Raw genomic sequence first — 57,671 nt, 5'->3', positions numbered from 1 at the left:
CGGCTGGTCAAGGAGGCCGGGGTGGGCGCGGTCAAGCTGGAGGGCGGCGAGCGTTCCGCCCACCAGATCGAACTGCTCGTCCAGTCCGGCATCCCGGTCATGGCGCACGTCGGCCTCACCCCGCAGTCCGTCAACGCGTACGGCGGCTACCCGGTGCAGGGGCGCGGCGAGGAGGCCGCGCAGCAGCTGCTGCGCGACGCGAAGGCCGTGCAGGACGCGGGCGCCTTCGGCGTCGTCCTGGAGCTGGTCCCGGCCGAGCTGGCCGCCGAGGTCACCCGCTCGCTGCACATCCCGACCATCGGCATCGGCGCGGGCGCGGAGTGCGACGCCCAGGTGCTGGTGTGGACGGACATGGCGGGCATGACCGGCGGCCGGGTGCCGCGCTTCGTCAAGCAGTACGCCACCATGCGGGAGGTACTGGGCGACGCGGCGCGCGCCTTCGCCGAGGACGTCGTCGGCGGGACGTACCCGGCCGAGGAGCACTCCTTCCACTAGCGGCCACGCTGGTGGTACAGAGCCATCGCGGTACATCGACAGCCCGCCGGCCGTCCCCCGTCGGCGGGCTGTCTGCCGCTTGTCGGTGATCTGTCGGCGCGGGGTGTCACTCTTACGACATGACGCGACAGGAACACAAGATCAGGGACGGCAACGCCGTCGAAGTACGGGGGCTGGTCAAGCACTTCGGCGACACCAAGGCGGTCGACGGGGTGGATCTGGACGTGCCGGAAGGCACCGTCCTCGGTGTCCTCGGCCCCAACGGAGCCGGGAAGACCACCCTCGTCCGCTGTCTGTCCACCCTGCTGGTGCCGGACGCCGGCACCGCCGTCGTGGCGGGGTACGACGTGGTGCGGCAGCCCCGGCAGCTGCGCCGCACGATCGGTCTGACCGGGCAGTACGCCTCGGTCGACGAGAAGCTTTCCGGCTGGGAGAACCTGTACATGATCGGGCGGCTGCTCGATCTGTCCCGCAAGGAGGCCCGGGCGCGCGCGGACGCCATGCTGGAGCGGTTCTCGCTGACGGACGCCGCGAAGCGGGCCGCGTCCACCTACTCCGGCGGCATGCGCCGCCGGCTGGACCTGGCCGCCTCCATGATCGGCCGGCCCGCGGTGCTCTATCTGGACGAGCCGACGACCGGTCTCGACCCGCGCACCCGCAACGAGGTGTGGGACGAGGTCAAGCGCATGGTCGCCGAGGGCTCCACGGTGCTGCTGACCACCCAGTACATGGAGGAGGCCGAGCAGCTGGCGCACGACCTCACGGTCATCGACCGAGGCAAGATCATCGCAGAGGGCCGGGTCAACGAGCTGAAGGCGAAGGTCGGCGGGCGCACCCTGCAGATACGCCCCTCCGACCCCGGTGAGCTGAACCGCATGGTCGGCGCCATCGCACAGGCCGGGCTCGACGGCGTCGGCGGCGCGACCGCGGACGTGGAGGAGGGCCTGGTCAACGTGCCGATCGTCAGCGACGAGCAACTGACCGCGGTGATCGGCCTGCTCGGCGAGCGCGGCTTCGCGATCGCCGGGATCGACACCCATCTGCCCAGCCTGGACGAGGTGTTCCTGGCCATCACCGGCCAGAAGACCTCGACGCCCGAGCCCAGCAAGAACGACACGTCCCTTGAGGAGGTTGCCGCGTGAGTACGGCAACGGTGACCGCTTCGGCGAAGGACCTGCCCGGCGAGGGACGGATCGGGCTGCGCGCCAATCTCCGGCACATCGGCGCGCTGGTGCGGCGTAACGCCCTGCAGATCAAGCAGGACCCGGAGTCGATGTTCGACGCGCTGCTGATGCCCATCGTCTTCTCGCTGCTGTTCACCTATGTCTTCGGTGGCGCGGTGTCGGGCGGTGACCGCAGCGAGTACGTCAACTACTTCATCCCCGGGATGATGGCGATGGGCGGGCTCAACATCGCCATGTCGGTCGGCACGGGCGTCAACGACGACTTCCGCAAGGGAGTGATGGACCGCTTCCGCACGATGCCGATCGCCCGCTCCTCGGTGCTGATCGCCAAGCTGATCGTGGAGACCGGACGGATGCTGGTGTCCACCCTCATCCTGCTGGCCATGGGCTTCATCATGGGCTTCGAGCTGAAGACCGGCCCGGCCGAACTGGCGGCCGCGGTCGCCCTGGCCCTGATCTTCGGGTCGTCGCTGACCTGGGTCTTCATGCTGCTGGGGCTGTCGCTGAAGACACCGCAGGCGGTGCAGGGCCTCGGCTTCCTGGTGATCATGCCGCTGCAGTTCGGCTCGTCGATCTTCGCACCGACCAACACCATGCCGGGCTGGCTGCAGTCCTTCACCAAGTACAACCCGCTCTCCCAGCTCGCCGACGCGGCGCGGTCGCTGACCAGCGGCCACGGCCCGCTCGCCCACCCGGTGACCGTCGCCCTGCTGTGGGCGCTGGCCATCACGGTGGTCATGGCGCCGCTGGCGGTGCGCAAGTTCCGTACGAAGACCTGAGCGGTGGTTCAGACGAGGGCGGCGGCCTCCTGCACGGTGAGGCCCCCGCCCTCCGCGTACGCCCGCTCGTAACTCCCGTCGTCCAGCCAGGCCCGTACCGCCGCCTCGCCCGCCGCCCGGTCCGCGCCCTCCTTGGCGGGGATCCGCTGGAGGCCGGGCCGCAGCGCGTCGTACGCGCCGAGCAGCCGTGCCGCGACCTCGGCCCGCTCCGTGCCGCCGAGAGCGGCCAGCGCCCGCGCGGCGGTCACCAGCTGGATCACCGGCACCTGCGGGGCGACCACACCGGTCATGAAGTCGCCGGTCTTCGCCAGCGCCCCGCGAATCCGGGTCAGCGCCTCCCCCGGCTGCCCCTCCATCAGGTCCAGCCAGGCCATCATCCCCTCGACCAGGCCCTGGAACACATCCAGCGCCCGGTTGCCGAACTCCTCGTGCAGCACCGCCAGATGCTCGCGGGCCTCGGCCAATCGGCCCGTGACGCCGCACCGGTGGGCCAGGTGCATCCGGACGTACGACGCGGCCTCGGCATCCGCCTGCGCCCGCTCCGCCAGCAGCTCGCGCAGGACCCGCTCGCCCTCCGCCGCCTCCGTCTCGTCCCCGTGCTCGACGTGCAGCCCCGCCAGCCGGGCCCTGAGCAGCGAGACGTGGGCATGCGCGTCCAGCTCCTCGACGTAAGCGATCGCCGCCCGGTAGTCGTCGGCCGCGGCCCGGCCGTCGCCGATCAGCTCCAGGGTCTCGCCGCGCCCGGACAGCGCCTCGGCCGTGCCCCAGGCGTCACCGAGGCTCTTGAAGATTTCCAGACTCTCGTCGGCGTCCCGGCGCGCCTGCTCCCCGAGATCGCCGCCGCCGCGCTGGGTCATCACCTTGGCCCGCGTCTGGAGGGTGAAGGCCAGCTCCCAGGTGTAGCCCAGCTTCCGGCTGGTGCGCACCGACGCGTCCACGACGTCCCGCATCAGGGCGATGTCGCCCGTCAGCAGCACCGCGAAGAACCACATGACGCCCGGGATCCGGCAGTTCTGCGGCAGTCCCGGACGGTAGGCCTCGACGATGCCCCGCATCTCGCGCTGGGACTCCTCGTCGTCCATGGCGCGCAGATTGCCTTCGAGGTTGGCCAGCGCCAGCAACCGCACCCCGCGCCGCGCCTCCTGAAGCAGCTCGGGCCCCATCGGCGGCGGTTCGGCCGTGCAGCTCGTGTAGAGCGGGGGCGCCGGGGTGACCGGCGGCTCGAACGGGTTGGGGCCCAGCCGCGCCACGGCCGTCGCCCAGTGGCGTGCGTCGCCGCGGTGGCCGCGCAGATTCCAGAACCAGCCGAGCGACAGCACCAGGCACAGCGCCTCCTGCTCGTCGCCCGCCGCGACGGCCCGGCGCAGCGCGGTGCGCAGGTTCTCGTGCTCGGCCTCCAGCCGGGGCAGCCAGACGCGCTGTTCGCGGCCGCGCAGCAACGGGTCGGCGGTACGGGCCAGCTCCCGGTACGCGACCAGATGCCGCCGTTCGACCACGGCCCGCTCCCCCGCCTCGTCCAGCCGCTCCGCCGCGTACTCGGCGACGGTCTCCAGCAGCCGGTACCGCATCTCGCCGTCCACCCCGGGCGCGGCGACCACCAGCGACTTGTCGACCAGGGACCCGAGCAGCGCGGCGATGTCCCGGGGGTCGACCGGGTCGCGGTCGCGCGGATCACCGCAGACCGCCTCGGCCGCCGGGAGGTCGCAGCCGCCCGCGAAGACGGAGAGGCGGGCGAGGACGGTGCGCTCGCGGTCGTCCAGCAGGTCCCAGGACCAGTCGACGACGGCGCGCAGCGTCTGCTGGCGGGGCAGCACGGTGCGGCTGCCGCTGGTCAGCAGGCGGAAGCGGTCGTCGAGGCGGTCGGCGATCTGCCGGGGGGTGAGCAGCCGCAGCCGGGCGGCGGCCAGTTCGACGGCCAGCGGCAGGCCGTCGAGGCGCCGGCAGATCTCGGCGCACGCCGCCGGATCGTCGTCGGTGCGGAAACCGGGGCGGGCCGCCGCGCCCCGCTCCTGGAACAGCCGGAGCGCCACCGGGTCCGGCAGCGGCTCCACCGGGCGCACCAACTCACCGGGGACGGCGAGCGGTTCGCGGCTGGTGGCCAGGACGGTGACGCCGGGGCAGCGGGCCAGCAGGGAGTCGGCGAGCCGCGCCGCGGCATCGACCAGGTGCTCGCAGTTGTCGAGCACGATCAGCATCCGGCGCGGTTCGCAGTGCTCCACGAGCCGCGCGAGCGGATCGTGGGCGGTCGGGTCGGCCGCGGCGCGCAGCCCCTCGGCGGCGCTGCCTCGGATGACGGTTTCGCGCGCGCCGAGCGCGGTGAGCACGGTCTCGGGCACGGTCTCCGGGTCGTCCACGGGGGCGAGTTCGGCCAGCCACACCCCGTCCGGCCAGGCGTCGGCGACCGACTCGGCGGCCTCCTGGGACAGCCGGGTCTTCCCCGCACCGCCGGGTCCGAGGAGGGTGACCAGCCGGTGCGCGTCCAGGTCGGTGCGCAGCGCGGCCAGATCGGCCTCCCGGCCGACGAAGCTGGTGAGCCGGGCCCGCAGATTGCCGCCGCGTGCGGGGCGCTCAGGCCGTCCCGCCCCGCGCGGCGGCTGCGGCGCGTGCGGGTGCCCCGGCCCGTACGGCTGCTGCTGCCCGTACGGCTGCTGCTGCCCGTACGGCGGCTGTGGCGGCCGAGCCGGCGCCGGGGCGGGCGGCGGGGCGGGGTCCAGCAGCTCGGCGTGCAGGGCGCGCAGCTCGGGGCCCGGGTCGGCGCCCAGCCGGTCGGCGATCTCCACCCGGATCGCCTCGTACGCGGCCAGCGCCTCCGCGGGGCGGCCGGTGTCCCGCAGGGCGCGGATGCGCAGCGCGTGCAGCGGCTCGTCCAGGGGGTGCGCGTCGCACAGCTCAACGAGCGTGGGGAGGGCCTGGGCGGCGTCGCCGAGGGCGAGCCCGGCGGCGATCCGGCCGCGCCGGGCGTCCAGCCGCTGGGCCTCGGCGCGGGCGGCCGCGGCCATCGCGTCGGGAAGGTCGGTGAGCGCCGGGCCGCGCCACAGGGCGAGCGCCTCGTCGTAAGCCGCGGCGGCCTTGGCCGGGTCGCCGTCGGCGAGGGCGCGGGCGCCCTCCTCCGCGAGCCGTTCGAAGCGGTGCAGATCGACGTCGTCGGGCTCGGCGCACAGCCGGTAGCCGCCGGGGCCGGAGGCGATCGCCGCCTTGCCGACGGCCCGCCGCAGCCGCGCGACGAGGGCCTGCAGCGCGCCGTTCTCATTGGCGGGCGGGTCGGTGTCCCAGACCTCGGCGATGAGCGCGCCGTTCGTCCGCAGCCGCCCCGGGGTCAGGGCGAGCGCGGTCAGCAGGGCGCGCAGCCGTGCGCCGCCGAGGTCGACGGGGGTGCCGTCGTCGTGGTGGGCCTGGGTGGTGCCGAGTATGGCGTAGCGCACGGCCCCATTGTTGTCGACGGTCACGGCTCCCGGTTCACCCGCTCCCGGACCTCGCCCGTCCGCTTACCCGCCGGGTGTCCGGTGGCCGAGGGTGACGATGTGGATGGCGGCATGGGTCCACTCTGCCCGGAACTCCCGGCACCCCGTCCAACGTTTTCCGGGCGTCGAGCGGGGCACCGTACGACGCACCATGACCGGTACCGGACGGAGAAACCTCGCGCATGACCACCGCCATCAGCCGCCGTGAGCGGCGGATCAGTCCCGTCTTCCTCGGTCTGGTCGCCATCATGGCCGTGTCCGGGTGGGCGGTGTGGACGGACTACTCCTCCAGCCCCGGCTTCGCGGTCTTCCTCTTCGTGGTCTCCGGCTGGGTCGTCTCGCTGTGTCTGCACGAGTACGCGCACGCCCGTACCGCGCTGCACGGCGGTGATCTGTCGATCGAGTCGAAGGGCTATCTGACCCTCAACCCGCTGAAGTACACGCATGTGGCCCTGAGCATCGTGCTGCCCGTCATCTTCGTGATCATGGGCGGGATCGGGCTGCCGGGCGGGGCGGTCTTCATCGAGCGGCACCGGATCCGGGGCCGCTGGCGGCACAGCCTGATCTCGGCCGCGGGACCGCTGACGAACGTGCTGTTCGCCGCCGCGCTCACCGCCCCGTTCTGGCTCGGCGGCGCCGGCCAGGTGCCGCTGGTCTTCCGCTTCGCGCTCGCGTTCCTGGCGCTGCTCCAGGTCACCGCCGCGATCCTGAACTTCCTGCCGGTGCCGGGTCTGGACGGCTACGGGGTGATCGAGCCGTGGCTGTCCCACCGCGTCCGGCGGCAGGTCGAGCCGTACGCTCCGTTCGGGCTGCTCGCGGTCTTCGGCATCCTGTGGATACCCGAGGTCAACCAGGTCTTCTTCGACGCGGTCGACGCGATCATGCGCGGGCTCGGGGTGACGCCGTTCGAGACCTACTTCGGCCAGGAGTTCTTCCGCTTCTGGCAGGGCGCGCCGCAGTTCCCCGGGATCAGCTCGTAGCGCCCGCGGCCTCGCGCTCGGCGGGTCAAGGCTCGGTTCGCCTCCGGGGCGCAAAAGCCCCTGTCGACGGTCGACCGTGCTCGACCCCTCGTTCCTCGGGGTCTCCGCGCGCTCTCCCTTTCGACAGCGGCGCGCCCCTTCAGCTCACTCGCCGGCGCGCTCGGCCTTGGCCCTGCGTACGTAGAACCAGGCCATGTTGGACGAGATCCCGGCGAGCAGGACCCAGACGACGCCGAGCAAGCTGCCCCGCGCGAACGAGACGACGGCCGCGGCGACGGTCAGGGCGCAGACGAGGAGGGCGTAGACGGCGAGGCGGGGCATGGGGGTGGCTCCTGTGGGGTCCTGTCGGGGGTGCGCTTCCGACATTGTCGCCCATGCCCCGCCGGGGCGTACGGGTCGCCCTGGAGTTCCGGCGCGGGCTCCGCTCAGACGTCCGTGACGCGCAGGCCCGCGTGGGCCTTGTAGCGGCGGTTGACCGAGATCAGGTTGGCCACCAGGGACTCGACCTGGTGGGCGTTGCGCAGCCGGCCCGCGAAGACGCCCCGCATGCCGGGGATGCGGGCGGCCAGCGCCTGCACCAGGTCGGTGTCCGCGCGGGACTCGCCCAGCACCATGACGTCCGTGTCGATCTCCGCGATCTCCGGGTCCTGGAGCAGGACGGCCGACAGATGGTGGAAGGCGGCGGTGACCCTGGAGTCCGGGAGCAGGGCCGCGGCCTGTTCGGCGGCGCTGCCCTCCTCCGGCTTCAGGGCGTACGCGCCCTTCTTGTCGAAGCCCAGCGGGTTGACGCAGTCGATGACGAGCTTGCCGCTCAGCTCCTCCCGCAGCGCCTCCAGCGTCTTGCCGTGGCCCTCCCACGGGACCGCGACGATCACGATGTCGCTGCGGCGCGAGCACTCGGCGTTGTCCGCGCCCTCGATGCCCAGCTCGGCGCCGCCCAGCTCCTCGGCCGCGGTCCGGGCGCGCTCTGCCGCGCGGGAGCCGATGATCACCTTCTGCCCGGCCCGGGCCAGCCGGTAGGCGAGGCCGCGGCCCTGGTCACCGGTGCCGCCGAGCACGCCGACGACCAGGCCGGAGACGTCCGGGAGGTCCCAGGGGTCCTTGGCGGGGGCCTTCTTGGCGGGGGCTTCGTTCGGGGCGGTCGTGCCGTCAGGAGTAGTCATGACAGCGATACTGTCACGCCCACGTCAGGCCTTCACGCTCCCCTCCGTCAGCCCCGTGCGCCAGTACCGCTGGAGGACGCCCATCAGCACCATCAGCGGCAGCACGGACAGGAAGGCTCCGCCGACCGTGTACTGGTACAGCTCCGGCTGCCGGTCCGCGTACCCCGTCCAGGAGGTCAGGCCGAGCTGGATCGGATAGAGGTCGGAGTCGGAGAGCATGACCAGCGGCAGGAAGAAGTTGTTCCAGATGTGCACGAACTGGAACAGGAAGACCGTGACCAGGGCCGGGGTCATCAGCCGCAGCCCCACCGCGGAGAAGATCCGCGCCTCGCCCGCCCCGTCGATCCGGGCCGCCTCCATCAGCGAGTCGGGGACGGCGGCCGCCGCGTAGATCCGGCAGAGGTAGACGCCGAAGGGGCTGACCACGCTGGGGATGAGGACGGCCCAGTAGGTGTTGGCCAGGCCGATGCGGCTGAAGAGGAGGTAGAGGGGGAGGGCGAGCGCGGTGCCGGGGATGAGGACCCCGGCCAGGATGACGTTGAAGATCCCCTCCCGCCCGGGGAAGCGGAACTTGGCGAGGGCGTACCCGGCGGCGGCCGACAGCAGGGTCGCGGCGAGGGCGCCGACGCCCGCGTACATCAGGCTGTTGGCGAACCACCGTGCGTAGATGCCGTCGTCGTACGTCAGTACCTGGCGCAGACGGCCGAGGGGATCCGGGTCGTGGAACCAGAAGCCGAAGGTGCCGAAGAGGTCGCTGCTGGACTTGGTCGAGGAGACGACGAGCCAGTAGACGGGCGTGAGGAAGTAGACGGCGGCGACGGCGAGCAGCGAGACGGTGATGACGCGATACCGCAACGCGGGCCGCCGCCCGCGCTCCGCGCGTCGGCGGTCCGGGCGGGCCGTGCCCGGCGCGGGGCCCTCGCCGGGCGCGGACACCGGGGGCCCGTCGCCCGCGCTCGCCGCCGACTCCGCGTTCGCCACCGCGCCGGCCCCGGGACGGGGCCGTGGCGCGGGCACGGACTCGGGGCGTCGCGGTGGGGGCGGCTCCGGGGGCCGGGACCCCCGTGGCTCGGGGCCGCCGGGCCCCGGCGCGTCACGCCCGCCCGGGCCGTTCCTGTGGCTCACCGGTCCTCCCCGTCCTTCCCGCGCTGCCCCACCAGCCGCAGGAAGCCGAAGGACAGCACGCAGGCCACGACCGCGAGCAGCACCGCCTCGGCCGCCGCGATGTGCTGGTTGTTGCTGGTGAACGCCTCGTTGTAGGCGGCCAGGTTGGGGGTGTAGCCGGAGTCGATCGAGTTGCTGAGCGGTTTGAGCACCTTGGGCTCGGCGAACAGCTGGAGGGTGCCGATGAGGCTGAAGACCGTGGTGAGGACGAGGGCGGGCCTGATCAGGGGGAGCTTGATGTGCAGGGCGATCTGCCCGGCACTCGCGCCGTCGATCTTCGCCGCCTCGTACAGCTCCCCCGGCACCGCCTTGAGCTGGGCGATCAGCACCAGCATGTTGTAGCCGGTGAACTGCCAGGTGACGATGTTGGCGATGGACCACAGCACCGTGGAGCGGCCCAGGAAGTCGACGTCCCAGCCCGCCGAGTGCGCCATTTCCACCAGCGGGCTGATCCCCGGTACGTAGAGGAAGCCCCACAGGATCGAGGCGATCACCCCGGGCACCCCGTACGGCAGGAAGAAGGCGGTGCGGAAGAAGCCGACCCAGCGCGCCGACGCCGCCTCCAGCAGCAGCGCCAGCGCGGTGGCGAAGGCGATCATCACCGGGATCTGGACCGCGCCGAAGAGCAGCACCCGCCCGAATCCGGCGGTGAAGTGGCCGTCCTGGAGGGCGTGGGCGTAGTTGGCGAGGCCCGCCCAGACATCCTTCGTCTCGCCGCCGAGGCCGAGCGGGCCGGTGCGCTCGACCTTCAGCAGGCTCTCGTAGAGCGCGAAGCCGATGGGGGCGATGAAGCAGAGGAGGAACAGCGCGAGGAACGGCAGCAGGAAACCGGCCGCCGCCCGCGCGCCGCGCGCCTCGGCCCGCGTCAGGTGCCACCCACGGCGCCGCGCCGGGCTCGTCATCCGGCCTCCGCCTTGAGGCCCTTTTCCTTGAGGTCGCTGATCGTGTCGCGCTGCACCTTCGTCAGCACGGACCGGAACGAGGACCCGTCGCCGATGGCCGCCGTGAAGGCGTCGCCGAGCCGCTGGTAGAGGGTGTCGGTGGCCGGGCCCCACTTCCAGCTGGTGTCCACGCCCTTGCTCGCGTCGTCGAACACCTTGCTGTACGCCTGCCCGCCGAAGAAGTCCTTGTGGACGTCGAGGTCGGAGGTGGCGTAGCCCTGCTTGGCGCCGGGGGTGCCGTAGCCGTTCTCGATCAGCAGCTTGATCGACTCGGGGTCGGTGTTGAGCCAGACCGCGAACGCCAGGGCGTCCTTGGGGTACTTGGACTTGGCGAAGACGGCGGTCGTGGAGCCGCCCCAGTTGGCGTACGCACCGTCCCCCCGCTTCCACTGCGGCATGGGCACGACCCGCCACTTCCCGGCGGTCTTGGGCGCGTTGCCGACCAGCAGCGCGTCGCCCCAGCTGGCGCCGAGCCAGGAGGCCATCGCGCCGGTCTGGACGTCCTTGTACCAGGCGTTCTGCCGGTCCGGGATGGTCTTGATCAGCTTCTGCTTGACCAGCGCGTCCCAGTAGTCGGCGACCTTACGGGTCGGTTCGTCGTCGATCGAGACGGTCCAGGTGTCGCCCTGGGCGCCGAACCAGCGCGCCCCCGCCTGCCAGGCGAGGCCCGCGAAGCGGTTGCCGTTGGTCGCCGAGAACGTCTCGATCCAGGCGCCCTTCTTCCGTATCGCCCTGGCCGCCGCCTCGTACTCGTCCCAGGTGGCGGGCGGCTCGACGCCCCACTTCTCGAACAGGTCCTGACGGATGAACAGCCCCATCGGCCCGGACGCCTGCGGTACGGCGTACACGCCCTTGCCGAACACCGACTGCTGCCACTGCCAGCCGACGAACTTGCCCTTGTACCGGTCGATCCCGTATCTGGTGAGGTCGAGCAGTCCGTTGTCGATCAGGAAGCTGGGCACCACCGGGTACTCGATCTGGCCGAGGTCCGGCGGGTTGCCCGCCTTGATCGCGGCGTGCATCTTCGCGTACTGGGCGCCCTCGACCGCCGACACCTTCTCGACCTTGACCTGGACCTCGGGGTTCTTGCTGTTCCACAGGTCCACGGGCTTGTCGATGCCCGGCACCCAGGACCAGAAGGACAGGGTGATCTTCTCGCCCTTCTTACGGCCCTTGGGCTCGTCGCCCCCGTCGTCGTCCCCGCCGCATCCGGCGAGGGCGAACCCGGCCGCCGCGGCGGCCGCGCCGCCGAGGACGGCACGCCGCCCGAATCCCGCGTTTTCTGACATGCTCATACCAGCTCCTCCACCGGAATGCGCCGGAATGTGATGGTCGAGTAGGCGCTGAAGTCGCCGGTCTCGTAGAGCAGTCCGACCGTGTCCCGATCGATCCTGACCAGGTCGGAGTAGGCGGCGGGCAGCCCGTCCACGGTGTGCGCCGGCTGCCAGGTGACCCCGCCGTCGCGGCTCGCCCGCACCGTCATCAGGGCCCGGAAGCCGGGCGCGGCGGGCCCGGAGTACAGCAGGACATCCGGGTCACCGAGGTGCAGTACACAGCCCTCGACCACCGGCGTCACCAGCCCGGCCTGCGGCCGGAAGGGGGTGGCCAGGGTCTCGCCGCCGTCGTACGAGTAGGCATCGGCGCGGGTGCCGGGCGCGGTCGCGTCGTTCCGGGTGTTGAAGTAGACCCGGCCGTCGGGGAGTTCGGCGGCGGTCGTCTCGTTGACGTTGATGTAGCCGTCCGGGTCGTCGTCCACGTACCCGATCCGCCAGGTCTCGCCGTCGTCGTCGCTCAGCAGGTCGTGCCCGCCGTTGTAGCGGCCCTCGGTGCCGATGTCGCCGGGGACCGTCGGGGGAAGGGAGTGGTTGGCCGGTACGACGATCCGGCCCGCGTGATCGCCGTGGCGTAACCGCAGCGCATGGCCCGGGGTCGTGGCGTACCAGCGCCACTCCGGGCGCTTCGTCCACTCGGTGATCTCGCGGGCCGCGCTCCAGCTCACGCCGTCGTCGTCGCTGTACGTCAGCCACACCCGCCGCCCGTCCTCCGCGGACACCTCACCGCGGCGGATCCGGTCCTCGGTCGCGGAGGCGGCGCTGCGGACGTGCACCAGGACGATCCGGCCCGCGTGCGGCCCGTCCTCCAGCACAACCGGCGCGGGGTTCCCCGCCGTTCCGTCCCCGTTGCGCGCGACGACCGCGGGCGCGCCCCAGGTCCGGCCCCCGTCGGCGGACCGCTTCAGCACCAGGTCGATGTCCCCGTGATCGGCGGACGACCCCACCCGCCCCTCGGCGAAGGCCAGCAGCGTCCCGGCGCGCGTCACCACCACCGCCGGAATCCGGTAGCTCGCGTACCCCCCGGCCCCGGCCCGGAACGGGACGGAGACCTCGTACGGGCATGCCATGCGAACCCTCCCGATGCGCCGTTGCAATCGATCGAGTGCTCAGCCAGAAAAATGGGACGTAGGACGTCCCTTGTGTCCGGCGACCATAGGGTTTGCCTCACAGAGCGTCAAGAGTCGGCACAATGAACAGTTGTCGCCGCGTGGTGCCCGTGCCCTCAAAGGGGTGACCGTCCCCCATTCCTCCGGCCCCCTCGCCCCACCCACGGCAGGATCCGGGCCATGGACGCCGTACGGGTCGCGCTGCTGCGCGAAGTGCTCGCCGGGACCGAGTGGCTGCAGTCCACCCGCCGCTTCGCGGGCTCCCTGCGGGCCTCGGTCGGCTCGCGCGAGGGCGGATTACTGCTCGTGGGCAGCGCGGAGTACGAACCCTGGCACCTGGCCGCGCACCTCGACGACGAGGCCGCCTGGTCCGGCCTCCCGGAGCTGTCCCCCACCCTCGTCCGCCACCACGTGCCGGTCGGCCGCGCGGTCCCGGCCCATCTGTCGGTCGGCCTGGGCCGGTTGGAGGCCGCCGGGCGCGGCGAGACCCTTCTCGTCGTCACCCCCGGCGACCCGGGCGCCGGCCTGCTGGAACGCGTCAACGACGCCCGCCGGGGCGGCGCGACCGTCCTCGCCCTCGACGGCGGCGACGCCGAACTGCACGCCCTGGCGCATGACGGGCTGTCCACCCCCGAGGGCGCCGACCTCGACCTCGATACGGTCCAGCACCTGGTCAGCGCGGCCGCCGGGGAGAACACCCTCCCGCCCCGCCCCGGCCGCCGCCGCATCCGCGACCGCCTGGCCCGCCTGGCCGACCAACTGACGTCCCCGCCCCCGCCGGGCTGGTGAGTCCGCTCCGCCGGCCCAGAGAGAGCCGGGCGGCCTTGCCGTCGAGGAGCGCCTCGCCCAGCGGGGACGCGGGCCAGTAGGGACCGCGAACGTCGAAGGCATCCACGTCGAGCTCCGGTACAGCACCTCGAGCCGCCGCGCCTGGGGCCGGATCACCGGGGCCGACCCGGGCGACCTGGTGTGGGTGGACCGGTCCAGCAACGGCGCTTCGAGCCGGTCCCGGGGGCCGGGCCGCGCCACGCCGCGGGGTCCCGGCCCCATCGGGCCGGGGCCTGGGGCCCGGGGTCAGGCGCGGTCGGCCGGGGGGTCGTCCTGCCAGCGGGGGTCGTTCTGCCACTGGGCGTTCCGCTCCTGCGCCGTCTCCAGCGCGCGCGCCGCCTCCGCCGGGGTGGCGTACGGGCCCAGGCGGTCCGCCGCGCGGCATTCGGGGCCCTCTTCGACCTTGTGATGCTTGACGCAGTAGTACCACTCGCCCGGCTTTCCGACGGGACCCTTCCTGAACAGCGCCATTCCGGCCTCCTCTTCCTCGCGGCCATGGTGCCCGATCCGGCGCCGATACACTCGCTGATATGTCTGGCCAGTCACTCCTTGTTCCGGGGAAGCTCTCCCCCGCCCGCCCCGTCCCCGCCTCGATTCCGCGGCCCGAGTACGTCGGGAAGGAGGGTCCCGCGCCGTATGAGGGGCCCGAGGTGCAGGATGCCGAAACGATCGAGCGGATGCGGATTGCGGGGCGGATCGCCGCGCGGGCGATGGAGGAGGCCGCGAAGCTGATCGAGCCGGGGGTGACGACGGACGAGCTGGACCGGGTCGCGCACGAGTACATGTGCGACCACGGCGCGTACCCGTCCACCCTCGGCTACCGCGGCTTCCCGAAGTCGCTGTGCTCCTCGGTCAACGAGGTCATCTGCCACGGCATCCCGGACACCACCGTCCTGCGCGACGGCGACATCGTGAACCTCGACGTCACCGCCTTCATCCACGGCGTGCACGGCGACAACAACGCCACCTACCTGTGCGGCGACGTGGACGAGGAGTCGCGGCTGCTGGTGGAGCGGACGCGGGAGTCGCTCAACCGCGCGATCAAGGCGGTCAAGCCGGGCCGGCGGATCAACATCATCGGCCGGGTCATCGAGTCGTACGCCAAGCGCTTCGGCTACGGCGTGGTCCGCGACTTCACCGGCCACGGCGTCAACACGTCGTTCCACTCCGGCCTGATCGTGCCGCACTACGACAGCCCGCACCACACGACCGAGATCAAGCCGGGCATGACGTTCACGATCGAGCCGATGCTGACGCTCGGGACGTACGAGTACGACATGTGGGAGGACGGCTGGACGGTCGTCACCAAGGACCGCAAGCGGACGGCTCAGTTCGAGCACACACTGGTGGTGACGGACACCGGGGCGGAGATCCTGACGCTCCCCTGAGCCGGGAGGTTTTGCCGACAGGGCGTCGGGAAAGGGTGGGGTTAGGTCGCCCTAACCTATCCCGGAGGCCGTCTTGGACGCCATGCCCACGCCCTTCTCCGCGCTCCTGCGCGCCGCCTCGCACGAGCAGCACACCGAGGTCGCCGGGTCGGACTTCATGGGCGATCTGCTCGGCGGGCGGCTGGGCATGGACGCGTACCGGCAGTACACGGAGCAGCTGTGGTTCGTGTACCGGGCCCTGGAGTCGGTCCCCGGCCGCCTCGCCGAGGACCCGGTCGCGGGTCCGTTCGTACGGCTCGACCTGGCCCGCACCCGGGAGCTGGAGCGCGACCTGACGTACCTCGGCGGCCCTCGCTGGCGCTCCGGCCTGGAGCCGCTGCCCGCCACGGAGCGGTACGCGGCCCGCGTGGAGACATGTGTGCGCGACTGGCCCGCCGGGCTGGTCGCCCACCACTACACCCGCTATCTCGGCGATCTGTCCGGCGGGCAGATCGTCCGCGGGATGGCCGAGAAGACGTGGGGCTTCGACCGCAAGGGCGACGGGGTGCGGTTCTACGTCTTCGAGTCGATCGGCAATCCGGCCGCCTTCAAGCGCGACTACCGCGCTCTGCTGGACGCGCTGCCGGTGGACGACCTGGAGAAGCAGCGCGTGGTCGACGAGTGCAAGCGCGCCTACGGGCTCAACAGCGCGATCCTCGGCGACCTGGGCCGCCGCTTCCCGCTCAGCGCCTGAAGGCCGTATAACGTCTCCATAACGCGATCCGGCCACTTGGCCGAAACTTTGCCATGTGCAAGCAGATCTTTGGAATTACTCAGGCGACACACAGGTAAGGCTCAGTTAAGTTAGGTCGGCCTTATTCGTCGGCCTCATCTTGTCCCCGAGCCCCGTCTGGAGCCCGCATGCGAGCCGCTCGCACCCCCGTCGTCGCCGCCATATCGGCGTTGACGACACTCACCGCCGTCGCCGGCTGCGCCGAGAAGTCCGACGCCAAGGGGTCGGACGCCGTCCAGGTCACGGCGTCGGACAGCGCGTGCGAGGTCTCCAAGACATCGTTCCCGGCCGGGCATGTGAAGCTCGCGGTGGAGAACAAGGGCTCCAAGGTCACCGAGGTCTACGTCTACGCCCCCGGCGACCGGATCGTCACCGAGCGGGAGAACATCGGGCCCGGCACCAAGGCCGTGGTCAACGCCGAGGTGAAGACCGGCTCGTACGAGATCGCCTGCAAGCCCGGGATGAAGGGCCACGGCATCCGGCAGAAGGTGTCCGCCACGGGCAAGGGCGCGGCGGCGAAGCGGGATCCGCGGCTGGACAAGGCGGTGGCCGCGTACCGGGCGTACACGCGGCGGCAGGCCGACGAGACGCTGCCGAAGGCCCAGGCGTTCGCCGACGCGGTCAAGAAGGACGATCTGGAGGCCGCCAAGAAGGCGTACGCGCCCTCCCGCGTCGGCTGGGAGCGCACCGAGCCGGTCGCGGAGTCGTTCGGCGACATCGACCCGAAGGTCGACGTGCGCGAGGACGGGCTGGAGAAGGGGCAGAAGTGGACCGGCTGGCACCGGCTGGAGAAGTCGCTGTGGCAGACGAAGAAGATCACCAAGGCCGACCATGACCTCGCCGACCAGCTGATCAAGGACCTCAAGGACTGGCAGAAGCGGGTCGGCACCGCCGAGATCACCCCCACCGGCATGGCCAACGGCGCCAAGGAACTGCTGGACGAGGTGCAGACCGGCAAGGTCACCGGCGAGGAGGAGCGCTACAGCCACACCGACCTGGTGGACTTCGAGGGCAACGTCGAGGGCGCCGAGACCTCGTACAAGCTGCTCAAGCCGGTGGCCGCGAAGAACGACCCGGCGCTGACCAGGGAGCTGGACAAGCAGTTCGCCGCGGTGCGGAAGCTGCTGGACGAGTACCGCGAGGGCGACGGCTTCGTCTCGTACGACACCGTCTCGGAGAGCAAGCGCAAGGAGCTGTCGGACGGGGTCAACGCCCTGGCCGAGCCGCTGTCCAAGCTCGCCGCCGCCGTCGTCTCGAAGTAGGAGAAGGGTCATGACCGACGAGGCCACGACCTCCCATTCCCGCCGCGCCCTCCTGGGCTGGGGCGGTGCCGGGCTCGCGCTCGGCGCCGCGGCGGCCGGGGGCACCGCCGCCGCGCTGAGCGCCGACGACGGCCCCCGGCAGGCGGCCGACAGCGGCGGCGGCGCCGTCCCCTTCCACGGGGCCCACCAGGCGGGCATCGCCACCGCCGTCCAGGACCGGCTGCACTTCGCGGCCTTCGACGTCACCACCGACGACCGCGCCGAGCTGATCGACCTGCTCAAGGAGTGGACGAAGGCGGCGGCCCGGATGACCCAGGGGCACGCGGTCGGCGGCGGCGCGGTCAGCGACCTGGTCGAGGCGCCGCCGGACGACACCGGCGAGGCGCTGGGCCTCAAGCCGTCCCGGCTCACCCTCACCTTCGGCGTCGGCCCCACCCTCTTCAAGGACAAGAAGGGGAAGGACCGGTTCGGGATCGCGGGGCGCCGCCCCGAGGCGCTGATCGACCTGCCCGCCTTCCCCGGCGACGACCTCGAGGCGGCCCGCAGCGACGGCGATCTGTGCGTCCAGGCGTGCGCCGACGACCCGCAGGTGGCCGTGCACGCGATCCGCAACCTGGCCCGCATCGGCATGGGCAAGGTCGCCGTCCGCTGGTCGCAGCTGGGCTTCGGCAAGACCTCTTCGACCACCCCGGACGCCCAGACGCCGCGCAACATGATGGGCTTCAAGGACGGCACCCGGAACATCCCCGGCACCGACGCCGCCGCCCTGGACAAGCACGTGTGGGTGAGCGAGAAGGCGGGCCCGGCCTGGATGGCGGGCGGCTCGTACCTGGTGGCGCGGCGCATCCGCATGCACATCGAGACCTGGGACCGCACCTCGCTCAAGGAGCAGGAGGACGTGTTCGGGCGGGACAAGGGCGAGGGCGCGCCGTACGGCAAGCAGCACGAGCGCGATACGCCCAACCTGAAGGCGATGCTGCCCGACGCGCACGTCCGCCTCGCCCACCCGGACTCCAACGGCGGCATCCGCATCCTGCGCCGCGGCTACTCCTTCACCGACGGTACGGACGGTCTGGGGCGGCTGGACGCGGGGCTGTTCTTCCTCGCGTACCAGCACGACGTACGCGAGGGCTTCGTACCGCTGCAGCGGCGCCTGGCGCGCTCCGACGCGCTCAACGAGTACATCCAGCACGTGGGTTCGGCGCTGTTCGCCATCCCGCCGGGCGTCCGGGACGCGGACGACTGGTGGGGCAGGGCGCTTTTCACCTGACCGGACAGAGAACGAGAGGAAGGCGAACCCCGTGTTCGGCAACTATCTGATCGGGCTGCGCGAAGGGCTCGAAGCGAGCCTGATCGTGTGCATCCTGGTCGCCTACCTGGTCAAGACCGGTCGCCGGGACGCGCTGCGGCCGGTGTGGCTGGGCATCGGCGCAGCGATCGCGCTGGCCCTGTCCTTCGGCGCGGCGCTGGAGTTCGGCTCGCAGGAGCTGACGTTCGAGGCCCAGGAGGCGCTGGGCGGCTCGCTGTCCATCATCGCGGTCGGCCTGGTGACCTGGATGGTGTTCTGGATGCGGCGCACCGCCCGCCATCTGAAGCGCGAACTGCACGGCAGGCTGGACGCGGCGCTCGCCATGGGCACCGGCGCGCTGGTGGCCACCGCGTTCCTGGCGGTGGGCCGCGAGGGCCTGGAGACCGCGCTGTTCATATGGGCCGCGGTGCGGGTGGGCAACGACGGCTCGGCGGACCCCCTGATCGGGGCGGCCCTGGGCCTGCTCACCGCGGTGGTGCTGGGCTGGCTCTTCTACCGTGGCGCGCTGCGGATCAACCTGGCGAAGTTCTTCACCTGGACGGGCGGCATGCTGGTCGTGGTGGCGGCGGGCGTCCTCGCGTACGGCTTCCACGACCTCCAGGAGGCGAACTGGCTTCCGGGGCTGCACTCCCAGGCGTTCGACATCAGCTCCACGATCGCGCCGGACACCTGGTACGGCACCCTGCTCAAGGGCGTCTTCAACTTCCAGCCGGACCCCACGTGGCTCCAGGTCACAGTGTGGCTGCTGTATCTGGTCCCCACGCTGACCTTCTTCTTCGCCCCGGGTAGGGTGGCGCCGTCCAACGCAGCCCCGAAGGAGCCGCAGCCCCATGACACGCAGGTCACCCCGCCGGCCGTCCGTCCTTCCGACCGCAGCGGCGGTACTGGCGCTGGGCATGACGCTGACGGGGTGCATGACGGTGCACGGCGAGCGGGAGAACATACCGTCCGTGGACAAGGCTGAGGCCGCCGAGGCGCTCAAGGACTTCACCGCCACGTACAACAAGGCGTACCAGGAGCTGGATCCGTCGGTGGTGAGCGAGGTGGAGACCGGCCCGCTGAAGGAGATCAGCACGGCCGACCTGAAGGCACAGCACGCCAACTCCCCGCAGGGCAACCCGAATTACCCGCCGCTGAAGCTGTCCGACGCGAGCTTCCACATCCCCCGGCAGATCGGGTGGCCGAAGTTCTTCGTGGCGGACACCGACAGCAACCGGGACGCCAACCGGTGGCTGGTGGTCTTCACCAGGGACGGCGCCGATCAGCCGTGGAAGGCCGCGTATCTGTCGATCCTCAGCCAGGACGAGGTACCGGCGTTCGCGACCGACAAGGACGGCTGGGCCAAGCCGGTCAAGGCCACGGGCGCCACGCCCCGGCTGGCCGTCCGGCCGGACGAGCTGAGCGGCGCGTACACCGACTACCTGATGACGGGCAAGGGCGACACGTTCGCGGACGGTTCGGCGACGTCGGGGATGCGGGAGTCGCGGGCGAAGTTCAAGAAGACGCCGAAGTTCTGGACGCAGTACATCGACACTCCGGCGGCCGGCGGCGGCTCCGACGCCCCGGTGGGCCTGCGGACGAAGGACGGCGGCGCGGTGGTCTTCTTCACCTCGCACCACCGCCAGAAGCAGACCATGGCAAAGGGTTTCAGGCCCAACCCGGATCCGCAGGTCAAGGCGCTGATGACGGGCGAGGCGAAGAGGGCGGTGACGCTGACCCGGGTCGCCGAGTCGGCCGTCCGCGTGCCCGCGAAGGACGCGGCGGACCCGAAGGTGGTCTTCCTCAACCGCCTGGAAGGCGTCACGGGGGCCAAGGGCGAGTAGCGCGACCCGCTACCGCCCTATCGGCCACGCCGCACCCTCGTACTCCTCCTCCACGGCCAGGCGGCACGCGTCGGTCAGCGCCTCCAGCAGCGTCAGCGGATCCGGCAGCGGCCGCTCCGGCCCGAGGAGCCACGCCACGCGCCCGTCCCCCGGCAGCCGGGCCGGGGGTACGAGCACGTAGCTGCCGCGGCAGTGCCACCGCAGCCCCGGGTGCTCGTCCATCGTCTCGGGGTGGCAGTCCAGCTCGCAGGGCCACCACTCGTCCTCGTCCTCCGGCGTGCCGCGCGTGGCGGTGAAGAACAGCATCCGTCCCTGCCGCAGATCCGCGCCGCTCGTCGCGACGGGCCCGACCTCCACCTCCGAGGCCCCCAGCCGCTCCAGGGCCTGCCGCCCCGCCTCGAGGGGGACGTCGAGCACGTCGTGGACGAGGCCGGTGGCGGTGATGAAGTTGGCCTGCGGGTCGGCGCGCAGCCACCGGGTGACCTTCTCCGGGTCGGTCGACGCCTGCGTCGCCCAGGCGAAGGAGACGGGGTGCCGGGCGGGGGTCGGACAGCCGATGCGGTCGCAGGAACAGCCGTAGCCGGAGGGGTACGCGGCGGGCGCGAGCGGGAATCCGGCGGCGGCCGCGGCCAGGAGCAGGTCCTCGCGGGCGCCCGCGGCGCCCGCCCCCGAGCCGGTATCGCCGCCCGTCGCGCTTCTCGGCCGGCGCAGCCACTGGGTGAACCTGCTCTTGCGTTCCATCTATCGCCTCGCTTCACCACCGCGACCGGCGGTACCGCCGGTACCCGATCAATGCTGCCACCATCCTGCTCCCGAGGTGGCCGGTGTCCGCATCCGGGGTGATGACGGGACCCACGTCCGGGTGCCGATATCAGGACATAACCGAACGAGCACCCCTAGCGTTCGCTTTATGATCACCAGGTATTTTCTGACCGGTGTGGCGGTCCTCACCCTTTCCATACCGGCGGCCGTCCTGGCGTACCCCACCGCCCGTCCGGCCGTCTCCCCCGCCGCCCGCCCGCCGGAACCGCGCCTCGACGACCGGTCCGCCGCCCTCCCCGCGGCCCCGCGGATCATCTACACGGCCCACCGCGGCGGCGCCCTCGAAGTGCCCGAGAACAGCATGGCCGGGCTGACCACCGCCCTGGCCCGCAAGGACGCCCAGGTCCTCGACTTCGACATCCGCAGCCTGCGCGACGGCACGCTCGTCGTCATGCACGACGCGACGCTGGACCGTACGACGTCCCGGACCGGGCCCGTGAACGCCCTGACCGCCGCCCAGTGGCGCACCGTACGCCTCCGCCCCGCCCCCACCCTGCGCGGCGCCTGGAAGCCCGAGCGGCCACCGACGGTGGCCGAGGCGCTGGACCGGCTCGGCGGCCGCACCACGCTCATGGTCGAGGCGAAGGACCCGGCCGGACTGCCCCGGCTGGCCCGCATGATCCGCGACCGGGGCCTGACCCGCTCGGTCTACGTGAACTCCAACCACCCGGACGTGGCCCGCGAGGCCCACCGGATGGGGCTGCTGGCCCAGCTGTGGCGGTCCGCCCGGCAGATGCGCCACGACCGCCCCAGCGACTGGCGCGGGTTCGTGGACCTGCTGGACGTCGACTACCGGGCCCGGGACGCGGACATCCGGCGGGCCGTCGCCTCCGGCGTGCCCCATGTGTGGGCGCACACCGTCAACACCCCCCGGCAGCGCGACCGGATGGTGCGGCTGGGATGCGACGGGATCATCACGGACACCCCGAGCCTGATGATCACCACCCCGGTGCGGCTACGGGCCGGCGGGGGACCCGGCGGGGACCTCAGCGGGGGCTGAGCCCGCGCAGCGCCATCTCGACCACGGCGTCCGCGTACGCGTGGCTGAGCGGCAGCGTCCGCAGCAGCCACCGGGCGGTGACCGGGGCGGTCACCAGCTCCAGGGCGATCCGCGGATCGAGGTCGGCCGCGACCTGCCCGGCCCGCTGGGCGGCGCGCAGCCGCTCGACGTAGAGCTGGAGCGACGGCTCCAGGACCCGGCTCGCGAACTCCGCCGCGATCTCCGGGTTCACGATGCCCTCGGCGGCCAGCGCCCGGTACGGCACGTCGTACGTGGGCGACCGCAGCTCGTCGACCGTCGCGCGCAGCACCAACTTGAGGTCGGCCTCCAGGTCGCCGGTGTCGGGGAACGCGTGCGCTTCCCCACTCTCCGGCCCCTCCGCCTCCCGCGCGGCCCGCTCGCCGAGGGCGACGAAGGCGTCCAGGAGGACGGCCGCCTTGGACGGCCACCAGCGGTAGATCGTCTGCTTGCCGACCCCGGCGCGGGTGGCGATGGCCTCGATGGTGAGTTTGGGATAGCCCACCTCGGCGACGAGTTCGAGTGCGGCATCGAGGATCGCGCGGTGCGAACGTTCACTGCGGCGGGTCGCGTTGGGAGCCATGCCGGTCAATGTAGCGGGCGGGCTTTGTGAGGCTCGGTTCGCCTCCGGGGCGCCACAGCCGATGTCGACGGTCGACCGTGCTCGGCCCCTCGTTCCTCGGGGCCTGCGCGCGCTCTCCCTTTCGACACCGGCGCGCCCCTTCGGCTCGCCCCCAGCTACCGCTGGGAGGTGCCCCCAGCCGGTCAGACGGGGTTGCTCTGGCGCCGGACGTGCCCCGGGGCGCCGGCACCACCCGTAGAATCGACGGAATGCACGCCCCGCACGCCGCCCCCACCGCCGAGACGCTGCGCACCGCGCTCGCCGGGCTCCTCGACGGGCTGCCGCCCCGCCAGGCGGCCCAGGCGGTCGACCGGCTGATCGCCAACTACCGGGGCCGCACCCCGACCGACGCGCCCGTTCTGCGCGACCGCTCCGATGTCGCCGCGTACGCCGCGTACCGGATGCCCGCGACCTTCGAGGCCGTACGCGCCGCCCTCGACGCCCTGCGCGAGCGCGCCCCCGAGTGGGTGCCCGCCTCGCACCTGGACATCGGCGGCGGTACGGGCGCGGCGAGCTGGGCCGTGGCCGCCGCGTGGCCGGAAGGCGGTCACACCACCACCGTCCTGGACTGGGCCGAGCCCGCCCTCGCCCTCGGCCGCGAGCTGACCCGGCAGTCCCCCGCCGCCCCGCTGCGCGAGGCCCGCTGGCAGCGGCGGGCCCTCACCGCGGACCTCACCCTCCCCGACGCGACGGACCTCGTCACCGTCTCCTACGTGCTGGGCGAACTCACCGCCGCCGACCGCGGCACCGTCGTCGGCGAGGCGGCCCGGACCGGCCAGGCGGTGGTGCTGGTCGAACCCGGCACCCCCGACGGCTATCTGCGCATCCGCGAGGCCCGCGACCAGCTCGTATCGGCGGGCCTGAACGTCCTGGCCCCGTGCCCGCACAGCGCCGCCTGCCCCATCGAACCGGGCGCCGACTGGTGCCACTTCGCGGCGCGGGTGAGCCGTTCGTCGCTGCACCGCCAGGTGAAGGGGGGCTCGCTGGGGCACGAGGACGAGAAGTTCGCGTACGTCGTGGCGACCCGCTTCCCCGCCCCGGCCCCGGCCGCCCGTGTCACCCGCCACCCCCAGACCCGCAAGGGCCAGGTCCTGCTGGACCTGTGCACCCCCGACGAGGGCCTGACCCGCCACACCGTGACCAAGCGCCACGGCCCCCTCTACCGCGCCGCCCGCGACACCACCTGGGGCGACACCTGGCCGCCCCCGGAGAACGACTAGCTAGACGGGTGCGGGGGTGAAGACGACGGGGAGGGACGACAGGCAGCGGTACCAGAGCGACTCCGTCCACTCCAGTTCCCCGGGCTCGACCGCGAGCCGCAGGTCCGGGATGCGGTCGAGCAGCACCTCGATCGACGTCTCCGCGATGATCTTGCCCAGCTCGGGCGCGCCCGCCGGACATCCGTAGTCGCCGCTGGAGAAGGACACGTACGAGTTGTTCCCGGCGTAGTCCGGCGTGGCGTCCGGCCACAGCAGCGGGTCCGCGTTCGCGGCGGCGAAGCCGAGGACGAGCAGGTCACCGGCGCGGATGTACTGGCCGCCGAGCCGGGTGTCCCGGGTGGCGAAGCGCCCGATGACGTTCTGGAGCGGGGAGTCCGCCCACAGCACCTCGTTCATGGCCTCGCCGATGCTCCGGCGGCCGCCCGCGAGGGTCACGGCGAACCGGTCGTCGGTGAGCATCAGCCGGACGGTGTTGCCGATCCAGTAGGACGCGGCGGGCATACCCGCGGCCATCATCACCATCAGGTCCCCGACCAGCTGCTCGTCGGTGAGGTCGGGGCAGTTGTGGAGGTACCGCGAGGTGACGTCCGGGCCCGGGGTCTCACGCTTCTCCTCCACCAGCCGCCGCACCTCCCCGGCCGCCCGCTGCTGGGCCGCCATGGCCTGGTCGGTGGACAGCAGCGAGACGGTCACCGCCTCCGCCAGGTACTCCAGCCGCTCCTCGGGCAGGCCGAACATGGTGCCCATGGCGAGGGCGGGCACCGAGTAGACGTAGTCGAACACCAGGTCCGCCGTGCCGCTGCCGATGAACTTGTCGATCAGATCGTCGGCGAAGCGTTCGCACCGCGCGCGCAGGTCGAAGGGGTCCATGACGGCGAGCGCGTCGCTGACGGCCGCCGAACGCCGCCGGTGCTCGTCCCCCTCCGTGAAGTGGATCATGGGGCTGTGGGCCACCCAGGGCATGAGGGGCCAGTCCGCCGGGACCTCGTCCCAGCGGTTCCAGCGGCGCGAGTCGCGGCCGAAGGTCTCGACGTCGGTGACCACCTGGCGTATCTCGCGGTAGCCGAGGACGAGCCACGCGGGGACGCCGCCCTCCAGCAGGACCGGGGCGACCTGGCCGTGGGCGCCGCGCATCCGCCGGTGGCTCCGGGCCGGGTTCCGCAGGTACCGCGGCCCGTACAACGGCTCCGCCTCGGCATGGGACCGGGGACGGACGGGACACCCTGAAGGCGTGTCCGGTGCGTCCGGTGTGCCGGGGGTGTCCTGCGGAGCCTGGGGGTGTGTCACAGCGGCGTTCCTCGAAATGGCGATCAGCGTGGTGCGGGGAGATTAGCGAAGTGATCACACGGGGCCAACAACCGTACGGTTACGAAACCTTACGGTCCCTCACGACCGGCTCGGCCGGCTGGATCGAGCGCGCGGGCCAGGGCGGTGGCCGCCGCCGCCCTGGGAGTGCTGTCGCCGGGGCGGCGGCGGGGGTGGACGGTGTTGGCCAGGAGGATCAGATAGCAGTCCCGGGAGCGGTCCAGCACCAGGCTGGTGCCCGTGAAGCCGGTGTGCCCGGCCGCGCCGCGGCCCGCCAACCCGCCCATGAACCACGGCTGGTCGACCTCGAAGCCCAGCCCCGGCGCGGTCAGCATCAGGTCCACCGAGGCGGGCGAGAGCACCGGACCGCCGCCCGCCAGCAGGGTGCGGCACAGCACGGCCAGGTCGGCCGCCGTGGAGAAGAGCCCGGCGTGGCCCGCGACACCGCCGAGCGCGTACGCGTTCTCGTCGTGCACCACGCCCCGCAGCATGCCCCGGTCGAGCTTGCCCCAGGGGCGCCGCTGGTCCTCGGTCGCGGCGATGCGCGGCAGCCAGCCCGGGGGCGGGCGGAAGCGGGTGGACGCCATGGCCAGCGGGCCGGTGACGCGGTCGTGGACGAGGTCGGCGAGCGAGCCGCCGGTCACCCGCTCCAGCACCCGCTGCATCAGCAGCAGGTTGAGGTCGGAGTAGCGGCGGGCGGCCCCGGGCGCGGTGCCGGGCGGCTCGGCGTACAGCCGCGCCCAGCGTTCCTCATCGCTGTGGTACTCGTACAGCGGCAACTCCGGGACCAGGCCGGAGCGGTGGGTGAGCAGATGGCGCACCGTGATGCCGTGGCGGGCGGCGGCCGTGCACTCGGGGGCGTAACGGGCGACCGGGGCGTCCAGCTCGATCTCGCCGCGCTCCAGCGAGCCCACCGCCACGATCGCGGTGAACAGCTTGGTCAGCGAGGCGAGGTCGAAGACCGTGTCGGCGCGCGTCGGGACCCACTGCCCGCGCGGCAGCTCGCGGTCGTGACGGGCGTACCGCACCGCCCAGCCGAAGGCGCCCTCCGTCAGGGGCCCGGCGCCGGTCCCGGCGGCCACGACCGCGCCCGCGCACCAGGGGCGCTCCCCCTCGGGGAGCGCCTCCACGGTGCGCAGAAGATGGCTCAGGCCACCGTCACGCTCGCTCGAGGGCGTCGCTGCCACGGACGGCAGAGTCCCATGAAGCAGGCCATGGCGGCCAGCGCGCACACCAGCTGGACGACGGCCATCGGCACCGCCGTGGTCTCGCCCGCGATCCCCACCAGCGGCGAGGCGGCGGCCCCGAGCAGGAAGGTGGAGGTGCCGAGCAGCGCGGACGCGGAACCGGCGGCGTGCGGGGTGCGCATCAGCGCCGAGGCGTTGGTGTTCGGCATGGCCAGGCCCATCGAGGACATCAGCACGAACAGGCAGGCCGCGACCGGCGCCAGGCCGACCTCGCCGAAGACTCCGGCGGACAGGACCAGCAGCGCGGTCGCCGCGAGGGCGATCAGCGTCAGCGCCACGGCCAGCACCTTGTCCATGCTGACGCGGCCGACGAGGACCCGGCCGTTGAGCTGGCCCATGCCGATGAGGCCGATCGAGTTGAGCCCGAAGAGGAGGCTGAAGGTCTGCGGCGAGGCGCCGTAGATCTCCTGGACGACGAAGGACGAACCGGAGACATACGCGAAGAGGGCGGCGAAGGCGAAGCTGCCCGCGAGCATGTAGCCGGTGAAGGCGCGGTCGGCGAGCAGCCCGCGCATCGTACGGAGCGTCTCGCCGAGCCCGCCGTCGTGGCGGCGCTCCGCGGGCAGGGTCTCGCGCAGGAAGCGCCAGACGACGAGGGTGAGCAGGGCGCCGATCACGGTGAGGACGACGAAGACGCCGCGCCAGTCGGTGAAGCGCAGGATCTGGCCGCCGATGACGGGCGCGGCGATGGGCGCGACGCCGGAGATCAGCATAAGCGTGGAGAAGAAGCGGGCCATCGCGATGCCGTCGTACAGGTCGCGGACGACGGCGCGGGCGATCACGATCCCGGCCGATCCGGCGAGCCCCTGGAGCAGCCGGAAGCCGATAAGCAGCCCGGCGGACGGCGCGAAGGCGCAGATGGCGGTGGCGATGACGTAGATCACCATGCCGATGAGGAGGGGGCGGCGGCGGCCCCACTTGTCGCTCATCGGGCCGACGACGAGCTGGCCGAGCGCCATGCCCATCAGACAGGCGGTCAGGGTGAGCTGGGCGGTGGCGGCGGAGCTGTGGAGCGCGTCGGTCACCTCCGGCAGGGCCGGGAGGTACATGTCCATCGAGAGGGCGGGGAGAGCGGTGAGCCCGCCGAGGACGAACGTGACGAGGAGGCTCGTACGGCGCTGCGCGGTCAGCGGAGCGCTGACCTGGGGCGCGGCGGCGGAGGAGGGAGAAGAGGGTTCGGGTCTGTGGACCCGGTCGGGAGCGGCGGCCGTTTGGCCGGGCTGCTGCATTGTGGCCTTCCATGAGTCGTTGAATCGTTGTCTATGCTCTCAGCTGAATCGGTGTGCTCACGACCGATTAAGCCGAGGGATCGAGGGTGCAGCGGATGTCCGGAACCGAGGCCGAGCCCGTGCGGTGGGGGATCCTGGCGACCGGCGGGATCGCCGCGTCGTTCACGGCGGATCTGCTGGACATGGAAGACGCGCAGGTCACGGCGGTGGGCTCACGCAGCCCGGAGTCTGCGAAACGGTTCGCCGAGCGGTTCGGGATACCCCGCTCGTACGGCAGCTGGGCGGAGCTGGCGGCCGATGACGAGCTGGACGTGATATACGTCGCTACCCCGCACGCGGCCCACCGCGCCGCGGCCGGTCTGTGCCTGGAGGCGGGCCGGGCGGTGCTGTGCGAGAAGGCGTTCACCCTGAACGCGCGCGAGGCGGACGAGCTGGTCGGCCTCGCCCGCTCCTGTGACCGCTTCCTGATGGAGGCGATGTGGACGTACTGCGATCCGGTCGTCCGCCGCATGACCGCCCTCGTCCACGACGGCGCGATCGGCGAGATCCGCGCGGTGCACGCGGACTTCGGCCTCCCCGGCCCGTTCGAGCCCGGCCACCGGCTGCGCGACCCGGCCCAGGGCGGCGGCGCCCTGCTCGACCTCGGGGTCTACCCGGTGTCCTTCGCCCAGCTCCTGCTGGGCGAACCCGCCGACGTCCGGGCCCGCGCCGAGCTGTCCCCGGAGGGCGTCGACGTGAACACCGGCCTGCTGCTGGGCTGGGACACCGGGGCGGTGGCGCTGCTGAGCTGTTCCCTCACCGCCGACACGCCCATGACGGCGGCGGTGACGGGCTCGGCGGGCCGCATCGAGTTCCCCCGCGGCTTCTTCCACCCCGACCACTTCGTCCTCCACCGCCCGGGCCACGACCCGGAGGAGTTCACGGCCCCTGAGGCATTGCGCTCCTACCAGCACGAGGCGGCCGAGGTGATGCGCTGCCTGCGGGCGGGCGAACGCGAATCCCCCCTCGTCCCCCTGTCCGGCAGCCTGGCGGTGATGCGCACCCTGGACGCGGCGCGGGCGGAGATCGGCGTCCGCTACCCGGGCGAGGGCTGAGCCGGTCAGCGATGCCGCAAACCGCTCTGGATGCGCCCCGACTCGCCCAGTATCGTGCCCGTATCGTGCCAGTGACATTCCGTCACGGCATGAAAACTGGAGGTGGCAGGTCGTGGCCCGTGCCTGGGAAGCCGACCCGTCGGCATTATTCGTCAAACGGTTGGGCAAGTCGGCGAAGGAGTCCGGAAACTCCCAGGGCCGGGAGCAGTGCCCGGACATCTGGCAGCTCAGCAACGGCGACATCGCCGTCATCGGCCGTGATCTGACGGGTAACTACACCGCGCGGTTGCCGGAAGGCGTGACTCTTGCGGCTGACGAACGGCTGGTCGTCATTCCCGGAAACATGCTCAGCCTGGCGAAGCCGGACATTCCCGATGCTTGATGTTCAGCCTCCCGCACTTCTCCCGGCACACGGCCGGCGGCTGGAGAACGAGGAGTATCTGAAGGATTTCCGTAAGCGGGACGCGGAGATCCGCAATGGCCAGTCATGGAAGCTCGAACGGCGTCAGCACTTCGAAGAGGTGGGCAGCCCGTCCCGTGACGCCCTGCGGCGCGGGGACTGGGAAGCGGCGTTGCGCCTGTTCGAGGAAGCCCGCGACAGTCTGCGCGGAATCCAGGCGGACGAGGAGGCCCGGGGCTCGGTGTTCCACCGCGTGCGCGTGGTGGAGAAGCCGTTGACGCCGTACGTGCAATGGGAACTGCATTCGTTGCGGATCAGCGCCGAGTACGGGGAGCGCGTACGGGTCCTGCCCGCCGATGCGGTCGCCGCGGCCGAGACCCACGGACCGCTTCCGGAATTGACCATTCAGGACGGCAAGGTGCTCTTTCACGTCCTGTACACGGATACCGGGGTGCCGGACGGCGCGATCCGTTTCACCGACCCGGCCATCGTCGAGCCGTGGACGGCATACGTGCGGGAGGCCCACGCGGCCGCAGAGGACATCACGACCTACTTCGAGCGGGCCATCGCGCCGCTCCCTCCACCCCCGGCCGCCTGAACGGGAAGGGAAGCACCGATCGGCACGCCAGCAGACGACGCCCAGGGGCGCCCCGGAGACTCGGCCAACGACCTCTCCGGGTCGTCCCGCGATGTGGTCCAGGCCGGGAACGTCACCGGTGACATCCACTTCCATCAGGCGCCGGGAACGCCCCGACCTCCACGCACCACTCCACGGCAGCTTCCCGCCGACATGCATGCGTTCGTCAACAGGACGGATGAGCTGGGCCAGTTGAACGCGGTACTGACCAGCCGGGACGGCGGCCAGGTCGTCGTGTCCGTCCATGTGGTGGCCGGTACGGCGGGGGTGGGCAAGACCTCCCTGGTTCTGCACTGGGCCCACCAGGTCAAGGACCGCTTTCCGGACGGCCAGCTCTTCGTGAACCTCCGGGGCTACGATCCGCAGGAGCCCGTCACCGCCGAGCAGACGTTACGCAGCTTCCTGCGCGCGCTCGGCGTGGCCCCGGGCGACGTACCCCAGGACGTGGACGACGCGGCCGCGCTCTACCGTTCCCTCCTCGCCGACCGCCGGATGCTCATCCTGCTCGACAATGCCGCCACGGTCGGCCAGGTGCGCCCGCTCCTCCCCGGGGGCGGCGACAGCCTGGTGGTGGTGACCAGCCGCAACCGTCTGGCATCCCTCGCCGTACGTGACAGCGCCCGCCGGATCACTCTCGGCACGCTCCCCGAACCGGAGGCCGTCGCACTCCTGCGGGCCGTCACACGGGACTACCGGGCGGAAGACGACCAGGAAAAGCTGACCGAGCTGGCCAGGCTGTGCGGGCGCCTCCCGCTCGCCCTGCGCATAGCCGCCGAGCGCGCCGCCAGTCACCCGCATCTGCGCCTCGACGACCTGCTTGCCGACCTGCGCGACGAGTCCGCGCTGTGGGACGCGCTGAGCACGGGGATCGACGAGGAGGCGGAGGCCGTCCGTACGGTCTTCGCCTGGTCCTATCGCGCGTTGCCGCCGCACTCCGGGCGACTCTTCCGGCTCCTCGGGCTGCATCCTGGACCGGAGTTCGGGCTCCACGCCGCCGCCGCGCTCGCCGACCTCACCCTCAGCCGGGCCCGGCAGCTTCTCGACGATCTCGTCGGCACGCATCTGCTGGAACAGAGCGGCCCCGACCGTTACCAGTTCCATGACCTTCTGCGCGCCTACGCGTCGGACCAGGCTCACGACGAGGAGCCCGCCGAGGAGCGGGAGGCAGCTCTACGCCGCGTGCTGGACTGGTACCTGCACACCGCGGACGCGGCACAGACATGGCTCCAGCCCGGCGAGGACCACGTGCCCCTGCCCGGGACGACCACTGCCCTGCCGCCGCCGGCCTTTCCGGACTACGACGGCGCCGCCGACTGGGCGGAACGCGAACGCGGTCTCTTCCCGCACCTCGTACGGGCCGCTGCCGCCGCCGGGCTGCATCAGCATGCCTGGCAGCTGACCGCCACGCTGTGGAACGCGCTGTCCGCTTCCGCCTCCTTCGCGGACTGGCTCGACTTCGGCCCCGTCGGCCTGGCGTCAGCGGAGCACGTGGACGACACACAGGGACGGCTCCTGCTGCTCACCCAGCTCGGCATGTCCCATCGATCCGTCCACCAGCTCGACCAGGCAGTGGACTACGTGAGCCGCGCCCTCGCTCTGGCCCGCACCGCGGGCAACCGTATGGAGGAGGCGCATGCCCTCAATCTCCTGGGACTCATCCATCTGCGTGCCCGTCGGCTCGACACCGCCACATCACACTTCACCGAGGCCATCAGGATCTTCCGTGAAGTGAACGACGCCCGCTGGGCAGCTTCCGCCCAGTCGAATCTGGCGGGCGCTCATCTGGAAGCGGGCCGTCTTCGGGAAGCAGCCGTGTCCGCCCGAGCGGCCCTCTCCGCTCACCGCGCCCTGGACAACCAGCAGAGCGTGGGCAACGCCCTGTGGCTCACCGCGGAACTCCACCGCGAGCAAGACGAGATCGAGGCTGCCCGCGCGGCCATCGACGAAGCCCTCGGGATCGCGCTGAGCCTGCGCAACCGTGGACTGGAGGGCTTCTGGCTGCTCACCCTCGGTGCCGTTCAGCGTGCTGCCGAGCAGTGCGGCGACGCTCTGGCCTCCTACCAGCGGTCGGCCATGCTCCACCGGCGCATCGGCGACCGGAGTCGGGAGGCCCTGGCCTGGCGCGGCACAGGGCTGACGTACGCGGCGATGAACCGCCACGGCGAGGCTGTCGCCTTCCACCGTCAGGCCACGGCCGTCCACCGTGACCTCGGGGACACTTGGGAGCTGGCCGTGGAGCTGGGCCACCTGGCCGCCTCCGTCCATCCGGAGGCCCCGGAGGCGGCTCGCGCCCACTGGGCCGAGGCCCTGACGCACCTGGCCCCGTACACCGACCCCCGAGCCGAGGCTGCCCGCTCACGGGTGGAGAGGCGGCTGACCGGTCCCGGCGGCTGAACTCATTGTCAAGCGAACGCGACAGCCCTCACTGGAATGGGGCCGAACGACCGTACCTTTGGAGCCGACCGCGGGTACCGTTCTGGTGTCAAGTCAGAACGGGAGCCCGTATGCCCGCTAAGGACCGTGCACACATCGGCGCGCGGATCGCCGAAGAGCGCATCCGCGCCCATCTCACACAACGCGGTCTCGCCGACCGCGCCCACATCTCCCTCAGCCTCTTGTCGAAGGTGGAGAGCGGAAACCGGCCCGCTTCTCCAGCCCTCATCGCCGCATGCGCCCGAGCCCTCGGGATAGAGAGCAGCACACTCATCGGCCAGCCCTACACCGAGGAGCTGCGCGTCGAGCGCTTCGAGGCCCCCCTGGCCGCCATCCGCGCGAGCCTGGAGAACTGGGACATCGCCCTCGACGAAGCCGTGCCGCCGCGCTCACTGGCGAGGATCAGAGCGGACGTCAATCAGTTGGGTCGTCTGCGGCGCAGCGCGGCATACCTCGATGTCGCCACCAAGGCACCGGTGCTCATCGACGAGCTCGTGGAGGCGTCGCATCGCTACGACGGGGCGGACCAGGAACGAGCACACCGGTACCTGGCCTACGTCTACCGGTGCGTTCACGACGTCGCGCACAAGCTGGGCCACATCGACCTGGGTAACACCATCCTCGCCCGCATGTCGTACAGCGCCGAGCGCAGCGACTACCCGTACATGGTCATGCTCACCTCCTACCTGCGGGCTCAGAGCTGCTTCAACACCGGCCGCCACGAGGTCGGCCTCCGGCTCATGAGCCGGTCCTTGGACGACGTCGAGGAGGCCGCATCCGCTGGGGAGGTCGCCGCACTCTGTGTGCAGGGAAACCTGCGACTGCGAGCCACCATGCTCGCGGCCCGCAGTCAGGACAGCGACCAGGCGAAGGCCGAGTGGACAGAAGCGAAGGAGACCGCGGACCGGCTGGGGCGCGACACGCAGAACTACGTGCTGTCGTTCGGACCCACCAACACCGCGATCCACCAAGTGGCCATGCAGGTTGAACTCGGCAACTACGGGGAGGCCGTGCGGGCCGCACGAGACGTGCGCTTCACTCAGGAGTTCAAGGAGGCTTCCCCCGATCGCGTCGGGCATCATTTCATCGACCTGAGCCGGGCGCAGTTCTGGACGGGCGACCGGCCCGGCGCTGAAGCGTCGCTGCACAAGGCGAGGAAGGCCGCCCCTCAGCAGGCGCGGTTTCATCCGCATGCCCGGGAGACAGTGCTGGCACTGCGGCGCGCTGAACGCCAGGCGAGCGAAACGCTCTCCAATCTCGCACACTGGATGGGTTTGTAGCGGCGACTGTCAAGCACCATGGGTTTCACAGTTTGTGAAACTGGCGCTCCAGCTCGGTCGGCACGATGTGACGGTCACAACACCGTCCGTAATGGAGCCGACCATGACGTCCGAAGCCCTGCCATGGAAGCCGCCGTCCGCCAAAGACGTCGAGGCGTTACCGGTTGGCCACTGGTGGGACGCCGTCCGCGTGAGCCCGACCGTCGGGGACCGCGCCCTCAAACTGCTCGGCGACGCGACCGGCGCCGTCATCCAGGACAGCTACACCACCCTGTACTGGCTCATCGCGGTGGGCGGCGCCAAGAGCTGGCACCTGCGCCAGGTCCACGTCCTTACCAAGATCGCCGACGAGGACCACTACCTCGGCGTACCCCCGGTCCACTGGACCACAGGGCCGGGCACCCACTGGCGCGTCCCCCTGGGCCGCGACTGCTTCCTCACCGACACCCGGGCGCTCTGGGACGCGCTGGCCGAGGCCGTTCGCGCCGAACTCCGGGCCGTTCCGGAAGGACGGCAGCTGTGCTACCGCTGCCAGCTGCCCACCGATGAGCCGATCCCGCTCACCGTGGAGCACAGTGGCAGTGTCGCCAGTCCCACGATCTACGTCTGCCCCAAGCACGCCCCCCACCACCGGCAGGAGCAGTCCTGGTGACGGGGAGTCGGCAGATCGATCCGGCCGCCCTCACTCGCGAACAGCTCCAGGGCTGGGACTGTGTCCTGTGCGGTGCGCGCCTCGCCGCCGACCGGCCGGCCGGAACGGTCACCGTCGACCGAGGGCCGACCCGGACGACGTACGAGGTGTGGGCCTGCGCCCCCGCCTGCGCCGTGCGCCCTGGCGCGCAGGAACCGACGGCCTGGAGCCGGTTCCTCGACCACGCCGCCGTGGGCCGGGGCCCCGTAGACCGGGCTGAGCCCGCGGCGCCGGACGTGGCGCCGCGGGCCTTCACCGGTCAGGCCTGCTGGAGTCCGGGGTTCCCGGCTTCGCTGACGAACGACGCCGCCGTGGTGAGCGGCGCGCCCGGGGTGGTGACCGCGGAGACCGTCTTGTAGTCGGCCCGCGCCTGGGCGTTGTCCAGCGTGACCGTCACGTAGCCGCGGCGGCCGTTGTAGAACTTCATGTGCGGGTTGGCGGCCATGTAGGTGGACCAGTTGGCCGGTTTGTCGGCGCCGTCCTTGCCGCTGGTGATCGACGTGCCGACGAACTCGACGCCCAGGGTCTTGGACGACGGGTTGCCGAAGTCCTTCTTGATGTCGAAGGCGTAGTGGACGTGGACGTCGCCGGTCAGGACGACGAAGTTCTCGACGCCCGCCTGCTCGACGCCGGCCAGAACGCGGGAGCGGGAGGCGGGGTAGCCGTCCCAGGAGTCCATGGAGAGCTGGGAGCGGTCGGCGGTGGTGTTCTTCCGCTGCGAGAAGGTGACCTGCTGCGGGAGGACGTTCCAGGTGGCGGTGGAGCGCCGGAAGCCGTCCAGGAGCCAGCGCTCCTGGGTGGCGCCGGTGAGGGTGCGGGAGGGGTCCTCGGACTCGGGTCCGGGGTACTGCCAGCCGTCGCCGTAGGCCTGGTTGGAGCGGTACTGGCGGGTGTCGAGGATGTCGAACTGGGCGAGCCGGCCGTAGTGGAAGCGCCGGTAGAGCCGCATGTCGGGGCCGTCGGGCTGCTGCGGCATGCGCAGCGGCATGTTCTCCCAGTACGCCCGGTAGGCGGCGGCCCGGCGGATCAGGAACTCCGCGGGCGGGTCGCCGTTCTCGTCGACGTCGCCCGCGTAGTTGTTCTCGGTCTCGTGGTCGTCCCAGGTGACGTACCAGGGGAAGGCGGCGTGGGCGGCCTGGAGGTCCGGGTCGGACTTGTAGAGCGCGTACCGCAGCCGGTAGTCCCCGAGCGTCATGGTCTCGGTGTTGAAGTGCGCGGGGAGGGTGCGGTCGGTGTACTTGCGGGCGCCGCCGACCGCGCTGACGGCGTACTCGTACTGGTAGTCGCCGACGTGGAAGACGGCGTCCAGGTCCTCGGCCGCGAGGTGCTTGAAGGCCGTGAAGTAGCCGTCGTGGTACGCCTGGCAGGACACCAGGCCGAACCGGATGTCACGGACCTTGGCACCGTGGGTCGGGGTGGTGCGGGTGCGGCCGACGGGGCTGGTCCACTTGCCGGCCCGGAAGCGGTACCAGTAGACGCGGTCGGGTTCGAGACCCTTGGCGTCCACGTGCACGGTGTAGTTGAACTCGGCGTGGGCGGTGGCGGTTCCGCGCCGGGCGACCCGCTTGAAGTGCTCGTCGCGGGCGACCTCCCACTCGACCCGGACGGCGCCCTCTTCGGGCAGGCCGTTGCCCGGCTCGTAGGCGCGGGGCGCGAGTCTGGTCCACAGCACGACGGCGTCGGGCAGTGGATCGCCCGATGCCACGCCGAGCGTGAAGGGGTTTTCGGTGAGCGCGTCCGTACGTACCTGCGCGGCCTGGGCGCTGGGCAGGTTGGTGGAGAAGGCCAGTGCGGCGGCTGCTCCGGTGACGGTGAGGAAGCGGCGGCGGCCCAGATGTGCTGCCGCGGCTCGCATCGCCTGCTGGTGTGCGGCGTGTGCCATGTGCTCTCCCCTGGCTCGTGGCGTCAGAGGAATTGGAGTGTCGGGGGGAGGCCACCCGCTTGCCTATACACGACGCGGACATGTCGGCTGGGTGAGGTCCGTTTCCGGAAAGGACGTTTGCCGCCATATACCGTCGCTACGCAGGCATGTGACGTGGCGTACGCTGCCGCCCCATGAACGCGATCGAGGGTGTGCCGGTGGTGTCGAAGGTCGCCGTGGTGACGGGCGCGGGCTCCGGGATCGGCCGGGCGGTGGCGCTCGAACTGAGCGAGTCGGGCTGGTCGGTGGTGCTCGCGGGGCGCCGCGAGGAGGCCCTGGCGGAGACGGCGCGGCGGGCGGGCGACGGCCCCTCGGTCCTCGCCGTCCCGACGGATGTGACCAGGCCGGAGCAGGTGGACACGCTGTTCGCGGCCGTACGGGACCGCTTCGGCCGGCTCGATCTGCTGTTCAACAACGCGGGCAGTTTCGGCCCGCGCGGGGTGCCGGTGGAAGATCTCCGCCACGAGGACTGGCAGGCGGTCGTGGACATCAATCTGACGGGTGCCTTCCTGTGCGCACAGGGCGCCTTCCGGCTGATGCGTGATCAGGATCCGCGGGGCGGACGGATCATCAATAATGGCTCGATTTCCGCCCACGCTCCCCGGCCGCACAGCGTCGCGTACACGGCGACCAAGCACGCGCTGACCGGGCTGACGAAGTCGCTGTCGCTGGACGGGCGGGCGTACTCCATCGCCTGCGGCCAGATCGACATCGGCAACGCGGAGACGGAGATGACCGGGCAGATGAGGGCCGGTGTACTCCAGGCGAACGGGGAGGTGGTGGCCGAGCCGGTGATGGACGTGGCGGACGTGGCACGTACCGTGCGGCATATGGCCTCGCTGCCCCTGGAGGCGAACGTGCAGTTCGCGACGGTGCTGGCGACGGCGATGCCGTACATCGGTCGCGGCTGACGGGCGGTGGGTCGTCACCGATCGTAGATAACCCCCGGCCTGATCGAATAATGTGACCGAGCGGAAATTCACCCCAAGAGATCAGCCCCGCCCGCAGATCCGACCGCCCCACGATCGAAGAAGACCGCATTGCGTTCTCTCCCGCTCACCCTGGTCGCCCGGCTGCTGCCCGTCGCCGTCCTCGCCGTCGCAGGCGTGGCCATGACCACCTCCGGCTCCGCCGACTCGGACGACACCCGCTCCCAGGCGGCCGACGCCTCCCCGACCCCGTCCGCCGCCGCCCCGACCGGGGGCGGGGCGGGGCTCACCCCGGACGGGGGCGGGAGCGGCGAGACCAGCGCGCCACCGCGCTACGCCAGGCCGCCGGCCGAGGCGTGTACCGCGCTTCCGGCCGCCAGGGTCAAGGAGCTGGTGCCGGGCGCCAAGACCAGCGGCACCGAGATGAAGACCAGCGACCTGACCCGCCGTTCGGGCTGCTCCTGGCACGCCCTGGACGGCTTCGACTACCGCTGGCTGGACATCAGCTTCGACGTCACCGGGCGGGTGCCCGCGGGCTCCGGCGACCCGCTGTCCGGCCTCGGCGACAAGGCGACCGTCGAGGACAAGCTCACCAGCGACGACGACCAGCAGGTGCGCGAGGCGGTGGTGACGGTCCGCAAGGACAACGCGACCATCGTGGCCACCTACAACGGCGGCGACTTCGAGAGCCACAAGGCTCCCTCGTCCAAGGAGATACGCGACGGCGCGATCAGCGCCGCGAAGAATGCGCTCTCCGCGCTCGATGAATGACCGCTTTTGCGCATGTCGATGAACATGCGCTGTGTTTCGACAGGCCGCCTGGGCGACTGGTTACGATCACCCCACCGTAACCAACCTCTGGAGTTCCGCCGTGTCCGAACCACGTCTGGGCGTCGCCATCCTGACCATGGGCAACCGGCCCGGAGAGGTGGCCGCCCTGCTGGAGTCGGTCGCGAAACAGGACGTACCGCCCACCCGCGTCGTCGTCGTCGGCAATGGCTCCCCGCTGCCCGAGATGCCGGAGCACGTGACCGCGGTCGAGCTGGACGAGAACCTCGGCGTCTCCGGCGGCCGCAACGTCGCCTGGCAGCGGCTGCGCGCCTTCGGTGACGTGGATGTCGTCATCGACCTCGATGACGACGGCCTGCTCGTCGACCCCGATGTGTTCCGTACCGTGCGCGACCTGTACGCGGACGATCCGCGGCTGGGCATCGTCAGCTTCCGCATCGCCGACGAGACCGGCGAGACCCAGCGCCGCCACGTCCCCCGGCTCCGGGCTGGCGACCCGATGCGCGGCGGCGAGGTGACCACCTTCCTCGGCGGCGGACACGCCCTGTCCGTGCCGATGCTGGACCGGATCGGCGGCTGGCCGGACGAGTTCTTCTTCACCCACGAGGAGACCGACCTCGCCTGGCGGGCGCTCGACGCGGGGTGGAAGGTGCTGTACGTCCCCGAACTGCTCCTCCAGCACCCCCGCACCTCCCCCGCCCGGCACGCGGTCTACCACCGGATGACCGCCCGCAACCGGGTCTGGCTCGCCCGCCGCCACCTCCCGCTGCCCCTGGTCCCCGTCTACCTCGGCACCTGGACCCTCCTCACCCTGGCCCGCACCCGTGCCCTCGACGGGCTGCGGGCCTGGGCGGGCGGCTTCCTGGAGGGCGTCCGCACCCCGTGCGGCACCCGTCGGCCCATGCGGTGGCGCACGGTGTGGCGGATGACCAGGCTGGGCCGCCCGCCGGTGATCTGACGGCGGGTCGCGCCGCCGGGCGTGGGGGTTGAGGAACATCCACGTCAGATCGTGCGCCAAGCCGACGTCGACCCTGGTGGGCGGCTGACGGAGCGTCGGCGACCGGACCTGTCCGAGGTCTTCCCGCGGTGAGCGCGGCCACGAAGGGCCGATGGTTCCAGCCTGGGCGAAGCGGCTGGCGGTGCCGGACTTTTAGACCCCGGCGCGCTCCAAGATGGCGATCGACCGGCTGATCGCGCGGCGCGAGGTCCACCTGCGGGAGAAGACGCTGTGGCGGATGCGCTACGAGACCGCCGGGCGGGCCGAGGAGGTCCTGGGCGTCAATATCGAGGAGCTGCACTTCGCCGGGCGTCGTTGCCCGGTCAAGGCCGAGGGCGCCCGGACCGAGGTCCGCCGGCGCGGCCAGGCGCGCGAGGACTACGCGCTCTATGACGTAGTGGTGGCCGGAGGCGGCACCCGGTCGGACTGAGCTGGCCTGCGAGCTCCGGCTCGGAGGCGCGCGGGTGACCGCCCTGGAGCGTCTCACCGAAGTGGACCCGCCGATCAAGGGCGGGACGATCACCACGCCCAGCGCCGAGGCGATGGACCGCTTCCAGGCATTCCAGGCCGACCACGTCGGCGGGTCCTCGGAGGTCGCCAGTCTGCCCGGCGGCTTCTGCCGCGGCCTTCAGCAGGCGGGTGGCAGTTCCGTGAAAGCCGGCGGTCCGGGCCATGTGCCGGGCGGCTGGTGTCGCGTACCAGCGGGTGCAGCCGCGTCCGGCAGCGCGTCCAGTCCGGCCGCGGAGTGCCACGTCAACGTGACACTTCCCCCTGTCGCCGGTCGTCGCCGGCTGTGGCGGGGATGGCGTTGTCGATGAGGGTGGCGGCGATGGCGGCGGCGGTGGGGAAGGCGTCGGCGTTGAGGACCCGGGTGCGGGCCGCGGCGCCGTCGATGAGCAGCGCGAGTTGTTCGCCGAGCTGTTCGGGGTCGGCGGCGCCGGCTTGGCGGGCGGTGTCGGCGAGCCGCGCGGCGACGGCTTTCTTGTAGTCGCGTGTGTATTGGGATGCGGGGTGCTGGGGGTCGTGGAGTTCGACGGCGGCGGCGATGTAGGGGCACAGGGGCGTGGTGGGGGGAACGTCGAAGGCGGCGAGGAGCTTTTCGCGGGGCGTGAGGTCGGTGCGGTCGAACACGCCGGACAGAACGGTGGGGTCGAACCGGCGCAGGTACTCGGCGACGAGTTCGTCCTTGCCGGTGAAGTGCTGGTAGGCCGTGCGCTTGGACACCTCGGCCGCCGCGCACAGCTGGTCCATGCCGGTGCGGTTGATGCCCTGCTCGCGGAACAGCCGCTGGGACGCGCTGAGGATGCGCTCGCGGGCGCCCCGGCCGCGGCGGCGGCCCGTGGGGCCCTTCTCCAACTCCGTCATGGGCCCATCGTACCGCAGCCGGGTAACGACCGGTGTACATAGTTTGCGTCCCGGCCGTCCGCCCCGTACCGTAAGCACACAGAGCGGTGTACATAACACCGTCATCCCAGGTGCGCACGGCACCACCGACCCAAAGGAACAACCATGGGAAAGCTCGACGGCAAGGTCGCGGTCATCACCGGCGGCACCACCGGCATGGCACTGGCCGGCGCGAAGCTGTTCGTCGACGAGGGAGCGCACGTCTTCATCACCGGCCGCCGCCAGGACGCCCTGGACGAGGCCGTGAAGCAGATCGGCCGCAACGTCACCGGCGTCCAGGGCGACGCCGCCGACCTGGACGACCTGGACCGCCTGTACGACACCGTCAAGCGGGAGAAGGGCAGCCTCGACGTGCTGTGGGCCAGCGCCGGCGGCGGCGAGCCCGCCCCGCTCGGCGAGATCACCGAGGCCCAGTTCGACACCTGGTTCGGGCTCAACGCCCGCGGCACCCTGTTCACCGTCCAAAAGGCCCTCCCGCTCTTCAACGACGGCGGCTCCATCCTCATGACCGGCTCCAACGCCTCCCTCGGCGCCTTCCCCGGCTGGAGCGTCTACGCCGGCAGCAAGGCCGTCCAGCAGGCATGGGCCCGCATCTGGCTCAACGAGCTCAAGGACCGCCGCATCCGCGTCAACGTCCTGACCCCCGGCCAGGTCGCCACCGCCAAGCAGGAAGAACTCTTCGACGAGGCCACCAAGCGCCAGTTCGAGTCCCTCATCCCCCGCGGCCAGATGGGCCGCCCCGACGAAATCGCCACCGCCGCCCTCTTCCTCGCCTCCGACGACTCCAGCTACGTCAACGGCATGGAACTCGTCGCCGACGGCGGCACCACCGCCATCTGAACCGAACAACTCACCACCAGGGCAGGACATCTCATGAGCAACATCAGCATCATCGGCACCGGGAACATGGCCCGCACCATCGGCGCGCGGGCGATAGCCGGCGGCAACACCGTCCAGGTCATGGGCCGCGATCAGTCCAAGGCCGCCGACCTGGCCAAGGCCCTCGGCGACGGCGCCACGACGGGAGAATGGGGCACCGCCCCGGCCGGGGACATCGTCATCATGGCCCTGCTGTACGACGGCGTCGTGCCGGCCATCGCCCAGTACGCAGACGCACTCGCGGACAAGGTCATCGTCGACATCAGCAATCCCTTCAACTCCACGTTCGACGGGCTGGCCCACCGCGAGGAGACCTCGATCGCACAGGAAGCCGCCAAGGCGGCCCCGGCCGGCGCCAGCGTGGTGAAGGCGTTCAACACCGTCTTCCGCCATGTCCTGGAAAAGGGCCGGCCCGACGTCTTCATCGCCGGCGACAATGCGCGGGCCAAGGCAAGCGTGGAGGCGTTCATCAAGAGCCTCGGACTGCGCCCGCTGGACGCCGGCGGCCTGACAATGGCGCACTGGCTGGAAGGAGCGGGCGTGATCACGGTGGGCCTCGCCAACCACGGAGTGGGGAACCTGGACTTCTCCCTCAGCATCACCGGACTTCCCGTCTGATCAGACGGTTGACGGACCGCCGAGAGGACTCGTCATGAAGCTTGGTTTCACACTTCCCATAATCGGGCCCGCTATCAGCAGCGCAGCCGGCCTGAGCGCGTTCTGCCGCGGGATCGAGGACCTTGGCTACGACACGCTGTGGGTCGGCGATCGCCTGGTCCAGCCGGTCGATATGCATAGCATCTATCCGGGCAAAGAGCAGCCGTACCCGCCGCAGATGAAGCGTTACCTCGACCCGGTGCTGCTGTGGACCGTCGCCGCGACGGCGACCAGCCGGGTGCGGCTGAATGCCAGCACGCTCAGCACCTTCTACTACGAGCCGCCGCACCTGGCCCGGATGCTGACCACGCTCGACGTGCTCAGCGACGGCCGTCTCGACGTCGGCGTGGGACTCGGGTGGATGAAGGACGAGCACGACATCTCCCGCAGCGCGGACTGGCACCGGCGCGGGCGGATGCTCGATGACCTGCTGGCGTTCCTGCACGAGTGGTGGACGGCCAACCCGGTGTCCTGGGACAGCGAGTTCTTCTCGCTGCCGCCGGTCCACGCCGACCTGCGCCCGGTGCAAGCGGGCGGGCCGCCCATCTGGATCGGCGGCGCCAGCGAGGCCGCGATGCGCCGGGTCGGCCGCAGCGCCATCGGCTGGCTCGGGCTCGATTTCCTGCCGGACGAGGTCGCGGACCAATTGTGGTCGCTCGCGCGCCAGGCGGCGCAGGAGGCCGGCCGCGATCCCGACGCGCTGAAGAAGGCCATACGTATCAACCTCGAACCGGGCACGACCGTTGATTCGCTGGCCGACAAGCTCAAGCGCTTCGCCGAGTCCGGTGCGGACGAGGCGTTCGTGGACGCCTTCGCACTGTTCCCCGACCTTGACCAGATGCTTGACTTCGCCAGCCAGGTGATCGCGCGCACCGGTCGGTTGTGACCACCCAAGAGCCCCGCTCCCACATCGCCTCCAGCGTCTCCAGAGCGCCAGCCAAGGCCCGTGACGGCTCAGCGCACGATCTGACATGGACGTTCCTCAACCCCTGGCGTGCGGCGCCGTGACCCAAGCGGCCCGCGCGTCACGCGGGCCCTTCTCCGGGCCGCTCCGGCGCCTCCAGGAGTGCGGTCACCTCCTCGGCCGACGTCTCCCGCAGCTCCTCGCCGACGAGCAGCCAGCGGGTGATGCCGACCGACGCGAGGAACGGCAGGTCGTGGCCGGCGATCAGCAGCGCGCCCCGGTAGGAGGCGAGCGCGCCGGTCAGCTGGCGCACGCTGGCCAGGTCGAGGTTGTTGGTGGGCTCGTCCAGCATCAGCAGCTGCGGGGCCGGGGCGGCGAGCATGGTGGCCGCGAGGGCGGCCCGGAAGCGCTCACCGCCGGAGAGGGTGCCCGCGGGCTGTTCGGCACGCGCTCCCTTGAACAGGAACCGGGCGAGCTGGGAGCGGATGTGGTTGTCGCTGACGCCGGGCGCCAGACGGGCCACGTTCGCCGCGACGCTCAGCCCGTCGTCCAGCACGTCCAGGCGCTGCGGCAGGAACCGCAGCGGTACGAAGGCCCTGGCCTCGCCGGACAGCGGGGTCAGCTCCCCGGCCAGGGTGCGCAACAGCGTCGTCTTTCCGGCGCCGTTGCGGCCGACGAGGGCGATGCGTTCGGGGCCGTGCACCCGGAGGTCGGCGCCGCGCAGCCGGCCGAAGCGGGGGCGCAGCGCGCCGAGGCTGAGCACGGTACGGCCCGCGGGGACGGCGGTGTGGGGCAGGTCCACCCGGATCTCGGCGTCCTCGCGGACCGCGTCCGCGGCCGCCTCGCGCCGCTCGCGCGCCTCCCGCAGCCGGTCCTCGTGCAGCCCGCGGAGCCGGTCCCCCGACTCCTGCGCGGACCGCTTGCGCTCCCCCGCGACGATGCGCGGGGCCCGCCGCTGGGCGTCCATCTTCTTGCTGTGCCGCTCCCGGCGGGCCACCTTGACCCGGGTCTCCTCCAGTTCGCGCTTCTGGCGGCGTACGTCCGCCTCGGCGGCCCGCAGCGTCCGCCCGGCCGCCTCCTGCTGGACGGTCAGGGCCTCCTGGTACGCGGACCAGCCGCCCCCGTACCAGCTCACCGACCCGGACCGCAGCTCGGCGATGCGGTCGACGCGCTCCAGCAGGTCGCGGTCGTGGCTGACGACGATCATCACTCCGGAGCGCCAGGAGTCGACGGCCTCGTAGAGTCTGCGGCGCGCGAACAGGTCGAGGTTGTTGGTCGGCTCGTCGAGCAGCAGCACATCGGGGCGCTCCAGCAGCAGCGCGGCCAGCCGCAGGAGCACGGTCTCCCCGCCGGACATCTCGCCGACCGTGCGGTCCAGGCCGAGGCCGTCGAGCCCGAGCGAGCCGAGTGTCGCCAGCGCCCGTTCCTCGACGTCCCAGTCGTCGCCGACCGTCTCGAAGTGTTCCGTGCCGACGTCCCCGGATTCGATGGCGCGCAGCGCGGCCCGCCGCTCGGCGATGCCCAGCGCCTGGTCGACGCGGACCGTCGTGTCGAGGGTGATGTTCTGCGGCAGATGGGCGAGGCTGCCGGCGACGGCCACCGAGCCGCGCGCGGGCCGCAGTTGACCGGCCAGCAGCCGCAGCAGGGTGGACTTGCCGGTGCCGTTCGTGCCGACGAGCCCGGTGCGGCCCCGGCCGACGGTGAGGGACAGCCCGTCGAAGAGCGTGGTGCCGTCCGGCCACTGGAAGGAGAGGTCCGAGCAGGTCACGGCGGCGCCGGGCGTGGACGTGGTGGGATGGGCCATGGTGATCTCGCAGTCGTCAGCGCTGGGATGGGGGCTTCGTATGCGAGCACCACGCGGCGGCCGAGCCGGGAGGGGCGAGGGAGTGCGGGGCCTGTCGGGGTGAGGGACGGCTCATGCACCGAGGTCGCATCCACGCGTACGGCAACGCCGTACCGCGCGATGATCGCGAACCTCAGATGCGCAACGTCCACCTCTATCGGAGACAACAGGACGCGGGAACTGTACCGCGACCGGCGACCTCGGAAAATGTGTTTTCCGCGCGACCGGGCCCCCTCCGCCGTGCGGCGGAGGGGGCCCGGCGACGCCTGCGGGTGGCCGTCCTCAGAACGTCCACTCGTGGTTGCGGTCGGACCTGCACGGCCCGATGGCCAGCTTGGCGGAGGGGTCAGTGGAACCCCGGTCGGCCTTCACCGCCAGGCACTGCTGGTTGCTGGCGTAGTTGTGGATCCAGAACTTCTTGTCGCCCCGACTCTCCAGCCACCACAACTGGTTGTCGTTGGTGGTGCCGTCGCAGTGGAACTCCGTGACCTCCTGCCCGTGCTCGGCACCGCCGTAATACGGCAGGTCCATGCAGAGGCCGTCCTTGCCGTTGCGGATCTGGAAGAGGTTGGCGGAGCCGGGGCCCTTGCCCTTGTACCGCACCTCGAAGTTCCAGATCTGGTTGTCGGCGTCCGTGCCGTCGCAGTCGTACTGCTGGATCGGACCGTCCACCTTGCCCTTGCCGTAGTCAGGGATGTCGGCGCACTTGCCGGTGACCGCGTTCTTGAGCAGGACGTTCTTCTTGTTGGAGTAGTCGATCGGGACCACGGCTCGCTTCGGCGACGCCTTGGTGTCCTTCTTGGGAACGGTGCGGGACCCCTCCTGCCCCTTCTTGGTGGGGCTCTGGCTCGGCTTGGCCTCACTCTCGGGGGCCTTGTCCTTCGCCTCGGACTTCTCCTTTGCCTTGGAGCTCGGCTTGTCGGCCGACGGCGACTTCGGGGCGTAGTCCCCGGGGGCGCCGCCCTCGTCGCTCGTCGGCATGGCGTGGGCCGACGTCTTGCGGGCCATCGCCGCCGGTTCGCTGTCGTCCTTGTTGCCGGTACCGGCAACAAGGAACGGTATGGCGATCAGCAGCGCGCCGCCGATGCCCGCCGCGGCCAGCAGGGCCTTGGTCGGGCGGCCGGACGGCGGCTTGTCCCCGTCGTCCGACACGCCGTCACCCCTGGACGCCCCCGGGGGGCTTCCGCCCTCGGTGGCGATCAGGGAGCCGACGTTGCCTTCGCGCTGGTCGTCGCCCTTGCGAGCCGATGACGCCTTGCCTGTGGTCTCGTCGGCGGACGCCTTGTTCGTGGACGACTCGTTTTCGGTGGCCTCGTCGGCAGCCTCGTCGGTGGACGAGGCCGTGGGCTCGTCCGGCGTGGCAGCGGTGCTCGGCGTCGTCTTCGACGTCGGCCCGTTGACGGGCGCGGTCGTCGCCCCGGACTCCTTCACCCCGGATTCCTTCGCCCCGGATTCCTCCGCCTCCTTGCGGCCCGCCTGGGGACGCAGCGCGGAATCCGGTTCGGCGATCGCTCCAGGCATGGTGACGGTACGCCGCACCGTGGGACCGGAGGGGCCCCCGTTGTCCTTTTGTGGCATCAAGTCTCCGTTTCGGTAGTGCCTGGTTCAGTCGGACACCGGCCGTTTCGCGGCCTGTCCGAGTGGGCCGTCGCACAGCTCGGGCCAGCTGAACGGGCCCGGCGCCACCGAGTGGCCGCGCAGCACCTCGTCCATCCGGTCGAGCGCCGCGCGATCCGCGGCGTCAAGCGCCCCGGTGCCGGGCTCGGGCTGTGCGTTCGGCGTGGTGAGAGGGACCTCGCGCAGCAGGATCAGCGGCGCGTCGCCCTCCTCACGTACATCGAGCACCCGCAGCAGGGTGCCCGGCGGGAACACCACCTCGTCCCGGGCGGCAGCCGCTCCGGGCCGGTCGGTCAGCTGGCGCACCCGGCGCCCGGTGACCGACGAGATGGCGTACTGCGCACCGCGCGGGCGCGGCGCGCCGGGCGCCGGCGGCAGCGCGCACACCGGCGCCGGATCCCGCAGCAGGTCTCCGGGCGCCAGCCCCTCGTCGATGCCCTCCGCCCCGGCGCCGCGGAACGCCACACCGCGGTACGAGGGCAGCCGGCGCAGTCCCGAGGCGAGGCAGGCGGCGTACGGCAGCAGCGGCTTGTCGCCCCGGCGGAGCGCGCGGGCCAACTCGCCGTGAGCCAGGGCGCCTTCGGAGGTGTGCAGATACATGTGCAGTGCGATCAGGTCCGCGCGCGCCGCCTCCTGCTCGTGCCCGCGCAGCGCGGGCATCCGGGTGAGCATCCGGGCCACGGCGGTCCCGTGCCGGTCCCACGCCGCGTCCGCGAGCGCCCGGAAGGCGCTGCGTTCGGCCTCGGTGCTGACGTGGCCGGGCAGGAACGGAACCGGCGGCAACGGCGCCACGGCCCGCCGGACCGGCGGCGCCGGCTCGGCGGCCGCCACGGGCTCGGGCTCGGGGTCCGGCTCGGGGTCCGGCTCCGGCTCCGGCTCCGGCTCCGGGGCAGCCTCGGGCTCGGGCTCGACCGGCTCGACGACGGGCTCCGCCTCCCAGGGCTCGGGCCGCTTCTCGTCCGGGTCCCCCGACCCCGAGGACACGCTCATCATCGGCGGACGCGCCGGTGGGGGCGGCGGCACGTACACGGCCTCCTCCTCCACCTCGGCGGGCGCCACGGACGTACCCGAGTCGGTGTCCGTACCGGGCCCCGCGTCGTCGTCGGCCGACGAGAACGAAGCGGCCGCGGCCCACGAGTCAGGTCCGAATGCAGACCCTGACCCCGACCCCGGGGACCCGAACCCGGCGGACGCGGAGGACACCCCGGCGGCGGGCTGCGGGGCGGATGCCGACGGGCCGTCACCAGGCCCCGAGGGCACGCCGGCCGACGGGAGCGAGTCAGGCGCCGGAGACGGGCCGGCCGCGGCTCCCGGGGCCAGGTCCGCGCCGGGTGCCGACGGCGAATCGGCCGCGGGCTCCACGTCCGGGAGCGAGGACGCGTCGGCCGTGGACCGCGCGCCGGGCGCGTCCGGGGCGGAACGCGGTGTGCGGGGCGCGCCCGGCTCCACGGACTCGTCGGGCGACGGGAACGCCCGGGACGGGCCAGGTGCGGACCATGGGCCGGGGCCCAGCTTCGGTCCCGGGTCCAGGTCCGCACCGGGCGGCAAGGGCCTGCCCGGCACCGGGCGGTCACCCGGCACCGACGGGCCGCCGGGAGGCGGCGGTACGTCACCGGCCGGGCGGGGGCCAGGAGTCCGGGACGGGCCAGGTGCGGACCACGGGCCGGGGTCCAGCTTCGGCCCCGGGCCCAGGTCCCCGCCGGGCGGCAAGGGCCTGCCCGGCACCGGGCGGTCACCCGGCACCGACAGCCCACCGGGAGGCGGCGGTACGTCACCGGCCGGGCGGGGGCCAGGAGGCGGGGGCGCACCGGGCGCGGGGCGTGGAGCGGGGCCCGTGTGCGGGGCGGTGCCGGGCGCGGGACGGGTGCCGGGCTCGGGGGGCGTGCCGCCTGACGGGGGCGCGCCGGGGCCAGGGGGCGGCGGGGGGCCGTAGGGGCGGGGGCCGGTGGGTGCACCGTAGCCCTGGGGCGGGGCTTGGGCCGGCGCCTTGCCCGGGGCCTGGGCCGGCGCCTTGCCCGGGGCCGGGGCCGGGGCCCTGCCCATGGTCGGGGCCGGAGCCGGGGCCTTGCCCGGGGCCGGGCGAGTGCGGGGGGCTGAGCCCGCGGCGGCGGCCGAGCCCGTTGCCGCGGCCGCGGCGGTCGAGCCGGTGACGGGGGCCGGGCGGGGGGCAGGCGTCGGGCGGGTGCCGGTGGTCTGGAATGGCGTTGGACGCGTGCCCGCCGTCGGGTGGGTCGGCGATGGCGGGTTGAGGGTCGATGTCGGGCGCGGGCCCGAGGACGGGGCGGTGCTTGACGTCTGGTGGGGCGCCGGCGCCGGGCGGGGGGTGAAGCGGAGGGTGCGGACGCCGTGCCGCGCCGCGATCGCGCGCAGTTCGCGGCCGCCATCCGCGGCCGTGCCGTGTACGTACAGCCGCGCCCGGCCGCGCATATCGGCCCCCAGGCTCTCGAAGAGCCGGGTGAGTTCGGGCCACAGCGATGGGTCCAGCTCCTCGCCGGGGCGGCCGACCTCGATGGCCGGACCCTCGGCGTCCACCGCCCGGGTCGAGGTGGCGGGCGCCTGCCCGTCGCGTTCGGTGATCCACAGGCCCGCCCGGGTCACCATCGCCTGCCAGCGGTCGGAGAGCCGTACGATGCCGTGCTCGACGTTGCCGGGGCCCGGCAACGGCGGGCTCCAGCGCAGCAGGCGCGGGCTCGGGGCGGGTTCGCCCTCCGTCGCGGGGGCGCACACCACGGCGTCCACGAAGGGCCGCCACCGCGGGTTGCCATCGGCGCCGACGAGCACCGCCCGTGCGGTGCCACGGTCCGCCGGGCCGCTGGGTGCCAGGAGCGGCAGGCCCGTGTAGACCACGATCTCGGTGTCGAGCATTTCGGCGGCCAACTGCCCGGTGCGCAGGATGTCGCGGGGGCTGCCGGGCGCGAGCCGGACCCTGGACCACAGCGCGTGGGGCAGGGCCGACAGCACCTCGCCGACGTCGGACGCCGAGACGTCCCCGCCCTCGGGGACGCCGACCAGCACGGTGGGCCCCCGGGGGTCGACCGGCACCGAGTAGCACAGGTCGCCGCGCTGCGGCGCGGTGGCGTGGGGTGAACGGGCCAGCAGTCCCGCCGGGATCTGCTCGACGACACACCCGCTGTCGGTGTGTGCGGGCACCTGCTCGACCCCGGGCTGCCACGCGGGGGCGGGCTGACGGGTGCCCAGGGCCACCGGCTGCACTCCCGGGGAAAAGCTCCACCAGCCCCTGCGCTGCGGCGGGTCGGGCTGTACGAAAAGCGATCCGCCGGGGACGATCTGGACCTCACCGTCCGGCGCGATCACCTCCAGCTCCCACGCGTCGGCGACCCGGCGGGCCACGGACGGCCGGTCCGGCCGGTCCTCCCCCGCACCGGACATGACGAGCCGTACGGTGCCGGTGCCCGCCTCGCGCAGCGAGTCGAACACCTCACCCAGGCGCTCCCAGAACTCCTCCGCCGAGGTGCCGTTCCCACCCACCGCGCCGGTCACGACCGTGGCGATGCCCGCTTCGGCCCCCATGGTGTCGGCCAGTTCGTCCACGGTCGTCTGACCGATCGTGGTGTCCCGGGCCGAGCGGAGCAGGATGAGTGCGCCGTACTCCTCGGCGAGCAGCACCTCGCCCGCCTCGGCTTCGGCGGCCTCGGCGCCGAAGCCACCGTTCGGGGCGGTGGTGGGGGCGGCGGCGCGCTGTTCCTTGCCGCGACCCCCGAACCACCGCGACCGGCCACCGGAACGGGTCACGTCGTCTCTCCTTCGCACCTGGGCGTACCACTCATGCCGTTGTCACCTGGTGGCCGATGGGCCGAAGTGGCCCGCCGCACCAGGGCGCTTGGAGTGTACGCAGTGAATATGGCAAACAGGTGGTCCTGTCCAGCCATGGGCCGCAGAACTAGGCTTTCCACTCGTGGTCGTCACCGGCACGACACGGTTGGATCTCGAGTCGGGCGACCGGCCGGCGCACCAAGGGGCCGGCCTGCGAAGTCCTCCGGCGGCGCTCGGCGGTGACGTCCGCCTCGGTCACCGGGTCTCGCCTTCCGCGGAGTCCGGCAGCGGTACGTCGGCGACGCGCTTGCGGCGGGCCGCCGTGTCACGTGGCTCCGCCGCGGTGGCCTCCGCCGTTTCGTCTGCCGTCGCCTCGGCCGCCGCCGGACCGCCCTCCGCGGTGGCCGGTTCACCGGCCCCCGGTGCGGTGTCCGCACGGGTCGCCATCGCCGGCCACTCGACCTCGGACTCCTCGGTCCCGGCCTCCTCCTCCGGCGCCTCGGCCGCGGCGGCCATGATGTCCGCCAGGCCGTCGGTGGTCATCACCATGCTGACGGGGGCGGAGCTGTTGATGCACAGGCTGTGCCCCTCCGGAAGCCGCTCCAGGAACGCGGGCACCCGCACCCGCTCGAACCCCAGACGTCCGGCCGCGTGCAGATAGCGGGGCGAGGTGTAGATGGGGACCACCGCCGTGCCGTCGGGCGCCGACGCGCTCACCGGTTCGCCGCCGGCCGTGACGAGCACCGCGACCTCGGCCTTGGCGAGCGCGGCGGTGACGTCCTCGGCCGGGCCGTAGCCGGTGGTGGCGAGCTGGATGGCGGCGTCCACGTCGTCCTCGGGCTCGGGCCAGCCGAGCGCTTCCGGGGAGGGCTGGTAGTTCTCGTTGTCCTGCCACTCCACGATCTCGCCGTCGTCGTCGGAGCGCCACTGGCCCACCACGGCCCAGTCCGGCGGCGGGCCCTCGCCCTTCCACGCCGGGTCGGTCAGGTAGAGCCAGTGGTTCGGCGCCAGCTTGGCGGCCTTGACGAACTCCTCCGGCGGCTCCGGCACTTCGGTGTCGTCGGACGCCCCGGGTGCCGGGGCTTCGGCGGTCGGCTCGAACTCCGCGAAGCCGGTCGACGGCTCGGCCGATTCGGATGGGGTGACCGCGGCGGAAGCGCCGTTGTCGCTCATGCTGTCCTCGCTTACTGGGCCGACAGGCTCACTGCTGGAAATGCTGGGCATGGTCGATGATGTGGGCGCACCCGTGCGGGGTTGCCCGGTGTGCCCGCTCCGTCCCCCGAGGCGCCTCACGCCCATCCCGCCCGGCTCACCCGCAACTCGCTCACCGGTACGAGCTGGGCCACCGGGGCGGAGGAGCTGAGGAACACCAGTTCCCGATCCTCGGACAAGCGATCGAGGAGATCGGGTACCCGCATCATCACATGGTCGGGCAGTCTCTCGTCCACCAGCTGAGGGGTTCTTGAGATTACGGTTCCGTCCGGTCACATCCCTCCCAGCCGGTTCCCGGCCTCCCACAGCGCCGCCTCGTACGCGGCCGTCGCCGCTTCGACTTCGGGGAGACCGCGAACACGTCGGCTTCCTCCGCGAGAAACGCGTCCATCTCCCCCGAAGCCCGGAAAGGGTCCGCGCGAGCGGCCGCCTGGCCCTGGGGGTGGCGTTCGCGGCGGCCCGCCTGAGGCCGGACGTCACCGTGGGGACCTGCCCCAGCCACCCCTCGAGCTTGGTCAGTTGCTCGATGGCCTCCGGCCTCGGCTCGGCGGCGGTGGCGCCCCGCGACAGGGCGGGGTTGGCGCCCATGGCCTTCGCGAACTCCAGCCCCAGGGTGGGGCGCGTCCAGATCCAGCGGCCCGCCACGCAGCGCGGGAACCGGCGGCGACTGCTGCCCGAACAGGTCCCGCAGGGTCTCGTCGAAGTGCGCCTCCGCGTCGTACGGGGCCGTGAGTACGGCTCTCACGCCCGCAGGGCCACGTGCCGCTGGGTCAGGGCGAACCCGGACAGCTCCAGGACCTCCCCGAGCGATCCGGCCGCCGAGACCAGGACGAACGGCAGCGCCTGCGCAAGCGGTGGCGGCTCGGCCCCGAGCACGGACGCGGCGAAGTAGGCCTCGATCTCCTGCCGCAGGCCCCGCCACGTCAGCGGGGAGGAGTCGCCACGCGCCGCCCGCTGCTCGTCCAGCGCCCGGAAACCGTGCAGCAGCGCCTCGAACGCCGCGGTGTCGTCCTCCAGCATCGGCCCGTAGACCAGCCGGATCGCCCGCACCCACCGCAGCACGTCCCCGGCGCGCCCCCGGTCACCCGTCACCCGCTCGGCCAGCCGGGCCCGCTCCGCGGACGACGGCTCGGGACGGAACCCCACCCACCAGTCGTCCTCCGCCAGCTGGAACCGCGGCCCCAAGCGGCCATCGCCGGGAACGATGCCCGGCCGTCGCCCACTGCCCGTGGTCCACACCCAGCCGGCCCAGTTGGCCAGCACCTGGCCCGCGATCGGCCGCTCCAGCGGATCGTACGGCGACGGACCCGCCACATCCGCACCCGTCACGACGACCGCCGTCTCCGCATCCAAAGCGACCAGATCCGGGTCGGCGGCATAGAGGAAGTCCACGACCCGGGCGTACTCGAACACCTTGCCCGAACCGTCCCGCATCCCCAGCTCGGCCAGCGCACCGTCGCCCCCGATGTCCACGAGATACGCCTTGGCGAAGGGCAGCGGCATCGGGTCACTCTCCGGCACGACCACCCCGCTCGGCGTCTGGTACGCCTGGGACGGGAGCTCATACGTGAACTGACGCACCTGAGACAGCAGACCGTAGGTGTTCTCCCGGCCGTCCCGGTCCCAGGCCGGGCGGGAGGAGAACGCCACCGGCTTCCCCTCCTGGTCCCGGTGCCTCACCCCCGCCACCTGACCCACCGGCACCCGCGTGCCGTCCACAGCGGTGACCTCCGGGGCCATGGACACCACCGGGGGCGTCCGGGAGGGATCGGCGACGATGTGCAGGGCCTGCCACGCGCCCTCGACGATCTGCCGCACCTGCGCCTGCTCCCCCGGGGGCACCTGGCCGAGGAGTCCGGCCGCCGCGCGGACCACGTCCCCCAGCGAGCGGTGTGCGTCGGCGGTCAGCGGGGTCCCCAGGGCGTAGAAGCCCAGCGCCTGAGCGGGCGCCTGGGCCTCGGACACCGTCAGCAGCTTCCGGGGCGGGCCGCCGGCCTGCGGCACACCCGCCTGGGCCAGTCGCAGGAAGGGAAGGAACGCCCGCACCACGGGGTTGTCCCGGATGCTCGTGACGGCGAGACGCAGCACCTCGGGCGAAAGCGGAGCCACGTGCCTCAGCGCCCGCTCATATGCCTCCCGGCTCAGCTCCACCAGTTCGGTGACGGCGCGCCGTCCCTCCTCCCTGGTCATGTTCTGGTTGCCGAACCCGTAGTGCCGCAGCTCCTTCAGGGTCAGCGCGACCGCCAGGCGGCCTTCGCCGGTGTCCAGGACCCGGTAGTCCTTCATGCCGACGCTCTCGTACTGGCCGACGGTCTTCCCCTCGGAGGTGCGCCCGGTCAAGGTGGCGGTCAAGTGCTCGCGGGGCGCGGGGGCGTTGTCCTCCGGGGTGTCGAAGACCCCGTCCTCGACCGGGAGTCCGAACGCCTTCTGGTAGAAGCCCAGAAGCGATGTCAGTCCCTGGTTGAAGACCTGGGTGATCTGGTCGTGGTGTCCGTCGAGGAATTCCCGCGTACCGGGCCGCAGGGCCCGCAGCACGCGGTCGAACGGATGCCGGCCCGCCACCGCCAGCAGGTTCTTGATCAGCGGCTCCGACCCCGGTGGCCACATCCGGGACGCGGGCCTCGCGGCGACATGGGCGAACGCCTCTCCCCCGTGCCCCCAGATCTCGTCGACCTCCGGGATGACCGAGAGGAACGGAAGGAGCGGGAGGTAGTCGGCCGGGACACCGGCGCCCATGACGTACCGCAGATAACTCGCGGCGATCATCCGCCCGAAGTCTCTTCCCCCACTGATCACCGGGTTGGCCGGACCCATCGACAGCCGCAGTATCGCGAGGTCCTGGAGCCCCCTGAGACCAATGGTCGGGAAACCCACGGTGGGCTGCGTGTACGAGCGGTGATCGTGATCCGGCAGGTGGGAAACGAGGAGGGTCCGCCGGCCGGCCCCGGTGACCTCCCAGCCCGCGAGGCCCGCCAGCAGGTCCGCGAGCGGTACTGCGGCCTCATTCCCGTCCGTGCTGTCCAGCCTGTCCCGGACCAGGTCGAGCGCGGCCATCGCCTCCTCCGGCGAGTGCCTGTCCTCTTCCCCCAGTGCGGCCATCGGATCGAGGACGAACTCCACGATGTGGTACTGCTCCGAGACAGGCCGAGGCGCTCCCGGTGCCGCCAGAGGCTCCGTCTCCAGGAGACGACGGGTGGCGGGGTCGCGCCAGAACGTCATGGTGTCGGTGACGAGTTTGATGCCGGGGCCGGAGGCCAGGAGTCGCGAACCTGGCATTTCCCTCAGCACGAGACGCCCGGGATGGTCAGGAAGGCCGGGGGCGAGCCTCATCGGCCGGCCGGACTCGGCGACCTCCCAGCCCGCGAGGCCCGCCAGCAGGTCCGTGAGCCGTATGAGGTCGTTGGACTCCGGTGTTCCCAGGCTCCGCCGGGCGGACTCGAGCCGCGCCAGCGCCTCCTCAGGGGACTGCCCCGGCATCCCGGCGGGTCCGGCCGTCGGATCGGCGACGATGCGCCCGAAGAAGTAGTCCTCCAGGGCGGGTGGCGGCGTCCCCGGTGGCACCTGGGGCCGCTCCATGTGGAATTGCCCGGTGTCGGGGTCGCGCCAGAATCTGTCGGGGTCGGTGACGAACCGGACGCCGGGGCCGGTGGCCAGGGTCCTGGGCCCTTGCTCTTCCTTGATCAAGAGGATGTGGCGGTCCTCGACCTCCAGGCCCACGGCGCCGTACTCGTGCTCGACGGGCCGGTCGACCAGCGCGTGGCCCAGGGAGGACGACTCGGTGAACCCGGGCAGCGCGTTCTCCAGGACCCGCCCCGACCGGTCGATCACCAACACCTGGGCCTCGACGGCCGCCATGTCCGGTGGGGCCGCCGACACCCGGCGGCCCTCCGGGGCCGACGGGTCCACCGCCACCACACCACCACGCCCGCCCAGGTGGTACGCGGCCCACACATGCCCCAGCGCACCACCCTGACGCCGCGCCAGCACAAAGGCCACCGCGCCCGGCCCGGCGTCCGCCACCGCGCGCTCCACCACGTCCCACGACCGCACCGGACGCCAGCCCGGCCCGGCCACCAGACCCGCCGCCGCGGAGTCCGGACCCGGGAGGGTCACCGAATCGTCCGCCGAACCCGCGATACGCACGCCACCCGGATACAGCGCCCTCCGGAGAACGGCCGCCAGCCGCAGACACCGCCGGACCGGCATCCCCCCCGCCGGAATGGTCGCCGCCACGCGGTCCGCCACCTCTTCCAGCCGGCGGCGGGTCAGCACCGGACGGGGCACGGCCGGGGTGGTCGGCCTGGTGCCGGCCGTCCGGCTCAGCGTCACCGGGGCGGAGGGGCCGGGCGCTTCGAGAGTGCCCGCGAACGTCGCGGCGGGCACCTGGGGTGCCGTGGGTGCGGGGGCCGGCGGGTTGGGCTTGGGGCCTCCGAACGCCCCCCGCACATCACCCGGGCGCACCACACCGAGGTCGGTCACGGGGCGCGGCCGACCCGAGACGTCCGGCTCCAGGGCCACCGTGGTCTTCCCGGTCGCCGGGTCGGTGTAGAGCGTCGGCCTGCCGTACGCGGCGTAGGTGGTGCGGCCCGACAGCAGGGCGTTCTGGCCCGGCAGGCTCGTCCCCACCGGCTGGCCGGGGCCGGGCCGTGCCCCCTCGATGAGCATGATGACCGGGACTTCCAGGGGGATCCGGCCCAGGGCGGGGTCGCGGTAGTTCAGCTCGCCGATCTCGGGGTGCTGCGCCGGGGCGCCGATGACGGCCCTGCCGCCTCGCTGGTCGGCCCGGAACAGCCAGGGCGAGGGTGAGTTCGGTTTCTGCGGGTCGTACCAGGGCGCCTGGACCGTGGAGTCCGGTACGAGCGTCCCGTCGGGCTCACGACGCAGCAAGGTGACCTTGGCCGGGTCGAAGTCGACGGGCCCGGCCGGATTGCCGGTGTGGTCACGGCCGATCGCCACGCCGCCGGTGGCGGCCATGAGCGTGCCGGGGGCCAGTGCGCCGCGGGATTCCAGGTGGAACTCGGCCACTTCCCTCACCTGACTGAGGTCGCGGCCGTGGACCGCCGCGTTCCTGAGCAGCCGGGTCAGTTCCGTACGCCGCGCGGGATCCGGTGCCGGCAGGTGCAGGAAAATGGCCGCGACCCTGTCCACCTCCTGGCCACCGCCGTGCTGCCACATCAGCTGCAGCATCTCCTGGGCCTTGACCTCGGCCCACAGCATCCGCGACCGCTCCGCGTCCCCCACCTGACCTGGATTCAGCTGGAGGGTGTGAGCGGTGAGGACGTCGAAGTCGGGGAGCGCCATGGTGGCCGCGGCGGCGGTGACCACCGGCAGCGGGACGAAGTCGGTGAGGGCGAGCCCCGGGTCCTGGGCCCACCGCTCGCCCGCCCGCTTCAGCATGGCTTCGCCGAGGGCCTTACCGGCGAGCTGCGCACCGGCCGGCTGCTGCGCCCGGAACCCCGCCAACAGGCGCTTGAACAGCTCCACGGTGAACAGCGGTACCCGGTCCAGCCGGGGGTCGTTGCGCAGCATCGCGTCGAGCGCGCCGGCGCCCCGCCACAGCACCGGGTACTCCGGCGCCCAGTCGATCCGGTCACCGAACCAGTTCCGCAGCAGCCGCACCAGGCGCTCCGTGCGGACCTTGGTCTCCTCCGGCAGCGGACCCGGCCCCGTGTGCAGCCCGGCGTCCCGGGCCCGGGTCTCCAGCGCGGCCCCGGTCGGCTCCGGCATCCGCACTTCCGGGACGTAGACGCGGCCCCGGACATCGGTGCCCGCGGCGATGAACCTCCCCGTGGGCACTGTGGTGTTCCCGTACGCCCTGTGGACGAAGGTGTAGACCGGACGGTCGTTCTCGGTGGCGATCCGCTGGCTCTCGGAAACGTCCGCCAGCGGATCGGGTACGTAGGGGAGAGGGCCGAACGCACCGGTGAAACCGAGGCCCTCGGGCAGTGCGCTGAAGCACACCATCCGCACGATGGGGGACTTGCCGGACCGCCGGCCCAGGCTCCGCCGCCGCTTCAGCGCACCGGACGTCCGCTGCCCGCGCGTTTGCAGGACGCCCATGCGGCCGGCCCCGGTGTCGGTCAGAGACCACTCGGACACGCCCGGATTGCCGTGCTTGGCCTCGAAATACGGGGTGGGCTCGTTCGCCGTCACCCACGGCAGTGGTCGCGGCCCGCTGACCGTTCCGGTCGCTATGTCGTAGTAGAGGAGGTGTGTCGCCGTCGGCAGGTCCAGCAGCATCTGGGTCCTGTTCCGCAGCGTCTCGGGGGGCTCGTTGAGCGGGACGGACATGTGACCGGCCGACCGGTGGTCGGGGCCGATGAAGGGCAGGGAGAGCACATGGCGCTCCCAGGCCTCGGCCTCGTGGTCGTTCCTCGGCGCCGGGTCCGGTTCGCTGAGCAGCCAGCCTCCGGCGAGTCCCCGGTCCGGGGACACGTCGTTGCCGATGACCGCCGCCACCACGACGAAACCGCTCGATGACCACACGTTCCGGCTCAGCAGGTCGGCGCTGTCCTGCGTCAGCGCGAGGCTGACGATGGCGGCCATGGGAATGGCCATCAGCACGGGAACGTCGCTCGGCAGGGCGCTCAGTACCTCGTCGAGGGCGAGCAGTTCGGCCACGACATCCTTCGGGGCGTCACGTTGGAAGCCGCCCGTGCCACGCACCTCGACCGTCAGCGCCGAGCCATCGGCCACCACCGTGTAGGGCCCGGTGCCCCACGGTGCGGGGCCCGGCTGCTTCACCGGAGTGCGGCGGC

At 72.2% G+C, this 57,671-nt stretch carries 46 protein-coding genes and 1 pseudogene (2 of these 47 only partly in view); 26 read left to right on the top strand and 21 right to left on the bottom strand.

Translation table 11 applies throughout. From position 1 onward, the window contains the following. From panB to ACFZCY_RS06855, 3 genes are all read left to right on the top strand, one after another. A protein-coding gene (gene panB, locus ACFZCY_RS06865; RefSeq protein ID WP_391169970.1) for a 3-methyl-2-oxobutanoate hydroxymethyltransferase crosses the window boundary here: on the top strand, window positions 1–495 show its 3' portion. It extends 366 nt beyond the left edge of the window; 495 of the gene's 861 nt are visible here — the last part of the coding sequence; the start codon falls outside the window, past its left edge; it ends in the stop codon at window positions 493–495. A 119-nt stretch (window positions 496–614) separates the two neighbouring features. After that, a complete protein-coding gene (locus ACFZCY_RS06860; protein ID WP_391169969.1) occupies window positions 615–1,637 on the top strand; it encodes an ATP-binding cassette domain-containing protein in 1,023 nt (340 codons plus the stop codon). Then, entirely contained in the window at window positions 1,634–2,458 is an 825-nt protein-coding gene (locus tag ACFZCY_RS06855; protein ID WP_391169968.1) for an ABC transporter permease, read from the top strand. The genes ACFZCY_RS06860 and ACFZCY_RS06855 overlap by 4 nt, the downstream gene beginning before the upstream one ends. An 8-nt stretch (window positions 2,459–2,466) precedes the next feature. On the opposite strand, the gene ACFZCY_RS06850 is transcribed toward ACFZCY_RS06855, so the two are convergent. After that, window positions 2,467–5,880 (bottom strand): BTAD domain-containing putative transcriptional regulator, encoded by a 3,414-nt coding sequence (locus ACFZCY_RS06850; protein WP_391169967.1) that lies wholly within the window; start codon window positions 5,878–5,880, stop codon window positions 2,467–2,469. A 221-nt stretch (window positions 5,881–6,101) separates the two neighbouring features. Here ACFZCY_RS06850 and ACFZCY_RS06845 point away from each other — a divergent pair, with 221 nt between their 5' ends. Then, window positions 6,102–6,899, top strand: a complete 798-nt coding sequence (locus ACFZCY_RS06845; protein WP_391169966.1) for a site-2 protease family protein — start codon at window positions 6,102–6,104, stop codon at window positions 6,897–6,899. Between the two features lie 144 nt (window positions 6,900–7,043). Here ACFZCY_RS06845 and ACFZCY_RS06840 read toward each other — a convergent pair whose 3' ends face one another. The 6 genes from ACFZCY_RS06840 to ACFZCY_RS06815 form a co-directional block, all read right to left on the bottom strand. Then, window positions 7,044–7,220 (bottom strand): hypothetical protein, encoded by a 177-nt coding sequence (locus ACFZCY_RS06840; RefSeq protein ID WP_391169965.1) that lies wholly within the window; start codon window positions 7,218–7,220, stop codon window positions 7,044–7,046. Window positions 7,221–7,324: 104 nt separating this feature from the next. Then, window positions 7,325–8,062 carry an NADPH-dependent F420 reductase gene (npdG, locus tag ACFZCY_RS06835; protein WP_391169964.1) on the bottom strand — a complete coding sequence of 246 codons (738 nt, stop codon included), beginning with the start codon at window positions 8,060–8,062 and terminating at the stop codon, window positions 7,325–7,327. 24 nt (window positions 8,063–8,086) lie between these two features. Next, the gene (locus tag ACFZCY_RS06830) at window positions 8,087–8,917 is read right to left on the bottom strand and encodes an ABC transporter permease subunit (RefSeq protein ID WP_391170397.1); all 831 of its coding nucleotides are present in this window, start codon (window positions 8,915–8,917) and stop codon (window positions 8,087–8,089) included. Window positions 8,918–9,183: 266 nt separating this feature from the next. Then, complete coding sequence (locus ACFZCY_RS06825; RefSeq protein ID WP_391169962.1) at window positions 9,184–10,128, bottom strand: ABC transporter permease subunit; 945 nt, start codon at window positions 10,126–10,128, stop codon at window positions 9,184–9,186. Then, window positions 10,125–11,462 carry an extracellular solute-binding protein gene (locus ACFZCY_RS06820; protein WP_391169961.1) on the bottom strand — a complete coding sequence of 446 codons (1,338 nt, stop codon included), beginning with the start codon at window positions 11,460–11,462 and terminating at the stop codon, window positions 10,125–10,127. Before ACFZCY_RS06820 ends, ACFZCY_RS06825 begins: the two co-directional genes overlap by 4 nt. Further along, complete coding sequence (locus tag ACFZCY_RS06815; RefSeq protein ID WP_391169960.1) at window positions 11,459–12,568, bottom strand: exo-alpha-sialidase; 1,110 nt, start codon at window positions 12,566–12,568, stop codon at window positions 11,459–11,461. Before ACFZCY_RS06815 ends, ACFZCY_RS06820 begins: the two co-directional genes overlap by 4 nt. Before the next feature lie 219 nt (window positions 12,569–12,787). Here ACFZCY_RS06815 and ACFZCY_RS06810 point away from each other — a divergent pair, with 219 nt between their 5' ends. Then, window positions 12,788–13,396 (top strand): hypothetical protein, encoded by a 609-nt coding sequence (locus tag ACFZCY_RS06810; protein ID WP_391169959.1) that lies wholly within the window; start codon window positions 12,788–12,790, stop codon window positions 13,394–13,396. A 285-nt stretch (window positions 13,397–13,681) separates the two neighbouring features. On the opposite strand, the gene ACFZCY_RS06805 is transcribed toward ACFZCY_RS06810, so the two are convergent. After that, window positions 13,682–13,906, bottom strand: a complete 225-nt coding sequence (locus ACFZCY_RS06805; RefSeq protein WP_391169958.1) for a hypothetical protein — start codon at window positions 13,904–13,906, stop codon at window positions 13,682–13,684. A gap of 59 nt (window positions 13,907–13,965) precedes the next feature. Between ACFZCY_RS06805 and map the strand changes: the two genes are divergently transcribed. From map to ACFZCY_RS06775, 6 genes are all read left to right on the top strand, one after another. Further along, window positions 13,966–14,823, top strand: a complete 858-nt coding sequence (gene map / locus ACFZCY_RS06800; protein WP_361474221.1) for a type I methionyl aminopeptidase — start codon at window positions 13,966–13,968, stop codon at window positions 14,821–14,823. An 82-nt stretch (window positions 14,824–14,905) separates the two neighbouring features. Further along, complete coding sequence (locus ACFZCY_RS06795) at window positions 14,906–15,556, top strand: biliverdin-producing heme oxygenase (RefSeq protein WP_391170395.1); 651 nt, start codon at window positions 14,906–14,908, stop codon at window positions 15,554–15,556. Between the two features lie 167 nt (window positions 15,557–15,723). After that, on the top strand, window positions 15,724–16,857 hold the full coding sequence (gene efeO / locus ACFZCY_RS06790) for an iron uptake system protein EfeO (RefSeq protein WP_391169957.1): 1,134 nt from the start codon (window positions 15,724–15,726) through the stop codon (window positions 16,855–16,857). Window positions 16,858–16,867: 10 nt separating this feature from the next. After that, window positions 16,868–18,127 (top strand): iron uptake transporter deferrochelatase/peroxidase subunit, encoded by a 1,260-nt coding sequence (gene efeB, locus ACFZCY_RS06785; protein ID WP_391169956.1) that lies wholly within the window; start codon window positions 16,868–16,870, stop codon window positions 18,125–18,127. 31 nt (window positions 18,128–18,158) lie between these two features. Then, the gene (efeU, locus tag ACFZCY_RS06780; RefSeq protein WP_391169955.1) at window positions 18,159–19,130 is read left to right on the top strand and encodes an iron uptake transporter permease EfeU; all 972 of its coding nucleotides are present in this window, start codon (window positions 18,159–18,161) and stop codon (window positions 19,128–19,130) included. Then, complete coding sequence (locus tag ACFZCY_RS06775) at window positions 19,081–19,989, top strand: hypothetical protein (protein ID WP_391170393.1); 909 nt, start codon at window positions 19,081–19,083, stop codon at window positions 19,987–19,989. Before efeU ends, ACFZCY_RS06775 begins: the two co-directional genes overlap by 50 nt. 9 nt (window positions 19,990–19,998) lie before the next feature. Here ACFZCY_RS06775 and ACFZCY_RS06770 read toward each other — a convergent pair whose 3' ends face one another. Continuing rightward, entirely contained in the window at window positions 19,999–20,730 is a 732-nt protein-coding gene (locus ACFZCY_RS06770; RefSeq protein ID WP_391169954.1) for a bifunctional DNA primase/polymerase, read from the bottom strand. Window positions 20,731–20,899: 169 nt separating this feature from the next. Between ACFZCY_RS06770 and ACFZCY_RS06765 the strand changes: the two genes are divergently transcribed. Continuing rightward, the gene (locus ACFZCY_RS06765) at window positions 20,900–21,811 is read left to right on the top strand and encodes a glycerophosphodiester phosphodiesterase family protein (RefSeq protein ID WP_391169953.1); all 912 of its coding nucleotides are present in this window, start codon (window positions 20,900–20,902) and stop codon (window positions 21,809–21,811) included. On the opposite strand, the gene ACFZCY_RS06760 is transcribed toward ACFZCY_RS06765, so the two are convergent. After that, entirely contained in the window at window positions 21,798–22,412 is a 615-nt protein-coding gene (locus ACFZCY_RS06760; protein ID WP_391169952.1) for a TetR/AcrR family transcriptional regulator C-terminal ligand-binding domain-containing protein, read from the bottom strand. The genes ACFZCY_RS06765 and ACFZCY_RS06760 overlap by 14 nt on opposite strands. 248 nt (window positions 22,413–22,660) lie before the next feature. Between ACFZCY_RS06760 and ACFZCY_RS06755 the strand changes: the two genes are divergently transcribed. Continuing rightward, window positions 22,661–23,671 (top strand): small ribosomal subunit Rsm22 family protein, encoded by a 1,011-nt coding sequence (locus ACFZCY_RS06755; RefSeq protein ID WP_391169951.1) that lies wholly within the window; start codon window positions 22,661–22,663, stop codon window positions 23,669–23,671. Here the strand turns inward: ACFZCY_RS06755 and ACFZCY_RS06750 are convergent, their stop codons facing one another. From ACFZCY_RS06750 to ACFZCY_RS06740, 3 genes are all read right to left on the bottom strand, one after another. Beyond that, window positions 23,672–24,958, bottom strand: a complete 1,287-nt coding sequence (locus ACFZCY_RS06750) for a cytochrome P450 (protein ID WP_391169950.1) — start codon at window positions 24,956–24,958, stop codon at window positions 23,672–23,674. An 89-nt stretch (window positions 24,959–25,047) separates the two neighbouring features. Further along, on the bottom strand, window positions 25,048–26,106 hold the full coding sequence (locus ACFZCY_RS06745; RefSeq protein ID WP_391170390.1) for a serine hydrolase: 1,059 nt from the start codon (window positions 26,104–26,106) through the stop codon (window positions 25,048–25,050). Between the two features lie 17 nt (window positions 26,107–26,123). Next, window positions 26,124–27,452: a Bcr/CflA family efflux MFS transporter gene (locus ACFZCY_RS06740; RefSeq protein ID WP_391169949.1), complete on the bottom strand. Its 1,329-nt coding sequence runs from the start codon at window positions 27,450–27,452 to the stop codon at window positions 26,124–26,126. Window positions 27,453–27,547: 95 nt separating this feature from the next. Between ACFZCY_RS06740 and ACFZCY_RS06735 the strand changes: the two genes are divergently transcribed. The 6 genes from ACFZCY_RS06735 (at window position 27,548) to ACFZCY_RS06710 (ending at window position 33,948) form a co-directional block, all read left to right on the top strand. Next, entirely contained in the window at window positions 27,548–28,546 is a 999-nt protein-coding gene (locus tag ACFZCY_RS06735) for a Gfo/Idh/MocA family oxidoreductase (RefSeq protein WP_391169948.1), read from the top strand. Between the two features lie 112 nt (window positions 28,547–28,658). After that, entirely contained in the window at window positions 28,659–28,928 is a 270-nt protein-coding gene (locus ACFZCY_RS06730) for a hypothetical protein (RefSeq protein ID WP_391169947.1), read from the top strand. Beyond that, on the top strand, window positions 28,921–29,544 hold the full coding sequence (locus tag ACFZCY_RS06725) for a DUF6879 family protein (RefSeq protein WP_391169946.1): 624 nt from the start codon (window positions 28,921–28,923) through the stop codon (window positions 29,542–29,544). The genes ACFZCY_RS06730 and ACFZCY_RS06725 overlap by 8 nt, the downstream gene beginning before the upstream one ends. Before the next feature lie 192 nt (window positions 29,545–29,736). Further along, entirely contained in the window at window positions 29,737–31,977 is a 2,241-nt protein-coding gene (locus ACFZCY_RS06720; protein ID WP_391169945.1) for a tetratricopeptide repeat protein, read from the top strand. A 110-nt stretch (window positions 31,978–32,087) separates the two neighbouring features. Beyond that, window positions 32,088–33,296 (top strand): helix-turn-helix domain-containing protein, encoded by a 1,209-nt coding sequence (locus tag ACFZCY_RS06715; RefSeq protein ID WP_391169944.1) that lies wholly within the window; start codon window positions 32,088–32,090, stop codon window positions 33,294–33,296. Window positions 33,297–33,399: 103 nt separating this feature from the next. After that, window positions 33,400–33,948, top strand: coding sequence for a hypothetical protein (locus ACFZCY_RS06710; protein ID WP_391169943.1), 549 nt, complete (start codon window positions 33,400–33,402; stop codon window positions 33,946–33,948). A gap of 298 nt (window positions 33,949–34,246) precedes the next feature. On the opposite strand, the gene ACFZCY_RS06705 is transcribed toward ACFZCY_RS06710, so the two are convergent. Further along, entirely contained in the window at window positions 34,247–35,869 is a 1,623-nt protein-coding gene (locus tag ACFZCY_RS06705) for an alkaline phosphatase D family protein (protein WP_391169942.1), read from the bottom strand. Between the two features lie 173 nt (window positions 35,870–36,042). Here ACFZCY_RS06705 and ACFZCY_RS06700 point away from each other — a divergent pair, with 173 nt between their 5' ends. The 4 genes and pseudogenes from ACFZCY_RS06700 to ACFZCY_RS06685 all read left to right on the top strand — a co-directional run. Next, entirely contained in the window at window positions 36,043–36,819 is a 777-nt protein-coding gene (locus tag ACFZCY_RS06700; RefSeq protein WP_391169941.1) for an SDR family NAD(P)-dependent oxidoreductase, read from the top strand. Between the two features lie 129 nt (window positions 36,820–36,948). Next, on the top strand, window positions 36,949–37,608 hold the full coding sequence (locus tag ACFZCY_RS06695) for a hypothetical protein (RefSeq protein ID WP_391169940.1): 660 nt from the start codon (window positions 36,949–36,951) through the stop codon (window positions 37,606–37,608). A gap of 100 nt (window positions 37,609–37,708) precedes the next feature. Then, window positions 37,709–38,584 (top strand): glycosyltransferase family 2 protein, encoded by an 876-nt coding sequence (locus ACFZCY_RS06690; RefSeq protein ID WP_391169939.1) that lies wholly within the window; start codon window positions 37,709–37,711, stop codon window positions 38,582–38,584. Between the two features lie 130 nt (window positions 38,585–38,714). Next, window positions 38,715–39,044: pseudogene (locus tag ACFZCY_RS06685) on the top strand (site-specific integrase); the annotation flags it as partial. Window positions 39,045–39,376: 332 nt separating this feature from the next. Here the strand turns inward: ACFZCY_RS06685 and ACFZCY_RS06680 are convergent. Next, on the bottom strand, window positions 39,377–39,988 hold the full coding sequence (locus ACFZCY_RS06680; RefSeq protein WP_391169938.1) for a TetR family transcriptional regulator: 612 nt from the start codon (window positions 39,986–39,988) through the stop codon (window positions 39,377–39,379). 144 nt (window positions 39,989–40,132) lie between these two features. Between ACFZCY_RS06680 and ACFZCY_RS06675 the strand changes: the two genes are divergently transcribed. From ACFZCY_RS06675 to ACFZCY_RS06665, 3 genes are read left to right on the top strand one after another with little or no spacing between them, the layout of a single operon-like run. Next, window positions 40,133–40,867: an SDR family NAD(P)-dependent oxidoreductase gene (locus ACFZCY_RS06675; RefSeq protein WP_037738440.1), complete on the top strand. Its 735-nt coding sequence runs from the start codon at window positions 40,133–40,135 to the stop codon at window positions 40,865–40,867. A 33-nt stretch (window positions 40,868–40,900) separates the two neighbouring features. After that, the gene (locus ACFZCY_RS06670; RefSeq protein WP_391169937.1) at window positions 40,901–41,524 is read left to right on the top strand and encodes an NAD(P)-binding domain-containing protein; all 624 of its coding nucleotides are present in this window, start codon (window positions 40,901–40,903) and stop codon (window positions 41,522–41,524) included. Between the two features lie 34 nt (window positions 41,525–41,558). Then, on the top strand, window positions 41,559–42,449 hold the full coding sequence (locus tag ACFZCY_RS06665) for a TIGR03619 family F420-dependent LLM class oxidoreductase (RefSeq protein WP_391169936.1): 891 nt from the start codon (window positions 41,559–41,561) through the stop codon (window positions 42,447–42,449). 139 nt (window positions 42,450–42,588) lie between these two features. Here ACFZCY_RS06665 and ACFZCY_RS06660 read toward each other — a convergent pair whose 3' ends face one another. The 6 genes from ACFZCY_RS06660 to ACFZCY_RS06635 all read right to left on the bottom strand — a co-directional run. Beyond that, window positions 42,589–44,271, bottom strand: a complete 1,683-nt coding sequence (locus ACFZCY_RS06660) for an ATP-binding cassette domain-containing protein (protein WP_391169935.1) — start codon at window positions 44,269–44,271, stop codon at window positions 42,589–42,591. Between the two features lie 321 nt (window positions 44,272–44,592). Further along, window positions 44,593–45,888, bottom strand: a complete 1,296-nt coding sequence (locus ACFZCY_RS06655) for an RICIN domain-containing protein (protein ID WP_391169934.1) — start codon at window positions 45,886–45,888, stop codon at window positions 44,593–44,595. A 27-nt stretch (window positions 45,889–45,915) separates the two neighbouring features. Next, window positions 45,916–49,680, bottom strand: a complete 3,765-nt coding sequence (locus ACFZCY_RS06650) for a hypothetical protein (RefSeq protein ID WP_391169933.1) — start codon at window positions 49,678–49,680, stop codon at window positions 45,916–45,918. A 276-nt stretch (window positions 49,681–49,956) separates the two neighbouring features. Then, the gene (locus tag ACFZCY_RS06645; RefSeq protein ID WP_391169932.1) at window positions 49,957–50,874 is read right to left on the bottom strand and encodes a type VII secretion system-associated protein; all 918 of its coding nucleotides are present in this window, start codon (window positions 50,872–50,874) and stop codon (window positions 49,957–49,959) included. Window positions 50,875–50,990: 116 nt separating this feature from the next. After that, window positions 50,991–51,149 (bottom strand): hypothetical protein, encoded by a 159-nt coding sequence (locus ACFZCY_RS06640; RefSeq protein ID WP_391169931.1) that lies wholly within the window; start codon window positions 51,147–51,149, stop codon window positions 50,991–50,993. Between the two features lie 505 nt (window positions 51,150–51,654). After that, window positions 51,655–57,671: the 3' portion of a lonely Cys domain-containing protein gene (locus ACFZCY_RS06635; protein ID WP_391169930.1), read on the bottom strand. The gene runs 55,360 nt beyond the window's last position; the window shows 6,017 of its 61,377 coding nt (coding positions 55,361–61,377); its start codon lies beyond the right edge, outside the window — the gene reads right to left on this strand; the stop codon is at window positions 51,655–51,657.

Source organism: Streptomyces sp. NPDC007983, assembly GCF_042958345.1.
Lineage (GTDB): Bacteria > Actinomycetota > Actinomycetes > Streptomycetales > Streptomycetaceae > Streptomyces.
Note: the sequence above shows the minus strand (reverse complement) of the source record. Positions and strands in the feature narration are given on the sequence as shown.

Coding starts and splice junctions, on each gene's coding strand:
- ACFZCY_RS06860 (WP_391169969.1), top strand. CDS start 615: ATGACGCGACAGGAACACAAGATCAGGGACGGCAACGCCGTCGAAGTA.
- ACFZCY_RS06845 (WP_391169966.1), top strand. CDS start 6,102: ATGACCACCGCCATCAGCCGCCGTGAGCGGCGGATCAGTCCCGTCTTC.
- ACFZCY_RS06840 (WP_391169965.1), bottom strand. CDS start 7,220: ATGCCCCGCCTCGCCGTCTACGCCCTCCTCGTCTGCGCCCTGACCGTC.
- npdG (WP_391169964.1), bottom strand. CDS start 8,062: ATGACTACTCCTGACGGCACGACCGCCCCGAACGAAGCCCCCGCCAAG.
- ACFZCY_RS06825 (WP_391169962.1), bottom strand. CDS start 10,128: ATGACGAGCCCGGCGCGGCGCCGTGGGTGGCACCTGACGCGGGCCGAG.
- ACFZCY_RS06820 (WP_391169961.1), bottom strand. CDS start 11,462: ATGAGCATGTCAGAAAACGCGGGATTCGGGCGGCGTGCCGTCCTCGGC.
- ACFZCY_RS06815 (WP_391169960.1), bottom strand. CDS start 12,568: ATGGCATGCCCGTACGAGGTCTCCGTCCCGTTCCGGGCCGGGGCCGGG.
- ACFZCY_RS06810 (WP_391169959.1), top strand. CDS start 12,788: ATGGACGCCGTACGGGTCGCGCTGCTGCGCGAAGTGCTCGCCGGGACC.
- ACFZCY_RS06805 (WP_391169958.1), bottom strand. CDS start 13,906: ATGGCGCTGTTCAGGAAGGGTCCCGTCGGAAAGCCGGGCGAGTGGTAC.
- map (WP_361474221.1), top strand. CDS start 13,966: ATGTCTGGCCAGTCACTCCTTGTTCCGGGGAAGCTCTCCCCCGCCCGC.
- ACFZCY_RS06795 (WP_391170395.1), top strand. CDS start 14,906: ATGCCCACGCCCTTCTCCGCGCTCCTGCGCGCCGCCTCGCACGAGCAG.
- efeO (WP_391169957.1), top strand. CDS start 15,724: ATGCGAGCCGCTCGCACCCCCGTCGTCGCCGCCATATCGGCGTTGACG.
- efeB (WP_391169956.1), top strand. CDS start 16,868: ATGACCGACGAGGCCACGACCTCCCATTCCCGCCGCGCCCTCCTGGGC.
- ACFZCY_RS06775 (WP_391170393.1), top strand. CDS start 19,081: ATGACGGTGCACGGCGAGCGGGAGAACATACCGTCCGTGGACAAGGCT.
- ACFZCY_RS06770 (WP_391169954.1), bottom strand. CDS start 20,730: ATGGAACGCAAGAGCAGGTTCACCCAGTGGCTGCGCCGGCCGAGAAGC.
- ACFZCY_RS06765 (WP_391169953.1), top strand. CDS start 20,900: ATGATCACCAGGTATTTTCTGACCGGTGTGGCGGTCCTCACCCTTTCC.
- ACFZCY_RS06760 (WP_391169952.1), bottom strand. CDS start 22,412: ATGGCTCCCAACGCGACCCGCCGCAGTGAACGTTCGCACCGCGCGATC.
- ACFZCY_RS06755 (WP_391169951.1), top strand. CDS start 22,661: ATGCACGCCCCGCACGCCGCCCCCACCGCCGAGACGCTGCGCACCGCG.
- ACFZCY_RS06740 (WP_391169949.1), bottom strand. CDS start 27,452: ATGCAGCAGCCCGGCCAAACGGCCGCCGCTCCCGACCGGGTCCACAGA.
- ACFZCY_RS06735 (WP_391169948.1), top strand. CDS start 27,548: ATGTCCGGAACCGAGGCCGAGCCCGTGCGGTGGGGGATCCTGGCGACC.
- ACFZCY_RS06725 (WP_391169946.1), top strand. CDS start 28,921: ATGCTTGATGTTCAGCCTCCCGCACTTCTCCCGGCACACGGCCGGCGG.
- ACFZCY_RS06720 (WP_391169945.1), top strand. CDS start 29,737: ATGCATGCGTTCGTCAACAGGACGGATGAGCTGGGCCAGTTGAACGCG.
- ACFZCY_RS06715 (WP_391169944.1), top strand. CDS start 32,088: ATGCCCGCTAAGGACCGTGCACACATCGGCGCGCGGATCGCCGAAGAG.
- ACFZCY_RS06710 (WP_391169943.1), top strand. CDS start 33,400: ATGACGTCCGAAGCCCTGCCATGGAAGCCGCCGTCCGCCAAAGACGTC.
- ACFZCY_RS06705 (WP_391169942.1), bottom strand. CDS start 35,869: ATGGCACACGCCGCACACCAGCAGGCGATGCGAGCCGCGGCAGCACAT.
- ACFZCY_RS06700 (WP_391169941.1), top strand. CDS start 36,043: ATGAACGCGATCGAGGGTGTGCCGGTGGTGTCGAAGGTCGCCGTGGTG.
- ACFZCY_RS06680 (WP_391169938.1), bottom strand. CDS start 39,988: ATGACGGAGTTGGAGAAGGGCCCCACGGGCCGCCGCCGCGGCCGGGGC.
- ACFZCY_RS06675 (WP_037738440.1), top strand. CDS start 40,133: ATGGGAAAGCTCGACGGCAAGGTCGCGGTCATCACCGGCGGCACCACC.
- ACFZCY_RS06670 (WP_391169937.1), top strand. CDS start 40,901: ATGAGCAACATCAGCATCATCGGCACCGGGAACATGGCCCGCACCATC.
- ACFZCY_RS06665 (WP_391169936.1), top strand. CDS start 41,559: ATGAAGCTTGGTTTCACACTTCCCATAATCGGGCCCGCTATCAGCAGC.
- ACFZCY_RS06660 (WP_391169935.1), bottom strand. CDS start 44,271: ATGGCCCATCCCACCACGTCCACGCCCGGCGCCGCCGTGACCTGCTCG.
- ACFZCY_RS06655 (WP_391169934.1), bottom strand. CDS start 45,888: ATGCCACAAAAGGACAACGGGGGCCCCTCCGGTCCCACGGTGCGGCGT.
- ACFZCY_RS06645 (WP_391169932.1), bottom strand. CDS start 50,874: ATGAGCGACAACGGCGCTTCCGCCGCGGTCACCCCATCCGAATCGGCC.